This window comes from Nonomuraea basaltis (assembly GCF_005893125.1).
Classification (GTDB): Bacteria; Actinomycetota; Actinomycetes; order Streptosporangiales; family Streptosporangiaceae; genus Nonomuraea; species Nonomuraea basaltis.
Genome location: NZ_VCJS01000085.1, coordinates 1 through 50858, shown reverse-complemented (window position 1 = coordinate 50858; position 50858 = coordinate 1). Strand labels below are relative to the sequence as shown.

Genomic DNA, 50858 nt, shown 5'->3' with positions numbered 1-50858 from the left:
GGGACGCATCCGCTGTGTATAAGAGACAGGGGCTGGGGTGACGGGTCGTGGCTTCGATGGCGAGTCGGGTCTTGCCCGTGCCGCCCGGGCCGACGATCGTCACGAGGCGGGCGCCGCTCAGCTCGTCGATGCGTGCCAGTTCGGCTTCCCGTCCCACGAAGCTGGTCAGCTGGGCCGGCGGGGAGACTCGGGTGACGCGTTCGCGGTGCCGCTCGCCGCGCAGGAGCTCCAGGTGGAGGGCCGCCAGCTCGGGCGACGGGTCGGCGCCGAGTTCGTCGGCGAGCAGTCGCCGGGTGTCGTCGAAGACCGTGAGCGCCTCCGCCTGCCGGCCGGCCCCGTGCAGCGCCCGCATCAGCAGCCCCCGCGCCCGCTCGCGCAGCGGGTGGGCGGCGACCAGCTCCCGGAGCGCGGCCACCGGGGTGGCGTGGGGAAGGGCCAGCTCGGCCTCCAGCAGGTCCTCCACCGCCGACAACCGCAGCTCCTCCAGCCGCTGCGCCTGCGCGCCCGCGAACGGCGCATCGGCCAGGTCGGCGAACGCCGGTCCGCGCCACAGGTCGAGGGCATCCTTGAGCACGGCGGCCGCGCCCGCGGAATGGCCGCCGGCGAGCAGCCGCCGCCCCTCGCGGGTGAGCCGCTCGAACCGGTGCGCGTCCACGTCCTCCCGATCGACCGCCAGCCGGTAGCCCGTCCCGTGGAACTCGATCAGCTGAGCAGGCAGGTTGCGCCTGAGCCGGGAAACTTGCGCCTGGATGGCGTTGGCGGCGCCGGCCGGCGGACGGTCGCCGTACTGGCCGTCGATGAGGCGTTCGACACTGACCATCCGCCCCGCGTCGAGCAGCAGCAGCGCGAGCAGGGCACGCGGCCGGGGCCCGCCGACCGCGATCGGGCTTCCGCCGGAGGACCGCACCACCAACGGGCCCAGGATGCCGAACTGCACGGTCTCGATTGTCCCCCACGCCGGGAACCGGGCGGCTTTGACACCGGGGCTTCGGGCGGGCGCAAGCGAGCGCCCGTCCCGCTGTCAGCGCCGCCTACGGGGTGTCCTTCCGGGGAGGGGAAGCGCGGCGTCATGCTGGGCCGCCCTCTTCGGCGCCGTCAACGCGCGGTGTGCCGTCAGCCGCCATGACCTGGGGGAACGTGTGAAAGTTTCATGCGAAGCCGTGCGGTCCGGCCGCTCTGGACATGGTGACCTCACCGGTAGTGGGAGCCCATTGACACATGATCGACATATACATACCGTGTCGTGGGAGCGCTCCCAAAACCGCGTGCGGGAGGAATGAATGGGTCTTCGATTCGGCATCCTCGGACCGGTACGGCTCTGGCGTGATGACGCTGTCGTCCCGCTGGGGACGACGAAACAGCGGTTGCTCCTCACCTGCCTCCTGCTGGAGCCGAACCGCACGGTCTCCCGCGACCGCCTGTTCAGCGCCTTATGGGAGGACAGCCCGCCCAAGTCGGCGCTGGCCAACGTACGCAGCTACGCGAACCTGCTGCGCAAGGACCTGGACGGCCGCCTGCGGGCACACCCGCGCGGCTACCTCCTCACCGCCGAGCCCGGCGAGCTGGACGTCGCCGAGTTCAACGAGCGGGTACGGCAGGGGCGCGCCGCGATGGCGGGCGACCGTTATGAGGAAGCGCTGGGATACCTGACCGCGGCGCTCGCGCTGTGGCGGGGAGCCGCGGCCGAGGACCTGCCCAGGACCGTCGGGGTGGCCGCCCAGCTCGAGGCCCTGGAGGAGCAGCGCTACCTGGCGGTCGAGGAGTGCGCGCGGGCCAGGCTGGCGCTCGGCAGGCACAGCGAGATCATCGGCGGCCTTCGAGAGACGCTGGCGCTGCGGCCCACCAGAGAGCGCCTGTGGGGGCACCTCATGGTGGCGTTGTACCGCACCGGGGACGTGGCGGGCGCGCTGACGGTGTACGCCGAGGCGCGGCGGGCGCTCGACCGCGAGCTCGGCATCGCCCCCGGGCCGGAGCTGGCCGAGCTGCACCACCTCATGCTGAACCGGGATCCGCGATTGAGCGGCCCCGCACTGGGCTGGCACGGCCGCCGCCCCCGCTGCCACCGCCGCCGGCTTCGCTTCACCGGCCGCCGATGACCGCCGCCTCCCTTCACCCGCCCCTGTGGCCACCAAGCCATCCCTTCTCCCGCCGCCGACGGCCCCGCGCCACGGGTGTCGCCGGGCTTTCCTGTGATCAGGCGTCGGCGGGCTGGTAACCCTGGGCCTGCAGGTTGAAGAGCTTCCTGTAGACGCCGTCCAGCATGATCAGCTCTTCGTGCGTCCCCTGCTCGGCCACCTGCCCGGCGTCGAGCACCACGAGCATGTCCGCCTCCCGCACCGCTCCCAGCCGATGCGAGATCAGCAGGCTGGTACGCCCCGCCCGATACTCGCGCAGCCGGTTGTGGATCTCGTGCTCGGCCTCGGCGTCCAGCCCGGAGCTCGGCTCGTCGAGGATCAGCAGATCCCGCTCCGCACGCAGCATCGCCCGGGCCAGCGCCAGCCGCTGCCACTGCCCGCCCGACAACACCACCCCGGCCTCGGGATCGAGTCCGAAGAACATCCGGGTCAGCAGCGTGTCGTAGCCGCGCGGCAGGGCGCTGACCGCGTCGTGGACCCCTGACTTCCGCGCCGCGGCCTCGATCCGGCCGGCGGAGGCGGTCAGCCTCTCGCGGCCCGCCACGTCGCCGATCGCGATGTTCTCGGTGGCGGTCAGGTCGTACTCCATGTAGTCCTGGAACACCGCGCCGATACGGCCGCGCAGCTCGGCCGGGTCCAGGTCGCGCAGGTCGACGCCGTCCCACAGGATCGACCCCCGGTCCGGGTCGTAGAACCTGCACAGCAGCTTGACGAGCGTGCTCTTGCCCGCGCCGTTCTTGCCCACCAGGGCGACCGCGGAGCCCTGCGGGATCGTGAGGCTGACGCCGCGCAGCGACCAGGGATGGTCGGCGGAGTAGCGGAACCACACGTCGCGGAGCTCGATGCCGTGCCGCAGCACGGGCGGCGGCACCGGCCGCGCGGGCACGGGCAGGTCGGGCTCGGCGCCGGTCACGGTCAGGTAGTAGGCGAAGTTGAGCAGTTGCTGGTGCGCCATCGTCACCTCGCTGACCAGCGCGGCCAGCGCCGACTGCACGCCGACGATCGAGGTGGCGAGCAGTGCGATGTCACCCGCGGAGAGCCGGCCTTCCATGGCGGCGAACAGCGCCCAGATCAGCCCGGCTCCGGAGATCACACCGGACAGCAGCCCGAGCCCGCCCTCGACGCCGAGCTCCCGGCGGTCGAGGCGGCGGCGTTCGGAGTCGGCCGCGACCCGCTCGGCGTTCATCCTGGACCGGAAATACCGGCCGGCGCCGAACAGGCGCAACTCCTTGGCGGCGCGCACGCTGGTCAAGAGCTGGCGGTAGAACAGCTCGCGCCGCTCCATCGGCCCGATCCGCCACATCATGGACGCGCGCTGGCGAGACAGGCGCAGCTCGGCGGCCAGCGCGGGCAGCGCCGCCACCAGGACCGCGCCGGCCAGCAGCGGGCTGACGACCAGCAGCGAGCCGAGAAACCCCAGCACCGTGACGAACCCGCGGCAGATCGCCAGCGCCCCGGAGACCACCGCGCTCGGGGTGGCGCCGCCTGACGTGTGGGCCAGGCTCATCCGGTCCAGGAACGCGGGGTCCTCGAACTTGGCCAGGCCGGTCAGGCGCTCCACGCCGGCGAAGAGCCGGTCCTGGGCCAGGCGCCCGGTGCGGCGCTGGAGCTCCTGGCGCAGGTAGCTGGAGACGTGCGGGAACGTGACCGCCGCCACGCCCGCCACCGCCAGCCCCGCTCCCACCACCACCAGCGCGGACGGGCCGGACGTCCGGTGCGCGATCACGTCCAGCGCCGTCTTGGTCAGCCAGGCGGTGGCCACGGGCACGGCCGCTTCGAACAGGGTCAGGACCGCGTACGCGAACACGTGCCACCGGCCCGCCTGCCAGGCCATTCCGAGCGCGCGGGCGAGAGCCGCCGGGCTCGCCTTCATCCGTACGTCCCCGGCTCCGGCCGGCTCCGGTGGCCCGGCCACAGCCGGTGCGGTGGTCTCGGGGAAGGTGGGCTTCGACATCACGGCGGCTATACCCGGGTGAGCGAAAAGACCTGGGTCAACCGCAGCCCGCTGGCCATGATCCGGCCGCCGCCGCCGCCCACCAGCGCGAAGACAGGGAACGCCTGCACCTCCAGCGCCGACGTGACCGGCCCGCCCATGTCCTCGACCACCACCCGTGCCACCGGCTCCAGCTCCGCCCGCAGCGGCCCCGCCTCTCCCTTCTGATCGACGATCACGGCGAGGACCTGCTCAGGACCTCCGGGGAAGCGCTCGGCCGCGGCGAGGAAGTCCGGCATCGCCTTGTGGCAGGCGTCGCAGCCAGGAGAGAAGACGCCCACCAGGACCGGCTGCGTGATCAGGTCCCGGGAGACGGTGGATCCGTCGGTGGCCACGGTGTCGTACGGCGGCGCGACCGCGCCCTCGGGCAGGATCGCCTGCCGCCCGTGCCCGTCGTCGGAGCGGGTGGCGAGGGCCTCGGAATGCTTGCGCAGCCGCCGGATCACGCCGACGGTCAGCGCCAGGTTCAGCAGGCAGAGCACGCTCAGCAGAGTGACGAGCGTGACGACATAGGGCATGGCTGACCTCCAGGTCAGGCAGTCGGGCTGAACAGGTCGATCAGGTCGTCGCCGAGGGCCACGACGATGGCGGCGACCGCTCCGGCGGCGACGGCGGTCAGCATGGCCGCCACGTCGCCGGTCACGGGCGCGTACGTGAGGAGTCCCAGGGCGGACACGGCCATGAGGACGAGATTGCGTGCCACATGGCCGTGGCCGAGCGGGCGGTCGGAGGCGCCGAAGCACGCGCAGGGGGCGCGCTCGGCCCGCCGCAGCGCGGCCACGATCGCACAGGTGAACGCCGCCAGCAGGCCCAGGGCCAGCGCGAACCCCGCCTGTACGGTGCGGGGCACGGCGACGAGCGCCGCGATCGCGAGCTCGGTGACCACCACGGCCGCCGCCGCCACGCGGACGGGGGGCCACGGCGGCGCGAGCCTGCGGGTCGCGGCCAGGAAATCGGCGTACGCGCTGCTGCCGCGCAGCTTGCTCGCCGCCGACACGAGGAACAGCAGGGCCACCAGAGTGCGGCAGCCCAGGGCGACGTACTCCACGGAGCTCTCCTCCCACTACGACGGACGGCCGGTCAGGAGATGCGGCGGTGTGCGACTCCCAGCAGGGTGCCCGCGTCGATGAGCCCGCACTGCCGGGAGTCGAAGCTGGCCGACGGGTTGTCACCCAGGACGACCAGCCGGTCCGGCGCCACCCGGCGCTCCGGCACCACAGCCTGGACCGACTCCGGGACCGGGTCACCGGGCAGCGCCACCACACGCTTGACCATCCAGCGCCGCTCGGGCGGTGGCGGCTCGCCGATGCCCAGCCAGTCGGGCGTCTCGAACACGACGACGTCTCCGACGGAGATCCGGGCCAGCCGCATCCGCCTGACCAGGAGCCGGTCGCCCGCGTGGAAGGTCGGCTCCATGCTGAGGCCGGACACCACGACGACGGCGAGCCGCCGCCGCAGGACCACAAGGACCAGCAGGAGTCCGGCGACCGCGAGGAGACCGGCCGTCCACGCGAACATGGTCATCTATGCGGCCGTCAGCAGCAGTTGCAGTGCCAGGGACCGCACGACTCGCCGGTACCGCAAGAGGCACCCCAGGTGCAGCACTTGCGGACCAGGCAGGTGGTGCCCTCGTACCAGCACGGGCACGCCGCCTGCGCCGAGTGCTCCGGGACTACCTTGGCCAGCAGCCAGTCGCTCAACTTTCCGATTCTCACGCGAACCGCCTCTCTTGGCGTTTTGGGGATCATCGGAAACGTTAGAAATGGGCCTGACAATTCACATACCAGGCGGGTACGTGCCGCATACATTTCCTCCACCGGCTGATCGTCCGGGAGAGCGCGGCGGGCGGCCTCCCGGGGTGAGCGCGTACTGTTGACGGATGTCCGTTGCACGCCAAGGTGTCCTGCTCGGCGTGGCGGCGTACCTGATCTGGGGGTTGTCGGCGCTCTACTGGCCGTTGGTCGAGCCCACGGGCGCGGTCGAGATCCTGGCGCTGCGCGTGCTCTGGTCGCCGGTCGCGGTCGGGATCCTGGTGCTCGCGCTGGGCCGCCGCCGCCAGGTGGCGGCGATCGTGCGCCGGCCGCGCGACCTGGCGCTGCTCTCCCTCGCCGGCGTCCTGACGTCCGTCAACTGGGCGTTGTTCATCTGGGCCACGATGAACGGCCACGTCGTCGACGCCTCGCTCGGCTACTTCATCACCCCGCTGGTCAGCGTCATGCTCGGGGTGGCGCTCCTGGGAGAGCGGCTGCGGGCCGGGCAATGGGCGGCGATCGGGCTGGGCGCCGTCGCCGTGGCCGTTCTCACGGTCGCGTACGGCGGGTTTCCCTGGATCGCGCTCACCCTGGCCGCCACCTTCGGCGCGTACGGTCTGATCAAGAAGCGGGTCGGCGCCGGGGCCGTCGAAGGGCTGATGGTGGAGACGGCCGTGCTGTTTCCCTTCGCCGCGGTCTACACGGTCGTGATCCAGGCGTCCGGCCAGGCCACGTTCGGGCACGTGTCCGTGGCCAACACCCTCCTCGGCATCGGCTCCGGGTTCGTCATGATGGCGCCGATGCTGCTGTTCAGCGCGGCGACCACGAGGATCCCGCTCAGCCTGGTCGGCATGCTGCAGTTCATCGAGCCGGTCGTGCAGTTCCTGGTCGGGGTCCTGGTGTTCGGTGAGGTCATGCCGGCGGCCAGGTGGGCGGCGTTCGCGCTGCTGTGGGTCTCGCTCGCCGTGCTGACCGCCGAAGGGCTCAGGAGGAGACGGAGTCCGGCGTCCGCGGCTCGTCCAGCTCCACGGCGCTCCTCTCGATCATCTCGAACTGTGTCATCAGCCGTTCGAGATCCGGAGGCGAGACCGTGAACGTGTCGTAGACGGCCTCACCCGCGGCGGTGTAGCTGAGCTCGTGGCCGCACGAGCCGTCCCAGACTGCGCTGATCACCCGCATCGCGGCGGGGAGCCGGTCGACGTGTACCCGGCGCACCTGGACCCCGGCGGCGACCTGCTCGCGCGCCAGTTCGTCGAGCTCGTCGGTCCACTCGCGGTAGATGAACACCCTGCGGATCTTCACGCGCCGCTTCATCGCCTCGAGCTGTGCCTGCCAGTATTGCCTGCCGACCGGCTCGCGCCACCAGGTGAGATCCACCGAGGGCACGCTGGTGGCGCACATGGTGTGTTTCGTCTGGTCGATCAGGCGCTGGAACACCGCGTTGTCGCCGTAGGGCGTGCGGAAGTGGCCCCGCTCCAGGTCGGCGAGAGTGCGCAGGCACTCCTCGAACGCCGCCCGGCACGCGTCGACGGCCGGGGTGCCGGGATATTCGCGCTCCACGTGCTTGGCCGCACGGAGCATGGGGACCATGAGGTCGGGGAGCCATGGGATCTTCTCGATGGTGGAGACCAGCTGGCCCACGGTGGTCTCGTGATCGATCCTGCGCTTCTCCCTGAGCAGGGTCTGCACCTGTAACGTGATGACGCCGCCGATGAGACCGGCAACGAGTGCCAATCCCTGGGCGGTGTCCTCACGGACGTAGAAGATCACGCCGAGCAGGACCGACAGACCGGTGCCGATGATCAGGACGGGATCCAGCACGAGCGGCGGAGACTTTTTCGCAGGTCCCTTCATGGAGCCTCCTGAGGGCCGGGGGGATGATCAATATACCGGCATCGCTCCCTTTGCGTCACCGCCTCTCACGGAGTGTGCATGGATGCCCGCTCCAGGAGCGTTGGATCAGCCCATCGTCGCCGTCGTCAGGTCGCGACCCACGGTGATTCTTCCCCGATAGCCGCCCGAGCGCACGTCGGACGCGAACTCCGCCTCGCCCGCCGCATCGTCGGGCGCGGGAATCAGGTGCGTGAGCACGAGCTGCGCCACCCCGGCCCGCTCGGCCAGCCCGCCCAGCGCCACCGTGTCCGCGTGGTAGGAGAAGATCTTCTCGAACGGCGTCCCGGCCACCGCCGCGTGCAGCGCCGTGGTCCGGCATGCCTCGTGGACCAGCACGTCCGCGCCCCGGCTGAGCTCCTCCACCTCCTCGCACACGCGCGTGTCACCCGAGATCACCACGGTCCCGTCCGGCGTGCGCACCCGGTAGGCCACCGCGTCGGGCACCGGCTCGTGGTGCACGGCCACCGCCTCGACCGTGACGCCGTCCCGCGACCACACCTCCCGCGGGCGCGCGGAGCAGGCGAACGGGTGCAGGCGCGGCTCCGGCGGCGCCTTCTGCACGTGCTCCATGCGCAGCGCGATGTCGGCCTTGTACGGGTCCAGCATGCGCTCGACGAAGCCCGCGGCCTCGCCCTCGGGCACGAGGATGTCGAGCGGGCCCGTCTTCCACACGTGGTCCTGGATCCACCGTGCCATCACCACGTCCGGCAGCCCGATCACGTGGTCGCTGTGCACGTGGGTGACGAACAGCGCGCTCAGCTCGTGCAATCCCGTACCGGCCTCGGTCAGTCGCAGCACCGTGGCCCGGCCGGCGTCGAACTGCAGCGCCGTCCGGCCGTACCGGACCAGGACGCCCGCGCCCGCGCGGCCGGGCGAGGGGATCGGCACGCCGGTGCCGGTCAGCGTCACGGTGGTCGTCATGATCGTTCTCCTTGGTGGCAGTCACAGGGTTGACGGGTCAGGCGGCGGTAGATGCCCCACATCAGGACCGCCAGCAGTACGTGGACCGGCACCTCGACCAGCAGCTTGAAAGCTCCCATGGCCACGGCCCGGTCGGCGAGGTAGAGGCGCACCTGGTTGGCCACGAGGGCGCCCTCGGCCGCGACCCAGACGAGGTTGGCGATCGTGTACGCCCGCAGCCGCACCGGGCAGCGCCGCCAGGCGAGGCCGCGGCCGGTGAGCACGCCGGCCGCCAGGCCGACCGGCGGCCATCTCAGCAGCAGCATGATCGGGGTGATCAGGACGACCGCGGTGCGGAGGAGCAGGACGGGGAGGAAGAAGTCGGTGGCCTCTCCCGACAGGGCGGTGATGGCGGCCGCCCCGGCGGTCAGCGCGAACCCGCCCGCCGCCGGCCAGATGCTGCGGGCCTGCCTGAACCGGTGGATCGCGACCAGCGCCGCCATGCCGAGGCCGGTGGCCAGGGCGAGCGGGAGGCGGGTGGTGGTGGCGTACACGAGCGTGAACCCGAGCACGGGCGCGGCGGTCTCCGCGACGTGGAGACCGGCTTTGCGCATCGCGACGAGGTCACTCATGAGGCTCCCGTGGTGTCTTCGACCTGGGTCATCGGATGGCTCCTGGCTGATGCGGCATGTGGGGGTTCACACGGTCCGGCAGGGGTGGCGTCCGCTGTTCGGGTGGCGCGGGTCGTGCGGGCCGGTGGGAGCAGGGGCAGCCAGGCGGCCGCGTCTCGGACGATCGCGGCTCCGACCGGCCCCGGCCTGCGCGGGAAGGGGGCGGCGGCCAGCACCACGCGGTCGGGGCGCACCAGCACCGCCGCGGCCCCGGCGTCCCGCAGCCATCTGTCGAGCGTCGCGTCCTCGACCACCACCGGCCTGCCGTGCTGCGCGGCGTGCTCGCCGGGCGGCTCGGAGCGATGGCCGGGGAGGCAGGCGGGCTGTTCGCGTTGGCCGCCGGCGGGAGCGGGCCACCGGTCCGGGCGTCGCACGTGGACGACGGTGGCACGCAGGCGGCGGGCCAGGGAGGCCAGGTCCGCGTCCAGCGGTCCGAGGCTGATGACGGCGAACGAGTCGCCGAGCACGTCGTCGAGGCGGCGGTGCTCCCCGCCCACCTCGACCCAGGGCTGCGGCACGAGGGACCCGGGCAGGCCGGGTGGCAGTGGCGAGCGCCGCCGTACCAGCAGCCCTCGGTGCAGGGCCGGTGAGGTGCCGTGCGCGGTGACGCGGTGGATGGCCGGCATCCGGGCGGCCTGCGCGAGCAGCAGCCGCCGTACGGCCGCCGTCGCGTGCGGTTCGCGGCCGCCCGCCATCGCCAACCCCACCGCGACCGCGAGCCTGATCACGTGCGTGACGTGCGGAGCCCGCTCCGCCTGGTACGTGTCGAGCAGCCGCTCGTCGCCCCCTTCCGACAGCACGAGCGCCAGCTTCCACGCCAGGTTGGCGGCGTCCCGCAGCCCGGCGCCCATGCCCTGGCCGATGAACGGCGGCGTCAGGTGGGCCGCGTCCCCGAGCAGGAACACCCGGCCGCGGCGCCACCGGTCGGCCACCTGCGCCCGGAACGTGTAGGCGGCCTGCCGCAGCAGCCGCAGCTCGCCCTCGGGCACCCCGCGCGTCCAGGGCGAGATCAGCCGCAGCAGCGTGTCGCGCCGGGTCAGCTCGGCCTCGCTCTCGCCGGTACGCATCCGGAACTCCCACCGGTAGCGCTCGGGGCCGATGCGCATGAACGTGGCCGGCCGCTCCGGATCGCACACCTGGTGGATGCCGTCCCAGACGTCCAGCGGCACGGCACAGCGCACGTCCACCACCAGCCACGGCTCCGCGAAGCGCGGGCCGCGCATGCGGGCGCCGACGTACCTGCGGGTGATGCTGTTGGCGCCGTCGCAGCCGAGGAGCGCGTGCGCCCGCACCTCCTCCTGCCGCCCGCCGGCCACGTCGCGCAGCAGGACCCGGACGGGGCCGCGTACGTCCTGGGAAATGTGCACGACCTCGGTGCCGGGCCGCAGCTCGGCCTCGGGGTGGCGGCGCAGGTTCGCGCGCAGGAGGGCTTCGAGGTCAGGCTGGTCGAACATGTTCGCCTGCGGCCAGCCGTGGCGGCTCCCGGCGCGGTCGCGTCGGAACTCCGCGATCGTCCGCAGGTCTCCGTCCACGAGCCGCATGCCTGGGGCGGGCGAGCTGATGGCGGCGAACTCGCCTGCCACTCCGAGCGCCTGCAGGATGCGCATCACCTCGTCGTCCAGGTGCACCGCCCTGGGCATCGGATAGACGCCGGGGTGGGGGTCCACGACCAGGCTGCGTACGCCGTGCCTGGCCAGCAGCGTCGCCGCGGTCACCCCGGTAGGCCCGGCCCCGGCGATCAGCACGGGCACGACGTCCGGCGCGATGCCCAGGCGTGGGACGCCGCCGGCCTCCGGCGCGGGCTCGGCGCTCATGCGTGCGCCACCGGCGTGCGCTGGCAGCCGAGGTCGATGGCGCCGTCGCCGGTCGCGATGCGCGCGCTGACCACGTCGCCCTCCCGCAGGTAGGCGGGCACCCGCGCCTGCCGGTCGAAGAAGAGCCTCCACTTCAGCTCGGCGGGGAGCAGCGCGCCGAGCAGCTCGACCGGCTTGGGCGGCGCCTTCAGCGCGGTGCCACCGGGCGTGCCGGTCAGCAGCACGTCGCCGGGGCGCAGCGCCTGGAACCCGGCCAGCGCCGTCAGCGCCGCCGCCGGCCCGGCGATCATGTCGGCCAGGGTGCGGTCCTGCCTGGGGACCTGGTTGACCGACAGCCGTAGCCGCAGATCGAGGAGGCGGCCGAACTCGGCGGGCTCCAGCAGCACCAGCCGCGGCCCGAGCGGGGTGAACGTGGGGTAGGACTTGCTCTCGTAGAACTGCGTCTTGGGCAGCTGCACGTCCCTGGCCGACACGTCGTTGGCGATCACCAGACCGGCGACGTAGTCCGGCAGCTCGGCGTCCGTCACGGTCGCGCCGACCGGCAGGTCCGCTCCCATGACCAGGCCGAGCTCGATCTCGTAGTCCAGCAGCCGCACGTGCCGCGGCTTGACGATCGTGTCGTGCGGCCCGGCCACGGAGCCCGACGCCTTGCGGAAGAACGTGATCGGCACCCGGTCCGGGTCGAACCCGGAGTCCTTGGCATGGGACCGGTAGTTCACCATCTGGGCCACGACCCGGCACGGGGTCGTCACCGGCGACAGCAGCTCCAGCTCCTCGACCGGCACGCCCTCCCCGGCCGCCGCCGACACCGCGTCGCGATCGGCCAGCAGCTCGGCGGTGGTCTCGGCGGCCGTGTCCACCGCCACGGCCTGCCCGTCGCGCTCGACCCACCAGGAGCCGGCGGTCCGCAGTACGTTCACGCTCACGTGTTCATCGCTTTCATCAGGCCCAGCAGGCGGGCGGGGTCGATCTCGTTGTCCTCGCGCAGCGCCGTCAGCACGGTGCGCAGCAGTTTGGGTGACGGGTTCGTGCCGAGGAAGTCGCGGGTGACGGGCGGGCCCCACTGCGCCAGTCCGCTGGCCGACATGGGTGCCCACCCGGGCTCGAGGGTGCGGTCGAACAGGTCGCCGTCGGCGAAGTGCTCGACCATCAGGCGGTCGGGGTCGCGCCAGTAGTCGAAGATCTGGCTGCCCTGCACGTGCCGGCCGATGCCCCACACACGCCGGTACCCCCGGCCGGTCAGGTACTCGCCGCCGGCCGCGACCGCGTCCATGTCGGCCACCTGGTACGCCGAGTGCACGTAGCCCACCCCGGGCCCGAGATGCATGGCCAGCGTGTGGTGGTCGGCTGGCTCGGCGCCCCGGTCGCAGCGGACGAACGCCATGGTGGGGCCGCGGTCGCGCTGGTCGTCGAGGAAGAGGAAGTCGCTGACGATCATGCCGAGCGTGTCCAGGTACCAGTCGAGCGCCCGCTCGAACCACCTGGTCTCCAGCACCACGTGCCCGAGCCGCTGCACCCGGGCCGGCTCGGGCGCGGGCCGCTGGGTGCGGTTGATCCGAGGGTGGTCCAGGCCGGTGTTCATGGTCAGCACCGGCTGCTCGGGCTGGGCCGGCATGTCGGCCATGCCGTGGACCACGCGTACCGGGATGCCGCTGGGGTCGCGGAGGTCCACGACCCGGCCGCCGCCCACGTCGTCCAGCTCGCGTACGTCGGCGCCGGTGGCCCGGGCCAGCCGCACCAGGTCCGCCGCTGCGGCCGCCCGGAACGCCGGGCCCACGAAACGCGATCGCGGGCCGCGGCGGACGACCACGCAGTGCGGGCCTGGCAGGGTGCCGCGCAGGTAGAGGGCGTCCTGCGTACGGGCAGCCACGGCGAAGCCGAAGTCGCGGGCGAACGACTCCGCCCGGACCAGGTCCGTCTTCTCGAACTCCAGCCAGGCCAGATCCATGACCTTGATCACCGGATCGCGGGCCCGGCCCGGGTGCTCACCCCGGAGCGGGCCGCGCTCGCTGTGCAGGTTGGCGTGCGCGCTCTCCATAGCCACCTCATGATTGAACCATCACTGATGATGAAATCATCAGAAATGAGGGATGCATCTGTCAAGCCCGCTATGATCGGCGTGTGAAGTCGTCGGATCCGCGGCCCGCGTCCCGGCTGGAGCGGCGCAAGACCCGCACCAGGCAGGCGCTCATCGACGCCGCCAGGGCGTTCCTCGCGCGGCAGGGCATGGCCGAGGTGAGCATCCAGGAGCTCACCGAGGCGGCCGACGTCGGGTTCGGCTCCTTCTACAACCATTTCGGGAGCAAGGACGAGCTGTTCCAGGCCGCGATCGGCGACGTGCTGGAGGAGCACGGTCAGCTGCTCGACGAGCTCACCGCCGGCATCGAGGACCCGGCCGAGGTCTTCGCCGCCTCCGTCAGGCTGACCGGGCGGCTGGCCGCCACCCATCCGCAGATCGCCCGCATCCTCACCCGCACCGGGCTGCCGTACATCGACTCCGACAAGGGGCTGGCGCCGCGGGCGCTGCGCGACATCCGCCGCGCCATGGAGGCCGGGCGCTTCCGCGTCAAGAACCCGCACGTGGCGCTGGCCGGCGCGGGCGGCTCGCTGCTGGGGTTCCTGCAGCTCTGGCTCGAGCATCCGGACCTCGTGGACGAGAACTCGCCGGACGAGCTGGCCGAGCAGGTGCTGCGCATGTTCGGCATGGGCCAGGAGGAGGCGGGCGCCATCGTCCGCCGCCCCCTCCCGGGGGGCTAGACCTCGGCGGTGTTGTGGTCCAGGAAGAAGCGCCGCACGCCCGCCGCGACCCAGATCGTGCCGAGGCCGGCGTACACGCCCAGCAGCGCGACGACCGGCGCGCCGGCGATCACGGCCGCGGCGATGGCCACGACCAGCAGTCCGGCCCAGCCGTAGAGCACCTTGCGGCCACGGGGCGAGCCGGTGTGCGTGGCCTCCTGCACGGCGGTGATCAGGGCCATGACCGCCACGCCCGCCGTGCCGACGGCCTCCAGGCCGAGCGCGATGCCGAGCACGAGCACCCCCGCCCCGGCGACGGCGAGGGCGCAGCACGCCATGGCCACGCGGGCCTCGGCGCCCTCGAAGAGCAGCCGGGTGGCCTTGGCGCGGGCCAGCCGCAGCACGGTCACCGCCTCGGAGACCCACGCCGCCCAGTGCATGAGCGCGATGAGGACGAAGACCGCGATGAGCGGCGGGGCCACGGGCAGCAGGAACACCAGCCGCCAGCCGCCTCGGTATCGGCGCCGCAGGTTCGACAGGATCCGCTGGAGCGGGTTGCGCTGCTTGAGCGCCGTCACCAGGAGATCCTTGGCCGGGCCGAAGCCGGGGTCGAGGCGGAGCACCTCGCGGAAGGAGTCTGCGGCCGCCCTCGGGTCGCCGAAGGCCAGCGCCGCCCTGCCGGACGCCAGGTGCGCGGTGGCGCTCTCCGGATTGAGCTGCAGGGCGTGTGCGGCGGCGGCCCGGGCCGGCTCGGCCTCCCCGAGCCTGGTGTGCGCCATTGACAGCAGGCTGACCAGGTCGGACACCTGTGGATCGATGGCCAGCCCGCGGCGGGCCGCGTCGGCCATCTGGCGCCACTGGCCCTTCAGCATGTGGGCTCGGGCCAGCAGCTCCCAGGTCGACGCCTGCTCGGGGGAGTGGGCCAGGGACGCCTCGGCGGCGGCCGCCGCCTGGTTGGGCAGACGAAGGCGGTAGTACACCTGCCCGGCGACGTAGTGCGGGTACCAGTGCTCGGGCACCAGCCGTACCGCCTCCTGCGCGGCGGCGATCGCCTCCAGGCCCTTGCCCTGGTGGACCAGGGCCAGGGCCAGCAGGCAGTGCGCCATGTCATGCTGCGGCTCGACGGCGAGCACGCCGCGCAGTTCTCGCTCGGCGCCGGCGGGCCGGCCCAGCTGCAGCAGCGCCCGCGCGCGCTGGAGCGACTCGTCTACCTTCACCATCTGGCCTTGATCCAGGGCATCAGCTCGTCCCAGGCGCCGGACTCGTTGGCGTGCAGCACGTAGTTGCGGGCGGTGGCCATCCATTCGCGTACGGCGGTGGCGCGGGCGCCCTGGGCGGCGGCCAGCAGGTCGGAGGTCGACATCGGGATCGCGTGGCCCGCGCTGATCGACTGCTGGAGCTTGACCTCCACCGCGCGGTCCACCACGCCCTTCAGGTCCGCGCCGACCATGTGCTCCGTGACCTTCGCGACCGCGTCGAAGTCCATCTCGGCCAGCGGCTTGTCGCGGCAGAGGATGCGCAGGATGGCCGCGCGCGCCGCGGCGTCGGGCGGCGGCACGAACACGAGCTGGTCGAACCGGCCGGGGCGGCGGAAGGCCACGTCGATGTACCAGGGCGCGTTCGTGGCCGCCAGCACCAGGACGCCCTCGTTGGCGTTCTGGTCCACGCCGTCGAGCTCGGCCAGGAACTGGTTGACCAGCTGCCGGTTGTGCGCCTGCCGCATGTCGGAGCGGCGCGCGGCCAGCGCGTCGACCTCGTCGAAGAACAGCACGCACGGGCGGTTGCGGCGGGCCATGTCGAACATGGCGCGCAGGTTGCGCTCGCTGGAGCCGATGTACATGTCGAGGACGTCGGCCAGGCCGACGTTGACGAACGACGCGCCGAGCTCGCCGGCGGCGGCCCTGGCCAGGTGGGTCTTGCCCGCTCCCGGGGGCCCGTACAGCAGGACGCCGCCGCCGGCACGCTTGCCGTACGCGGCGAAGAGCTCCGGCTGCTGGATCGGCAGCAGGAGCTTGACCCGCAGCGACTCCTTGACCGCCTCCATCCCGGCCACGTCGGCGAAGGTCAGCTTCGACCGCTCCACCTCCGCCTGGCCGGGCGCGGAGTCGGGAGCCGGGTACGCCGGCGCGCCCGGCGGGGTGGCGTACGCAGGCTCACCGGGCGCCGGCGGGGCAGCGGGCCCTGGCGGGACGGCGGGCGCCGGCGGGGCGGGCTTCCGGCCCGGGATCGGCAGCCGCTCGGCGAGTTCGGGGTCGGCGAGGGAAGGATCGCGGGAGATCGCCTCGTGGTAGCGGTAGGTCGCCTTTCCCTTCTCGCCCTCGCCGAGCATCGCCCTGGCCGCGAGAATTCCCATCCGCGGCGGGTAGCGGTGGAACATGGCCAGGAACGGTTCGAGCACCGACAGCGCCGCGCCGTACTGGCTCTGCCGCACGAACGCCTCCGCCAGCCCGGCCGCGACGTCCGCGTCCTTGGGCGCGAGCACGAGCGCGGCCCGGAATTCGGCCTCCGCCTCGGCCAGGTATCCCTTGGTCAGGAGCTGCCCGGCGAGATGCCGGCGGAGCGGGAGGTTGTCCGGAGACAGGCGCGCGGCCTCGCGGAGCGCCTGGAGGCCGGCATCGTCGAGCACGTGCTCGGTCCCTTCTGTCGGGAATATTCACTTCCGTACCAAAGGTAGCGCTGGCAATAGGTACGGCTCTCGCGGCAGCGCCCGTGTGCTCGCGCGCGGCCGCCGCTTCAATCGGTGGCATGACGATCACACATGTCCCCGGTCGGTGGGTCGAGGGGACCGGGCTGCTGCTCGGGCCGCTCCTGCTGCTCGCCGGGGTACTGACCCGGGCCGGCGAGGACGACTTCTTCCCCGGCCAGCTCGCCGCCTACGCCGCCGCGCCGGAGAGGATGATCTTCTCCTACAGCCTGTACGCGGCCGGAATCGTGCTGCTGTGGCCCGCGGTGACCGCGCTGGCCCGGCGGATCGGGGTGACGCATCCGGGCTGGGCCAGGTGGGGCGCCACGCTGGTGGTGCTCGGGCTGTTCGGCCGGGTGTTCCACGCCGGCGTGAGCCACCTGGCCTTCCGGCTGGTGGACGCCCTCGGCCTGACGGCGGCGCAGGAGGCGGTCGCCGGCACGTACGGGGCCTTCCACGTCTTCAAGGCGGTCACCATCTGCATCATGGGCGGCTGGATCGTGCTCGCTGTCGGCGCCTACCGCGCCAAGGCCCTCGGCGTGGCGCGGTGCGTCGCCCTGGCGCTGGCGGCCGGGCTGCCGCTGGGCGTGCTCAAGGGCAGCAGCGACCCGATCTCGCTGGTCGCCCTGGCCGGGCTCGCGGTCGCCCTGGTGCCCCTCGGCGTCACCGTGCTGAAGGATGGCCCGGCTCCGCGGTGGCAGGCCGTGGCGCTCGCCGTCGCGCTGGTCCCCGCCGCCTTCTTCATCGGGATGACCGGCTGAGCGCGCCTCTACCGGACGGGCACCTGGAGGTCGCGGAAGCTCGCGATCTTGACCTTCATCGTCGTGACGCCCTCGGGCAGCGCGAACAGGTCCCAGAACACCTTCTCCTCCCCGGGCCCGAACTTCTCGGTCCCCAGGCGCACGCCGGACAGATCCGTGCAGGCGCAGTACGAGTCCACGCGGCCGCCGTCCGCCGGCACCTGGAGGCTGCCGGGCAGGTACTGCCGCTCCGCCGCCACGTCGGTCAGCGTCACGTTGATGGCCGCCCGGTACTTGAACGACATCCAGTCGCGCGCGTCGTTCAGCTCGTTGAACCAGGCCTCGGCGTCACCCTCGTTCGCGATCCGGTAGGTCAGCAGCCCGAGGCCGCCGGGGAGCCGCCGCAGCCCCGTCACCTCCATGGAGATCGGCTGGCCGTCCGCCTTCCCGGTGCCCGTCAGCCCCGTGACGCCCGGGGTGGCGGACGCCGAGGGCGTGGCCGGCTGCTCGGCGCCGGCGGTCTCCGGCTTGGCGAACGTCACCGTGACCCGCCGGTTGCGCCGTTTGCCCTCGTCGGTGTCGTTGCTGTACAGCGGGCTGCGGGAGCCGTACCCCTTGGCCTGGAAAGCCAGACCCTGCCTGGTGACGAGCCCGGACACCGCCTTCCGCACGGCCTGGGCGCGGCGCTCGGAGAGCGGGTCGTTGATGGCGTCGGTGCCGGAGGAGTCCGCGTGCCCCTCCACCTTCACGGCGGCGCCGGGCGACGCGTCGATCAGCTTGGCGGTACGCGCCAGCACGGCCTTCGCCTTGGCGGTGAGCGTGGCCTCGTTCACCGCGAACAGCACGTCCGACGAGAGGTTGACCTGGAGGTCCGTGCCGTCGTCGGCGGTCTCCTCCGATTGGTCCAGCGACTCCGACGGGGTCACGAGCCGCCGGGTGACGGTGGTGACGGGCTCGGCGTCCGGGTCGGGGATGGTCATGCCGGGTGCCGTGGCCGGCGGTTCGTCGCTGATCGGCACGTCCGGCATCGGCGGGCCCACCGGCGTGACGACCGTGGCGGTGGCGGGATTGCCGGAAGGGGCGGGCATGACCGCGTACACGGTGATCGACCGGCCGGGGTCGATGAAGTAGCCGACGCCGTCGCGGTCCTCGTCGGTGCACAGGCAGGGGAAGTCGGCCGGCTGGTACGGCAGGATCCAGGTGCGGGCCTGCGCGTCGAGCACGCCGATGCCGGACGCCCACCGGATCCGCCCCAGCGGGCGCGTGTTGTCGCCCATCTCGCCGGTCCACGGCAGGTGCTTCTCCGTGCCCGTGTTGGTGAGCCGGAGCTGGGCCACCAGGTGCTTGCCCTTGACCCGGTTCAGCCCGACGACCTCGACCTTGAGATCGCGCGTCTTGGTGCTGCGCGTCTCGGCCAGCGCGGGGCGGGCGTCCTGGCCGGACGCGTTCGGGCTCGCGGCGGCGGTGGTCGAGGGCGGAGCGCTGGAGGGTGCGCTGGTGGTGGGGGCGGGAACGGCTTGAGGCGGCGGCGCCACCTGCGCGCAGGCCGGCACCATGAGCAATGTGACGAGTGGGACAGCGATCCGATATCTCACCCGCATGATCCTGTCGCAATTCCCTGCCCCAAATGGGCATTACGGATGGTTTCCGGTGAACCGTAGCTCCCCGGTCCGGGCGGGAAGGGGGAGCTCGAAGTGGAGCGTCTGGAAGTGATCGGGGTCGCCGTCGCGGGCGTCGAAGACCGGCTCGGCCAGCGAGCGCCAGAACGCCTCCGCCCCTGGTACGCGGGTGTCGGTGTGCAGGTAGACGGCCTGGTAGTCGTCGTGTTCCGAGACGAAGTGGCAGGCCTGGCGGACCATCTCGTGGGCCAGGCCGTGCCTGCGGTGTGCCGGGTCCACGTACACGCGGAAGAGCTGCGCCGTCGTACCGTCCGGGTAGAGGCGGGCCAGCCACTCCGGGTGGGGCGGGCTCTTCGGGCCGCCCGCGCGCACGGCCGTGGTGCCGACCACCTCCTCGCCGTGCAGGGCCACGATCAGCGTGTGCCGGGCCGGCCGCAGGTACGTGCCCTCCAGGTCCAGCACGTCCCAGTGCCACTCAGGCAGGTAGCCGTAGCCGAACTCCCGGTAGAACGTGTCGAGCATGACCCGCCGCGCGCCGTCGAGGTGGCGGGCCAGGGCGGGCCGTACGGCGTAGGGATTCATGGCGATTCCTCCAGAATGAGCCGGCCATGATCGAGCGCCACGACGCGGTCGGCGAGCCTGGCGACCACGTCCATGTCGTGGCTGATGAGCAGCAGGGTGAGGCCGAGGTCGCGGCGCAGCTCGTCGAGCAGGTCGAGGATGGCGGCCTGGACGAGCGCGTCCAGGCCGGAGGTGATCTCGTCGCAGATGAGCACGCGCGGCTCGGCGAGCAGGGCGCGGGCGAGCGCGGCCCGCTGGAGCTCGCCGCCCGACAGCGCCGCCGGACGGCGGCCGGCGGTGCGCTCGTCGAGGCCGACCCGGTACAGCAATGCCATCGCCCGTGCCGCGGCCTCGTCCGCGGTGGCGCCGCGCAGCCGCACAGCCGTCCTGGCGACCTGGGCGGACACGCTCCGGTACGGGTCGAAGGAGGCCCTGGCGTCCTGGAAGACGTACTGGACGTCGCGTCCGCGCCTGGACAGGTGGCGGGGGAGCGGTTGCCCGGCGAGAGTGATCGTGCCGGACACCGGCCGGTGCAGGCCGGCGACGCAGCGGGCGAGCGTGGTCTTGCCGCTGCCCGACCTGCCCACCACGGCCAGGCACTCGCCGGCCGCGACGCTCAGGCTCACCGCTTCCAGCACGGGCGCCCGCCGGTGCCCGGCCACCAGGTCGCGCACCTCCAGCACGGGTACGTCGTCCGCGCAGGCCGTGACCCCGGGTTCGGTGCCGGCTGTGATCCGGGGCTCGGGGCGGGCGGCGAGCAGGCGTCTGGTGTAGTCGTGGCGCGGCGCGTCCAGCACGGTGGCGGCTGGGCCCGACTCGACGATGCGGCCCCCGTGCATCACCGCCACCCGGTCGGCCAGCGCGCGCACCATGGCGAGATCGTGACTGAGCAGCACCAGGCCGATGCCCTGCGCGCGCAGGAGGCGCAACTCCTCGATCACCTCCGACCGGATGAGGCCGTCCTGCCCGGTGGTCGGCTCGTCGGCGACGATCAGGGCCGGATCCAGCAGCAACGCCTGGGCCAGCACGACCCGCTGCTGCTGGCCACCGGACAGCTGGTGCGGGTAGCGGCCGAGCAGCTCCACCGGAAGGCGTGCCCGCCGCGCGGCCTCCAGCATCCGCTCGTCGACGGCCCTGGCGTCGCGCCACCGGGTCCAACCGGCCACCCGGCCAGCCCCCCGGTCGGCCACCCGGCCAGCCGCTCGCTCGTCCACCCGGCCGGCCGCCCGGTCGTCCACCATCCGCGCCGCCTGCCGCCGCGCCACTTCCCGCAGCACGCCGCCGACCCGCCGCACCGGGTTGAGCACGCTGGACGGGTGCTGTGGCACGTAGGCCACGACGCCGCCGGCGAGCCGTACCTCTCCCGTGATGCGCACCCCAGGGGCGTGCTCGCCGAGCAGGGCCAGCCCCGTGGTGGTCTTGCCGCTGCCCGAGGCCCCCACCAGCGCGAGCACCTCACCGGCGGCCAGCTCGAAGGACACGCCGTGCACCAGGGCGCGCCCGCCGGCCTCTGCCCGCAGCCCCGAAACCCGCAGCATCACCGCCTCCTCGCCCGGTCGAACGTCAGATTCAGCCCCACCGACAGGGCCACGATCAGCAGCGCCGGCACCAGCACGGCCCACGGCTGCAGGAACATCCCGGTCCGGTTGCGATCGACCATGACCGCCCAGTCGCTGGCGTCCGGCGCCAGGCCGACGCCGAGGAAGCTCGCCGACGCCACCAGGTACAGCGCGCCGACCAGCCGGACGCCGACGTCGGCGAGCAGCGTGGTGAGCATCGACCGGCCGGTGTAGCCGATGGCCCGGCGCCACCACGTCTCGCCCTGCAGCCGCAGCGCCTCCATCGCGGTGCTGCCCGCCGCCTCCAGCGCCGCCGCCCTGGAGATCCGCACCACCTCGGGCAGCCCGATCAGCGCCACGATCCCGACCAGCGCCACCGGCCCCGGCGAGAGCAGCGCCGCCAGCATGATGAGCAGCAGCAGCGACGGCACCGCGAGCAGCAGATCGAGCGGCCGCATCAGCAGCTCGTCCACCCACCGCCGCCCGGCAAGCACTGCCGCCATGCCCAGCGGCACCCCTGCCGTGTACGCGAGCAGCGTCGCCAGCGCCGCCACCAGCACCACGGAACGGCCGCCGAGCAGCACCTGCTCCCACACGTCCCGCCCGACGAAGTCCGTGCCGAGCGGCGGCACGGCGGCGAAGGAGACGCCGCGCGGCTCGGGCGCGCCCGTCAGCCACGGCCCGAGCAGAGCCAGCAGCAGCGGCACGGCCAGCAGCACCAACCCGGCCCCACGACGCGCCCTCATGCGAAGGCCCTCGGAGCCAGCCGGTACGCCGCCAGGTCGGCCGCCAGGTTGACCACCACCGTGGTGGCGGCGAACAACACGCACAACGCCTGGACGACGGGAATGTCCCTGGCCGCCACCGAGTCGTTCAGCAGCGTGCCGAGCCCGGGGATCACGAATACCGACTCGACCACGATCACCCCGCCCAGCAGCCAGTCCGTGGTCCTGGCGAGCTGCTGCGCGCCGGGCGCCAGCGCGTTCGGCAGCGCGTGCGTCAGGAGCACCCGCCGGTGGGACAGGCCCAGCCGGCGGGCGTGCGCCACGTACCCGGAGGCGAGCGCGTCGATCATGCCCGCGCGGACCAGCCGGCTGATCGAGCAGACCGGCCTGGCCAGCAGCACCGCGAGCGGCAGGACCAGCAGCGCGGGCTGCTGGAGCAGGTTGGGCGGCGCGCCGACCGCCGTCGGAGGGAACCAGCCGAGCCGTACCGCGAACACCGCCACCAGCACCACGCCCAGCGCGAACTCCGGGATCGAGTACAGGCCGACGGTCACCGTGGTCAGCGCCCGGTCGAGGCGGCCGCCCTGCCGCACCGCCGCGATCACGCCGGCGCCCACCGAGATCGGCACGAGCAGCAGCAGCGTGAGCCCGGCCAGCACCAGCGTCGGCGGCAGGCCGTCGGCGAGCACGCCGGACACCGGGCGTCCGGAGAGGAGCGAGACGCCGAGGTCGCCACGCGCGAGCCCGGCCAGCCAGCCCGCCCACCGCTCGGCCGCCGGCCGGTCCAGCTCCAGGGCGTTCCTGAGCTGGGCGATGCGTTCCTCGTCCGGGATGTCGCCGGCCAGCACGACGGCGGCGTCGCCGGGCAGCGCCTCCGTCAGCGCGAACACCAGCGTGGCCACCGCCACGACCTGCGCCGCGCCGAGCAGCAGCCGGCGCAGCGCGTAGCTTGCCAGGTTACCCATGTGGATTAGCCAACCGTAGTGACGTTGTGACATAGTGTTAGCGCACGCCCGGCGCCCAGGCGACGTCGGGCACCCTCCCCGGTCAGGCCGAATAAGCCTGACCGGTCAGCGTCCGGAGGGACGTGCTCACACGGGCCGTGGCTCCGGCCATCGGTACCAGGGCACGAAGACGATTGGCGCATGCCGGACACATCACTGTGTCTTGATCTTGTGTAATCCGCAGGATCACCAAGCCAATCAGAGACGCTCAAGCCAGCCACACCTTGTCGAAGCTGGCCCAGCCCAGGGTGTTCGCGGGGGCGTTGGCGACCCCGCGCACCTTGGGGGAGGTGCCGAGCAGCCAGTCGGCGAAGCCCCAGATGAGGAAGCCGCCCTCGGCGTGCAGCGTGCGTTGCATCGCCCCGTAGAGCTCCCCGCGCTTCGCCTTGTCGGGGCTGGCGACGGCCTGGTCGTAGAGGGCGTCGAACTCCGGGCGGGCCCATTTGGTGGCGTTCGTGGTGGAGCCGGTGAGCAGCCGCTGCGAGATGTGCGTCTCGATGGGCATGGCGCCGGAGCGGTAGCAGCAGAGAACGCCCTTGTTCAGCACGTCCGCCCAGTAGGTGTCCTTGTTGCCGACCTTGGCGGTCACGTCCAGCCCGGCCTGCCTGGCCTGGTCGGCGAAGACGCTCGCCGCCTCCAGGAAGCCGCTGGCCGCCGCCGACGTGTCGAGCGGCACCTTCAGCCCCTTCGCCCCGGCCTTGTCGATCAGCCACTTGGCCTGCTCCACGTCCGGGGTGCGCTGCGGGATGTCGGCCGCGTAGTACTGGTAGTCCTTGCCGAACAGATCGTTGCCCACCTGCCCGGTTCCCGCCAGCACGCTGTCGATCATCTGCTCGCGGTCGGCCAGCAGGAACATGGCCTGCCGCAGCCGCGGATCGTTGAACGGCGGCCGGTCCACCTTCATCGCGAACGCCTGCATGCCGCTGTTGCTCAGCCGGGCGATCGCCATCCGGCCGCCGCCCTGGTGGGTGCGGGCCGTGGCCGGGGTCAGGTCGTGCGCGTAGTCGGCCTGCCCGCCGAGCACGGCGTTCACCCGGGCGGACTCCTCGTTGGCGATCAGGTATTCGAGCTCGTCCAGGTGCGGTGCCCCGTCCCAGTAGCCCGGGTTCCGCTTGAGCAGCAGCGACCGGCCCGGCTGGAACGAGGAGAACGCGAACGGTCCCGACCCGACGGGCCGGCTGAACTCGTCGGCCCCCTCGGGCACGATGTAGGCGCCGAAGGCCGCCAGCACGTTGGGGAACTCGGCGTAGGGCCGCTTCAGCACGAACTCCACCGTGCGGTCGCCGACGGCGCGGCTGTTCTTCATGTCGATCAGGGCGAGGTTCGCCTTGGCGCGGAAGGTCCGCTTCTCGTCGGCGATGCGCGCGTAGCTGTAGAGCACGTCCGCCGCCCGTACCGGCCTGCCGTCGTGGAAGGCCGCCTCGCGCAGTGTGACCCGCCACGTGCCGAGCTTCTTGTCGGCCTCCCAGCCGCTGGCCAGGCGCGGCACGATCGACACGTCGGTCCCGTAGTCGGCGAGCTTGTCGAACATGGCCTTGGACCGCGACGCCTCGAGGAACAGGTTGGCGAGGTGCGGGTCCAGGCTTTCCTGGGCCCCGGCACCCGCGAACGCCGCCCGGAGCCGCCCACCCCTCTTGGGCTGCGACGACACGGTTCCGGTTGCGGTTTGGGCGGCGCATCCGGCGAGGGCGACGGCGGCGGCGGCGGCGGAGAGGAAGGCACGACGATCGAGGCGCATGGCCGATAATGGTAACGATTTTCATTTGTCCACGTAAGTCCCCTAATCGGTGAGGAGCTTCACAATGGCCACCGCGCCGATGCAGACGATCACGCCCCGCAGGACCGAGGGCGGGATCCTGCGCCCGAAGCGGGCGCCGAAGTAGCCGCCGATCATCGAGCCCAGCGCCACCAGCAGCACGGCCGTCCAGTCGACCTCGGCGACCAGTGCGTACAGGATGGCGGCGGTGAAGTTCACCAGCAGGACGAGCACGTTCTTCGCCGCGTTGATCCGCTGCAGCTTCTCGTCGAGCAGGATGCCCATCAGGCCGATGAGCAGGATGCCCTGCCCCGCGCCGAAGTAGCCGCCGAAGGTGCCGGCCCCGAGCGTGCTCAGCCACAGCCATGGGCCGCCGTGCGCACGCCTGGGGCGCCCGGTGAGAATGCGGCTGAGCCTGGGTTGGATCACGACCAGCGCGCAGGACAGCCCGATCAGCACGCTCACGATCACGTTGAAGCTGCTCTCGGGCAGGTTGAGCAGGAGGAAGCCGCCGATCAGCGAGCCGATGACGGAGGCGGGGGCCAGCCTGAGCAAGCGCTCGCGCTGGCCCTTCAACTCCGGCCGGTATCCCATGGTGCCGGTGAAGCCGCCGGGGACCAGGCCGATGTTGTTGGAGACGTTGGCGGTGATCGGCGGCAGGCCGACGGCCAGCAGCGTGGGGAACGTGATCAGCGATCCGGACCCGACGACGGTGTTGATGGCCCCGGCCGCCACGCCGGCCGCCAGCACCGCGGCCATCTCCCAAGGTGTCATGCCGCGAGACTCTAGACCATCGTCTTAATTGCTAAGACGAGCGTCTCGGCATTCGAGAATACGGGCACTAAGACGCGTGCTTGCCGGCCCGCCACTCCGGCGCGAGCACCGACCAGACCTCCATGTCGTGCCGCTTCCCCCGGTGGGGGTAGCTCTCCCGCAGCACGCCGTCCTTCGTCATCCCGAGCCGCCGGGCCACGGCGATGCTGGCCTCGTTCGCCGCGGAGGCCACCCACTCCACGCGGTGGATGCCCCGCTCCTCGATGGCCCAATCAATGATCACACGCGCGGCCCTGGTCACCAGACCCTTGCCCACTGCCGATGGCTCCAGCCAGCAGCCCGCCTCGGCGAGGCCGTGCTCGACGTCCATCGTCCGGAACAGGACTCCGCCGACCAGCTTGCCGTCCGTCCAGATGCCGTAGATCCGCCCGGTGTCGGCCGCCGCCTTCTCCGCGTACGCCTGGAGATACGAGCGGCTCGACTCCAGGTCCGTGACGACGTCCGGCAGCCCGACGTATTGCCCGATGAACTCCCGTCCCCGATCCATGTGGGTCAGGAACTCCTCGGCCAGCCACGGCTCCAGCGGGCGCAGTTCCGCGCCGTCGTCGCCCAGGGATATCGCGTACATCATCGCCCTCCACGGCCCGAACCAGAGCACACTGCGAAGGGATCGTCTCACGGGCGGCGGCGGGGCGAATTCTTCGATCGCGTGCTCAAGGGAATCGGCGCGCAGCTCGCGTCGATCAGCCCAGGACCGCGCCGATCGCCGTCATGATCGGAATGGACAGGACCGTGGTGATCAGTACGGCCCCGCGGGCCAGGCGCCGCCCCGTGTCGTAGTTCACCGCGTACACGTAGATGTTCTGCGCGGTGGGCAGGGCGGCGAACAGGGTGGCAGCCAGGAGCGCGCCGGCGTCGAGGCCCAAGGCGAAGCGGGCGGTCACGTAGGCGATGGCCGGTTGGACGAAGGACTTGAGGGCGATGACGAGGACGAGGTCGCGGCGGACGTCTCCCTCTTCGGGGGCCGTGGTGTGCTGGGAGCCGTACAGGCTGAGGCCGTAGGCGAGGAGGGCGACGGGGACGGCGGCGCCACCGAGCAGTTCGATCGGGCGCATGATCGTGACAGGGATGGAGAGGTCGGTCAGAGCGCAGGCGAGACCGAGGAGCGAGGCGACCGTGAGGGGATTGCGGAGCGGGAGGAGGAGTGCCGAGCGCACCGATCTGGCGCCCTTGTCGAGGATCAGGAAGGAGACCGGGGTGAGCACGATCAGCTGGAAGAGGAGGATGGGAGCGACCAGCGCGCCGTCGCCGAGTACGTAGATCGAGATGGGCACGCCGAGGTTGCCCGCGTTGACGTACGACGAGGCCAAGGCGCCGATCGTGGCCTCGCGCCGGTCCCGGCGCCAGATCAGCTTGGCCACCAGGACGTACGCCAGTTGGACGCACAGCACCGCGACGACCTCGGTCAGCAGCACCGGCGAGAGCAGCGTGCCCAGGTCGGCCCGCGACACGGTGACGAACATCAGCGCGGGTGTCGCGACGAAGAACGCCAGCCGCGACAGGACCAGCTCGTCACTGGCGCGCAGCAGCCCGCCCACGCCGACGAGGTACCCGAGCACGGCAACGGACACCAGTGCGGCGAACGCCGCGACAACCCCCGACAAGCCCAAACCTCCAAACAGGACGTTCAGGAGCGTATCGGGTTGACTTTGCACGGATTACGCTGCATCCATGCGAGTAGTGGTGATCGGCGCGAGTGGTCATATCGGCACATACCTGGTTCCCCGGCTCGTCGACGCAGGTCATGACGTGGTCGCGGTGAGCAGGGGCAAGCGGGAGCCCTACAGTCCGCACGGGGCGTGGCAGCGGGTAAGCATGGTGAGCGCGGACCGGGACGCGGAGGACGCCGACGGCACGTTCGGGCGGCGGATCGCGGACCTGGAGGCCGACGTCGTCATCGATCTCATCTGCTTCCAGGAGTCCAGCGCCCGGCACCTGGCCGAGGCCCTGACCGGGCGGGTACGGCAGTTCCTGCACTGCGGGACGATCTGGACGCACGGGCCGAGCGCGCGGGTGCCCACGACCGAGGACCGGCCGAAGCGGCCGCTCGGGGAGTATGGGCGGCAGAAGGCGGCCATCGAGGCCTACTTGCTGGAGCGGGCCCATCGTGATGGGTTTCCGGTCACGATCATCCATCCCGGGCACATCACCGGGCCGGGGTGGGTGCCGGTGAATCCGGCGGGGAACGTCAATCCCGCCGTGTTCCAGGCGCTGGCCGATGGTGCAGAGGTGGCGCTGCCGAACTTCGGCATGGAGACCGTGCAGCACGTGCACGCCGACGACGTGGCGCGGTTGTTCATGGACGCGATGGCCACGCCGTCCGTCGCCGTGGGCGAGAGCTTTCACTCCGTGGCCACGAGCGCGCTGACGCTGCGCGGGTACGCCGAGGCGGTGGCGGGCTGGTTCGGGCAGGAGGCGCGGCTGGCGTACCTGCCGTGGGAGCAGTGGCGGACCACGGTGTCCGAGGAGGACGCGAAGATCACGTACGACCACATCATGTACAGCCCGCACTGCAGCATGGAGAAGGCCGAGCGGCTGCTCGGCCACCGGCCGCGGTACACCCCGCTCGAGGCCATCGCGGAGGCCGTCGACTGGCTGGTCGGAGCAGGGACCATCGCCCGCCACGCCTGAGCCGCCGACGAAGGGATCTCGACCGTGCGCAAGGCCATGGCTCCCCTGCTCGTCACGATCCTCGCCGTGTTCTCTGCCCAGCAGCTCCTGACCCCCGTGCTGGCGCCGCTCTCGCGCGAGCTGGCGCTGACGGAGACGCAGCTCGGCCTGGTCATCACGGTCGCCGCGGCCTCGCTGACCGTCGCCAGCCCGCTGTGGGGACAGGCCATGCGCAGGCTCAGATTACGCACGGTCCTGATGCTCGGGCTCGGGCTCGCGGCCGCGGGGCTGGCGGGGTTCGCGGTCGTCGCCACGCTCGGGCTGGACGGGGTGCTGCCGCCGCCGGTCACGCTCACGTTGATGCTCGTCACCCGCAGCGTCGTGTTCGGCGTGGGCCTGGCCGCGCTGCCGGTCGCGGCGCTCACCGTGGCCGGCCTCGCCACGACCGGGGAGGCCGACCGGACCAGGGCGACCGGGCTCGTCGGGGCGGCGCAGGGGCTCTCCCTGGTCCTCGGGCCGGCCGGGGGCGGCGCGCTGGCCGTGGTGTCGCTGCTGCTCCCGCTCTACGTGGCACCGGCGATCTGCGCGCTGCTCGCGATCTGGGTGCTGGCGACCGTACGGCGCGGACCGGCGCGGCCGCCGGCCGGTGCGCCCCGCGGCCCCCGGTTGCGGCCGTGGGACGCGCGGCTGTGGCCGCTGTTCGCGATCGGCTTCTGCGTCTTCCTGTCACTGGGTCTGGTGCAGGTCGTCCTGGGCTTCCTGATCGCCGACCGGCTGCACGTGGATCCGCAGGCCACCGCGGGCGGCGTGGGCATCGCTCTCGCCGTCACGGGCGTGGTGATCGTCGGCGTGCAGGGGGCGCTGGTGCCGGCGCTCGGGTGGCGGGCGCTCCGGCTGATCCGCGTGGGCACCCCGATCGCGGTGGCCGCGTTCGGGCTGCTCGCCGTCGCGCACAGTCTGTGGCTGATCACCGTGGCGTTCGGCCTGCTCGGGGTGGGGCTCGGGCTCGCCATGCCCGGGATCGTCGCGGCGCCCGGCCTGCTCGTCGGGCCCGAGGAGCAGAGCTCGATCTCCGGGCTGGTCAACGCCGTCATCGGGTCCACGTTCATCGCGGGACCGCTGCTGTCGACCGCCCTGTACGAGCTTGCCCCGGTGGCTCCCGTACTCGCCGCGCTCGCGGCCTCGGCGACGGCCCTGGCGCTGGCGTGGCTGTCACCCGCCGCCCGTCACGCCAGAGCCGAGGCCGACGCCATCGCGGCCCCCTAGCCCGGCCGAAGGCGAGACGATCACCGGTCGCTGATGATTGCGGTCCTGGCCGGGTCCCGGGGCATTACTCTCCCTGCTCGGGCCAGGACTCGTCCTGCGGCACGCGCCCGCGCTGGTGCCGGTGAAACGGAGTGCCTGTGTTCCGCTTCGGCTCATCGCCTAGTCGGAGTAGGTGACGCCGCTGCGGGACACAGGCACTCGGCCACGGTTCACGACGACCGGGATGAGGCCGCATGACCGCCACTCGACCGTTCAACGCGCTCCTGTGGAGTGCTTCATGGTGGTCAGGTGCCCGGCACCGGCGGGTACGGCGTCTCCGTGGAGAACTTGAGCTGGTCCTGGTCCTGGTCCTGGTCCTGGTCCTGACGCTCGGCCTGGTTCTGGTTCTGGTTGTTGTTGTTGTGGACCCAGACGCGAGCCTTCGACTTGTGGCGGTAGTGGTGATGGCTGTGGTGATGGTGGTGGTGCTTGGGCTGGACGTACTGTTTGACTGGTGGGGCGGGCTGCGGCGGCGGGCCTCCGGCGACGTAGGTGGTGCTGGATGTGGCGTTGGCGGTCGAGGCGGTGGCCAGCGTCACGGCGGCGCCGGTCATGGCGATGCTGACCGCGAGAACCGCGGTAGCAGTCTTGAACTTGGGCATTGAATTTCCCCCCAAAGGTTCGGTTGCCCCTGTTCTCAATATTTTCCGGACTGGTTGGAAAATATCGCCGGATGGTGGCTAATGCGCCATCCGTGCGTTCTGTTTCCGGGATTAGTGTCGGGCAAACGGGGCTTTCGTGGTGTTTGCCTGGCCCTAACGCTTCCGTGGCCCTACTTGAGCGTTCATGAAATGAAATGAAATGAAGTGATTTGTCGGTGTTGGTCCCGCTGTCATCTGGCACAAGCGTGCTCATGGATGCATGGCGTGCCGAAGGCGCGTGCGCAGGTGCCGATGGAACCTTCCTTTTTTCGAAGCGTGCGAGGAAGGCGTCTCATTCCTCTTCAGTGGAGGCTCGATAATTTTCGCTGGGGCGGGTGGCCCGGCGGCGGGCGATGAATGCCCGATGGGCTTCAATCGTCTCGGCGGGGCAGACAGCCTCTGGCGACGTCAGATATTGAAACTGTCTGAATACCTTGTCTGGTGTCGGTGGGGATCAGGGCTTTCCAGGTTCTCCGGTATCGATGGACTCGATCACTGCGTGGCGCAGTTGGTTGAGGAAGTCCGTGAGGTCCTTGGCGACGGGTTCAAAGTCGATCTTGGGCGCCGCAACCGGGGTCTTCACGCCCGTCGTGGCTTCGATCCGGCTTTCGGTGCGTGGCCGCGCACCAGGCGCAGGGCGCTGAACCCGCGCCAAGCCCATCCGTCAATGATTCCCAATCCGTATCTGATTGAAGATCGCACTAGAGTGGACACCCCTGGATTGTTACGGTTTACCCGACCAACGACGATCTTCTAGGGGATCCCTATGACCGAGTCCTCGGTGATGCCGCTGCACATGCGGCGGGTGGAGTTCGACCCGGCTCCCGAGCTGGCGGCGGCACGAGACGAGGAGGGGGTCAAGCGGATCAAGACCGTGTTCGGGATGGACGCCTGGCTCGTGACCCGCTACGCGGACGTACGCGAGGTGCTGGGCGACTCCGAACGGTTCAAGATCGCACCGCAGACGCTGGCGCGGCTTCCCGGGGCGCCGGAGATGACCCCGGAGCAGCTGGCCAAGTTCAACGCGGGCAACCTGCTCGGCGTGGACCCGCCGGAGCACACGCGGCTGCGTCGCATGCTGACGCCGGAGTTCACGATCCGGCGGATGCGCCGGCTGGAGCCGCGGATCAAGCGCATCATCGACGACCACCTGGACGCGATGGAGGCCGCCGGGTCCCCGGCCGACCTGGTGTCGGCGTTCGCGCTGCCGATCCCGTCGCTGGTGATCTGCGAGCTGCTCGGCGTCCCGTACGAGGAGCGCGAGGGCTTCCAGCACCGCTCCAGCAGGATGCTGGACATGACGGTGCCGGGCGAGGAGCGGCTGATGCTGCAGTTCGAGGCCCGCGTGTACATGGAGGGCCTGGTCAGGCGCATCCAGGCGGACCCGGGCGAGGACCTGCTGGGCATGCTGGTCCGCGAGCACGGCGACGACCTGACCACCGACGAGCTCATCGGCATCGGCAGCCTGCTGCTGTTCGCCGGGCACGAGACCACCTCCAACATGTTGGCCCTGGGCACGCTCGCCCTGCTGCGCCATCCCGACCAGCTCGACCTCCTGCGGAAGGAGCCCGAGCGGATCGACGGCGCGGTGGAGGAGCTGCTGCGCTGGCTCAGCATCGTCAACTCCGGCACGACCAAGGTCGCCATGACGGAGGCCGAGCTCGGTGGCAAGACCATCGCGCCGGGAGATCTGCTGATCTGCGCCCTGCCCGCCGCCAACCGCGACCCGGCGCTGCTGGCCGACGCGGACCGGTTCGACCTGGTACGCGGCGCGCCCGGGCACGTCGCGTTCGGTCACGGCGTACACCACTGCCTGGGCGCCCCGCTCGCCCGCATGGAGCTGCGGATCGGCTTCCCCGCGCTGCTCCAGCGCTTCCCGGGACTGCGCCTGACGGAGAACGCGGCGCAGTTCCGCACGTTCAGCATCGTGTACGGACTGAGCACGCTGGAGGTGGCCTGGTAACGCCCGCCCGGACCTGCCCCTGCCGCGTATGGAACCGCCGCGGAGACAGTCGCCGCGGAGAGAGGAAATTTGTCGGCCGGGGCGGATAACGTGCAAGCGTCATGCCTATCGACGTCGCGGCGCACGAGCTCATCGGCAGGGAGCACCCGGCCGCGCTGCTGCGTGCCGAGATCGCGCGGGTGATCGGCAGCCACGGCGGCCTGGTGCTGATCACCGGCGAGGCGGGCATCGGCAAGACCACGCTGGTCACCAGCGCGGCCCGGGATGCCAGGCGGCAGGGCGCCCTGGTGGTGGGCGGCGCATGCTGGGACTCCGACAGCGCCCCTGGCTACTGGCCGTGGACACAGGTCATCCGCGCGCTGCGGCGCAGCGCCGAGCCCGAGGAGTGGGCGGCGGCCGAGGAGGCGGCGGGCGGCAGCCTGGCCACCCTCCTCGGCGAGGCCCGGAGCGGCCCGCCACAACCCGGCGACGCGCAAAGCAGACCGTCTCCGTTCGCGCCCGGCGACGTGCAGGGCGGGCCCCCGGACGGCGACGGCCAGAGCGCCCAGGCCCTTGACGCCTTCCGGCTGTACGACGCCGTCACGTCCGCCCTGGTCTCCCTCTCGCAACGCCGTCCCGCCGTGATCGTCATCGACGACCTGCACGCGGCCGACCCGGCCTCGCTGCGGCTGCTGGAGTTCGCGGCCCAGCAGACCTGGTTCGAGCGGCTGCTGTTCATCGGCACCTACCGCGACGCCGAGGTCGAGCCGGTCGACCACCCGCTGCGCGACCTGCTGTCGCCGCTCGTCGCCAAGGCCACCACCATCTCGCTCACCGGGCTCGACCAGGCGGGTGTCGCGGCGCTCATGACCCGCACCGCCGGCCACGAGCCGCCGGCCGACCTGGTCGCCGAGGTCCACCTCCGTACGGGTGGCAACCCGTTCTTCGTCGAGCAGACCGCCCGGCTCTGGCGCAGCGGCGGCTCGGCCAGCGCCATCGCGCCCGGCGTACGCGACGCGCTGCTGCGCCGCCTGTCCCTGCTGCCGAAGCAGGTGTCCGAGCTGCTGCCCGCCGCGGCCGTGCTCGGGCGCGAGTTCCACCGGCAGGTGCTGGCCGCCACCATCGCGGCCCCGGTCGCGCACGTGGACCGGCTGCTGGAGCTGGCCGTGGTCGCCAGGCTCGTGGTGACCAAGGGCGGCGGCGTGTTCGCCTTCGCGCACGACCTCGTACGCGAGACCCTCTACGACTCCCTGGACGATCCACGCGACCGGCACGCCGCAGTGGTCGCCGCCCTGGACCGCTCGCCGGATCTCGCGGGCAAGGTGCTGCCGAGCGACCTGGCCAGGCACGCATACCTCGCGGGCGACCGCGTCGACCCGGACCGGGCGACCGACCTCCTTCTCGCCGCGGCCCGCGACGCGCGCCGCCGGATGGCCGGCGAGGAGCACCTCGGCCACCTGCGCCGGGCGTACGAACTGAGTGCCTCCGCCGATCCGCGCACCCACGCGATCGTCGCCCTCGACCTGGGCAGGGAGCTGCACCACATCGGCGAGCGCGACGAGACGCTGCGGGTCTTCGAGACGGCCACGGCCATCGCCCGCGACCTCGACGACCCTGAGCTGCCCGCCCGCGTCGCCCTCACCCTGCACTCCCACTACGGCCAGGCCAAGGCGCTGGATCTGCTGAAGGAGGCCCACGCGAGGCTGGTGGGCGGCTCGGTGCCGGACGAGCGGCTCGCGCTCGACCTGGTCGTCCACCTCGCCCGGCTGGCCAGGCAGGGAGGTGACGACGACGCGCTGGCGTTCAGTCTGTGGGCGCACCACGGCATCATCTGGGGGCCGGGCACGGCCGGGGAGCGGGTGGCGCTGACGGGCGAGCTGATCACCCTGGCGCGGCGCACCTCCGACCCCGAGCTGGAGCACTTCGCCAGGGCGCTGCGCTGGGTGGCCCTGATCGAGCAGGGCGATCCCCGCTACCTCGACCAGTTCCAGGATTACGCCGCCAAGGGCCGGCGCAGCGAGCAGCCACACCTCTCCATGACCACGTCGATCGACGCGAGCATCCTCTCGGCTCTCGCCGGGCGCTTCGCCGAGGCCGAGTCACTGCTCTCGGGGATCCAGCTGGACGGCCCGCACGAGCACATGGCGTTCATGCTGAAGCACCATCGCTGGGCGATGTTGTGGCTGCAGGGCCGGGCAGAGGAGCAGGAGGCGGTGCTCGACGAGCTCAGGGGCACCGGCCACCCGTGCGCCGGGCTGCTGGAGGCGCTGACGGCGCTCCAGGCCGGCGACCTCGACGTCGCGCTGCGCCGCCAGGCCGACGGGGAGCCGCGTGACCGCATGTCCCAGCCGCTGTGGCTGCGTTTCCAGGCCGAGCTGGCGGCTGCCACCCAGGACCCGGAACTCTGCGCCACGGCGCGGGCCGCGTTGTCACCCCTTCGCGGGCAGTGGGCGGTGTCGCTGCTCGGCTGGGACATCAGCGGCCCGTACGACCTGTGGCTGGCCATGGTGGACGCGGCGGAGGGCCGCTTGGAGCAGGCCGTGGCCGGCTTCACCACCGCCTACCGCTCGGCCGACCAGATGGGGGCCCGGCCGTGGTCCGTCCTGGCCCGCGCCCACCTGGCCGACACCCTGCTCACCCGCGCCGGGCCCGGCGACGTGGAGGCGGCGGAGGAACTCCTCGACGGCGTCCGCCGAGAGGCGGCCGAGCTGGGCATGCGGCACGTCCTGGAATCCGCACTGGAATCCGCACTGGAGTCCGTACGGCCGGTGCGGGCCGAGCCGGTCGCGTCACCGCCGGAGGGCACGCGTCACTGGCTGAATACCTCTGACCATGCCGACGTGCTGGGATCGCGCGGAAGCGCCCGGCCGACCGGCACGCCGGCGCGGCAACCGGACCAGCGGACCGAGAACGCGTCCGGCAAAAGCCGGGACATCGCTGCCGGCTGGAGGGCGAGCGGAGAGTTCAGGCGGGAGGGCGCGGTCTGGTCGCTGGTGTTCGCGGACCGGGCCGTCCACATGCCCGACGCCAAAGGGCTGCGCGACCTGCACACCCTGCTCAGCCTTCCCGGCACGGACGTGCCCGCCGTACGCCTGCTCGACCCGGAGGGCGGCGAGATCGTCGTGGCGGCCCGCCGGATGGGCGGCGACGAGGTGCTCGACGAGGAGGCGAAGACCCGTTACCGACACCGCCTGACCCAGCTCGACGAGGAGATCGACCGGGCCGCGGAGCTGGGCGACGACGGGCGGGCGGCCGAGTTCGACCGGGAGCGAGCCGCGCTGCTGGAGGAGCTGCGGGCCGCGGCCGGGCTCGGCGGCCGCACCCGCCGCCTGGGCGACGAGGCGGAGCGCGCCCGCAAGACCGTCACGGCCAGGATCCGCGACGTGCTGCGCAAACTCGACCGCACCCACCCCGAACTGGCCGCCCACCTTCGCGCCGCGGTCTCGACCGGCTCCACCTGCCGCTACCAACCTGACGACGAAATCACCTGGCACCTCTGAGCGGCTCTTCGAAGCCTGCTGGGAGGCCATTGAACATCCGCCGGGATTTCCCCCGAGTGCTGATCACTCTGGGCACGTCCGCTACCCCGCCGAAACCCTTCAAGGCCGGACCCGGACGCCCCAGGGGCCGCACCAGCACCCCAGCTCCACGCCACCCAGCGATCAAGAAGGCAGCTTGATGTTCTGTGACAACGGACCTTAAGTTCGTGCCATCGAAGTTTGGGCGGCTCTGAAGGCCGTCCGCCTGCGGACGTCTTGTCGAGAGTACCGGCAGTACGGTGTCGTAGACGGCGTAACGGGGGCAGCGCTGACCACGGAGGACGAGGTGAGCAGGATGGGCGTGGAGGGACATATCGAGCAGGCCAGACTGTCATATGAGCGTGCTGTCTTCGTCGGCGATGTCGGTGAGCTGGAGGAAGCGGAGCGGGGGCTGGACAAGATCGAGGCTGATCTTGCGTTGGCTCGGGGTCGGATTTTGCACGCGCGGTTTCTGGATGAGCGGCGCGAGGATCCGCGTGAGCTAGCGCTGTTCGAGCGTGCGAGGCAGTTGTATCGGATGCTCGGTGATGCAACGGGCGAAGCTGAGTCGTTGTTCTGGGTAGGCTGCTTTCACCAGGTTGTGCGGGGTGACGTTGATACAGCCGTTCCCCGCCTTGAGCAGTCATACGACTTGGCGACGCGGGCGGGAGACCGGCGTACTCAGTCGGAGGCGCTTCGGCATCTGGGGATTGCGGAGCATTTCGCAGGTCAGTTGGATGCCGCTCGAGAGCATTTGGAGGAATCGGTACGGCTGCGCCGGGAAATCGGGCTGTTGGCTGGTGTTGCGGCCAATCAGGTAGGGCTGATCTACATCGCCGCCGCGCAAAGCCGGTGTGACGACGCGCTGGCACTGGCGGAGGAGGCGTATGCCACCGCTGAGGCATGCGGAGCCCAACGCATCATGCGGCAAGTCGAGGAAGCGCGTATCCAGATCACGGCGACGGACGCCGATCAGAGCGACGCCCAGGGTCAGAGGGCACCCTGAGCCGCACAAACTTCGATGACACAAGCTCAACGTTCGTTGTCACCGGACACTTGATCACCTTAAAACGCAAGACCGCCAGATCTGCGCGATTCGAACGAGCGATCGGGCTGAGGGGGCGAGCGCTTCGAGCAGCCGAACGCACTCACATGCCGATGAGCGGTGCTCGTGCGAGCTAGTCGAGTGTTCGGGGCAGGCCGAAGTACGGCGCGAGCGTTGTCTCGAAATGCGTGATCTCGCAGATCCGGTCGCCGGCGAAGCCGACCACGAGGACCCCCGTGACGTGCAGGCCGCCGGTCACCGGGTCGCGGACGTACTCGCCCCACGCGGGCTGGCCATTCGCCCGGACCGGCACCATCCGGGCGATCCCCCGCCGGTGCGCGTCGATCGCGGTGAAGAACCGGTGCACGGCCTCGGTACCGCGGTACTCGAACGGCAGCGGCGGCATCCGCACCCACGCGTCATCGGTCATCAACGCGATGAGCGCATCTATGTTGTGCTCGGTGAATGCCGCGACGAAGCGGTCGACCAGCGCTCGCTCCTCCGGCCCGCCGGCAGGGGGCGGCGGCCGGTCGGGCGAGCGGGCCGCGTCCATCGTCGCCCGGGCGCGCTTGAGGGCACCGGCGACGGCGTCCTCGGTCAGCCCGAGCAGGTCGGCGGCCTCACTTGCCCGGTATCCGAGCACGTCACGCAGCAGCAACACCGCGCGCTGGTTCGGCGGCAGCAGTTGAACGGCGGTCACGAACGCCAGCGAGATCGCCTCGCGGGACTCGTACCGGGCCTCGGGCCCCGGCGCCTGATCGGGCAGGCCGTCGAGCAGGAGATCGGGATACGGCTGCAGCCACAGCACCTCACCCAGCCGGGAGGGCTCCGGCGGCGGAACCGAGAGCGGCGCCGCGGCCACCGGTCGGCGCGCGGACGTCCGCAGCACGTTGAGGCATCGGTTGGTGACGATGCGGTACAGCCACGTGCGGATGGACGATCGCCCCTCGAACCCGCCCAGGCCGACCCATGCCGAGAGCAACGCATCCTGCAGCGCGTCCTCGGCGTCCTGCAACGATCCGAGCATGCGGTAGCAGTGCACCTGCAGCTCGCCGCGGTGCGGCTCGACCAGCGCCGCGAACGCATCACGGTCGCCGGCCTGCGCCCGCTGGAACAGTTCGGCCGACATGGGTCACCTCCGTCGTCATCGTCCGCTTGATACTGACACCGCCGCCCGCTGGAACTGGTCGCTACGGGCCCGCCCCATTTCCGGCGGCCGCCGTGTCTGTCTCTGTGCAAGCCCCCACCGTCAGAGCTGAACGGAGAAACCCACCATGTCGACGCCAGAGAACACCATCGCGGACAGGACTGTCCTGGTGACCGGCGCCAATCGAGGCATCGGACGCGCGCTGGTCGACGAGGCCCTGCGCAGAGGTGCCAAGCGGGTCTACGCCGGGACGCGGCAGCCCTTGGCCCACCCCGACGGACGCGTCACGACGCTGATGCTGGACGTGACCGACGGCGCGCAGATCCAGGTCGCCGCGGAGAGCGTCGACGCGCTCGACGTCCTGGTCAACAACGCCGGCCTGGCGGTCTACGACGACCTCGCTGATCGCGCGGTGCTCGAGCAGCACCTGGCGGTCAACCTCTTCGGCACGCACGCCATCACCCAGGCGTTCCTGCCCCAGTTGACCCGGTCGCGCGGCGCGGTCGTCAACGTGCTGTCGGTCGCGGCCCTCGCGTCCCTGCCCGTGATCCCCGCGTACTCGATCTCCAAGGCCGCGGCGTTCTCGCTCACCCAATCCCTGCGCGCGCTGCTCGCTCCGCGGGGTGTCCGGGTGCACGCCGTCCTGGCCGGCCCCGTGGACACCGAGATGTCCCGCGACCTCGACGTGCCCAAGGCTGCTGCGGCGTCGGTCGCACAGGCGATCTTCGACGGCGTGGCCCGCGGTGAGGAGGAGATCTTCCCTGACCCCATGTCGGCGTCCCTGGCGTCGAGCTGGCCCACCGGCGCGGTCAAAGCGCTCGAGCGCGGGAACGCCGCGCTGCTCGGGGCTGCGCGCTGACCACGACGGCACACAGGACTGGAGACGTCATGAATGACAACAGCCTCACCATCGCCTTCACAGTGGACCGCACCCCGGACCAAGCCTTCGCCGCCATCACCAACGTCCGTGGCTGGTGGTCGGGTGAGATCGACGGGCTGACCGACGAGCTCGGGGCCGAGTTCACGTACCGCTACCAAGATCTTCACCGCAGTACGCAGCGGATCACGGAGCTGATCCCGGGCAGGCGCGTCGCCTGGCACATCGTGGACGGCCACCTGAGCTTCGTCGACGACACGACGGAGTGGACGGGCACCGACATCACGTTCGACATCGTGCCGACGGGCGACGGGACGGAGGTCCGCTTCACCCACGTGGGCCTCGCCCCCGACTACGAGTGCTTCGAGCGCTGCTCGAGCGCGTGGGGTTTCTACATCGCGACCAGCCTGCGCAGCCTCATCAACGACGGCTCGGGTCAGCCCAACCCCAAGGAGGAAGACGCATCGTGAGCGACCGCACTCGGCCGTGACGTACGAGTCCCCGACGCCGCAGACCGGCGCGGAAGGCCATGAACGCCTTCTTCGCGCCGGTCGCGGACGTGTCGAGTGCCTGGTCGTGCCTCACGATGATCGTTGAGCGCCTTTTCGCAGGTGGCTGAGGGTTGTCGCTACTTCCGGTTGTACAGCCGCATCGTCAGCGTGCCGAACACCGCGATGAGGACTCCCGCGGACACCAGCACCCACGTGATCTCCCCGGCGTCCGGAGCGCCACCCATCATCGACCGCACCGCGCTCACCAGATGGCTGATCGGGTTCGCGTTCACGAACACCTGCAGCCACCCCGGCATGGTGGACGGATCGACATAGACGTTGCTCAGGAAGGTCAGCGGCATCAGCACCAGCATGCTGATCCCCATCACCGACTTCTCGCTGCGCATCAGCAGCCCGAACATGGTCCACAACCAGGAGAACGCGAACGAGAACGCCAGCAGCAGCAGGATCCCGCCGACCGCCCCGGGAAGGCCGCCCTGCGGACGGAAGCCCAGGACCAGGCCGACGACCAGGATGACGGTCGAGGCCATCGCGTACCGCAGGAGGTCGCCCAGCAGGTAGCCGACCATGGTCGACGGACGCCAGATCGGCAGCGTGCGGAAGCGGTCGAAGACGCCCTTCTCGATGTCCTTGTTGACCTCCACACCGGTGTACATCGTGATCATCACGACGCTCGTCACCATGATGCCCGGCAGCAGGAACTGCAGGTACTCGGTCGGCGACCCGGCCAGCGCGCCGCCGAACAGGTACGTGAACATCAGCGTCATCATCAGCGGGAACGCGGTCACGTCGAAGAGCTGCTCGGGCACGTGCTTGATCTTCAACATCGCCCGCCAGCCGAACGTGAGCGACGCCGACCAGGCGCTCGGCCGCGGCGGTCTCGCCCCCGGCGCCAGGACCGTGCCGAGGACCTCGGCCTCGGGTGCGTACGTGGTGCCGCTCTCGGTTGTCGTGCTCATGCTGCCGCCTCCTCGGTGGCGCGGTGGTCGGTGAGGGCCAGGAAGACCTCGTCCAGGCTGGGCTGGCCGAGAGAGAAGTCGTCGACGACGATGCCGGCCTCGGCCAGCCGCCCGAGGGCGCGCGAGGCCTGCTGCGCCTCGTTGCCGCCGCCGGTGATGCGTGCGGTCAGGGCCACCGGGTCCGCCTCAAGGTAGACGGGCGCGTCCAGCGTCTCGGCGAGCAGGCGCTCGGCGTCGGGGCGGGTGGCCGGGTCGCGCAGCCGTACGTGGACCGAGCCCGAGCCGACGGAGGACTTCAGCTCGCCGGGAGTGCCCTCGGCGATGACCTTGCCGTGGTCGATGACCGCGATGCGGCTCGCGAGCCGGTCGGCCTCCTCCAGGTACTGCGTGGTGAGCAGCACCGTGGTGCCGTGCGCCACGACGATGCGGACGATGTCCCAGACGCTGTTGCGGCTGCGCGGGTCGAGCCCGGTGGTCGGCTCGTCGAGGAAGAGCAGGTCGGGCGTGTTGAGGATGCTGGCCGCGATGTCGATCCGCCGCCGCATGCCGCCCGAGTACGTCTTGACCTGCCGCCCCGCGGCCTCCGTCAGCCCGAACGCCTCCAGCAGTTGCGCCGCCCGCTCCCTGGCGACGGGCTTGCGGTGGCCGAGCAGGCGGCCGAGCAGGATCAGGTTCTCCGCGCCGGTCATCTCCTCGTCCACGGAGGCGTACTGGCCGGTCAGGCTCACCCGGCTGCGTACCGCGTCCGCCTCGCGCACCACGTCGTGCCCGAACACGGTCGCCTGGCCGCCGTCGGGCCGCAGCAGTGTGGCCAGCATCCGCACCGCGGTCGTCTTGCCCGCGCCGTTGGGCCCGAGCACGCCGTACACGGCGCCGGCCGGCACCTTGAGGTCGAGGCCGTCGACGGCTCTGGTCGTGCCGAAGGTTTTGACCAGTCCTGAGGTTTCTATCGCTAGATCGCGCATGGTGTTCCCTTCATGAGGCGTACGGCTGGGCGTGGCGGGCGTCCCGCAACGCCCGGCCCCACCAGGTGAGCTGGTCGAGCATGACGGCGATGGCGCGCAGGCGGTCGTCGGTGTCGCAGGGCCGCCCGCACCCCTCGACGCCCTCGCCGAGCAGGTCGAGCCCTACCCAGTCGCGCATGGTCACCGCGTGCAGGGCGCAGAAGACCGTACGGAGCTGCTCGACCGCGTAGAGGCCGGCGGAGCCCGAGCCGTAGGACACGAAACCGACCGGCTTGGCCTGCCACTCGTCATAGGCGAAGTCGATCGCCTGCTTGAGCGAGGCGGGGAAGCTGCGGTTGTACTCGGGGGTGACCACGACGAACGCCTCCGCGCCGCCGATCGCCGCGGCGAAGTCGCGCATGTCCAGCGTGGTCTCCTGCGGGTAGCAGGCGGGGAAGGCGTATTCGGCCAGGTCGAGCACCTCGACCGCGAGGTCGTCGCGGCGGCGGGCCCGCTCGGCGAACCAGTGCCCGACCGTGTCGCAGACGCGGCCGACCCGGGTGCTGCCGATGATCACTGCCACTCGCAACGGGTTCATGGTCCGTCCCTCCCTTCTGCGCCGTCATCCGGTAGGCGCTAGGAGGGCCGCTAGATCGGATCTAGCGGGCGGTCATCGGCCTGGCCCGCGTTCTCGCCGCTCGCCGCGGCGCTCGTGGCCCTCGGCGGCGGCGCGGTCAGGCGTCGGGACCTGATCGTGTGAAGGTGCATCCGATGAAAGGGTGAGAATCGCCTTAGAGAAATTGTGTGTCGCAGGTCACCAACCCGAGGTCATGGCCCCTGCCTGCGCTAATCCAATTCAAAAGAACGTGACAGATTGCTCTTAGATTCGATCAGCAGAGTGTTCGGCGTGGGGATGACCTTCGGGGCTGAATTCAGATGTTCGGCCAGGTCCCTCCCGGATTGGATTCGAGACCAAATGCGTTTCTCCAAGCCCCTCACCGTGACCCTCGTCAGCGCGGCCCTGCTCGCCCTGCCCTTCTCTGGCGCGGCGCTCGCCGACACCCGCACGCCGGCGCCGACGATGACGATCACGCCCCAGGAACCGACGATGACCATCACGACCGCGCAGCCGCCGCACTCGGACCGCGACAAGACCCAGGACCGGCGGAACAAGAAGAACTCCCTCGCGGTGTCGGTCAGCCCCGGCCGCGTGCGCGCCGGCGATTCCTACACCGTGACGATCAACGCCAAGGGTGTCTCCTCGGGCACCGCCACCGTGACGAGCCCCGAGGGCAAGACCTACCGCGTCGCGCTCTCCGGCGGCCAGGCCACCAAGACCCTGGCCCTGCCCGCCAAGACCAAGCCCGGTAGCAAGACCGTGAGCGTCAAGGTCGGCAACAAGGTCGCCACCGCCTCCTTCACCGTGGTCGGCGGCAAGCAGCAGCAGCGCGACGACCACGGCCGCGGCCACGACGGCAAGTAAGGGTCGTCTGGCGAACCAGAGGCAGGCGCGCGCCGTCGCGGCCGCCGACGCCACCAAAGTCACCCCGCCGAGCCCAGCTTCCCGGCCCTCTCCCCGTGGCTGGGTTCGGCGGGGTTCAACCTATGCACCACCCTGCGCCGCGGGCAGGCAGGCCGCAGCGCCGCGGTGCGGTGGGGAGTTCTCCTCGGCTGAACGGCGCGGCGCGTTTCTACCCGCCGATCAGATGATCGGGAGTGTCCAGCCACACATGCTGACCTTCCGGGGTCACTGTCATTCCGAACCGGTCGCGTCCGGGCTCGCCCCAGCCCACCCACCGGAAGTAGGCCTCGGTCACCTCCTCCCACAGGGGACGATCGCCCATCTGGTAGACGGTGTGGTCGGGGTTACCGCGTTGGTGGATGCCCACTGCCCATTGGCTGGGGTCGGCAGGGTTGAGCACGTACGTCAGGAACCGGGTCTCTTCGCGGCTGATATGCGCGTACAGACCGGTGATGGCCGCCATCGCCAGGTCTGCGCCGGGCGGTGCGAGCCCGATGGTGCGCGGATGCACCCGGGTGGGATGGCGCCGGCCACCGCCGTCGTCGGGGGCGTACGGGGCGGGTCGCTGGGAGCGCATCATCATGTAGGAGGCGTAACCAGGGAAGCGGCCGATCGCAGTACCATCCGGCAGGGTCACCAACCGCAGCGCGTGGTCGTCGCCGAAGCCGGGGCAGTACGGAGCGACGACCACTCCTCCCGGGCGGCACTGCTCGATCCACGTGTAGGGGACGGTCCGGATGCCGCAGGTGATGTGGACGCGGTCGTACGGTGCCCGCTGGGGACAGCCGTCCGCGCCGTCGCCGACGATCACGTGCGGCCGCACGCCGGCCGCGGCGAGGTTCTTCGCGGCCTGCTCGGCCACGATCTTGTCTATTTCGATCGACGTCACGCTGCCGTGTGGTCCGGCCAGGTGGGCGAGCAGCGCGGCGGTCCACCCCGTGCCCGTGCCCACCTCCAGCACCTGATCGTCCGGCTCGGGGTCGAGGAGTTGCAGGAAGTACGCGACCGTACTGGGTGCGGACGAGGAGGACGTATATGCCCCCACGCGGGTCCTGATGTCCGTGTCGCCGTCGTCGAGTTGGGTGACGATCGGGGTTCGGGAGTAGACCGTGTCCCACCAGGTATCAGGGTCGGTCTCCCGATCAATGATGAACGCTTGATCGGGATCGCCGGGGGTGGCCAGCGCCACGTCGGGGATGAACTGGTGGCGAGGCACCGCGCGGATGGCCTCGGCGACGAAGCCCTGGATGTCGTCGAAGCCACTGATGTACTCGACCAGGCGTTCGATGCGCTGGGTGGTGGCCTTGTCCACTACTTCTTGCCGTCCTTGCCCTTGCCGTCCGCGTGCTTACCGCCCGACTCCTTGTAACCGTCGGGCGTGGCCTTGCTGGGGTCGACCTTGAACGGCTCGTCCTTGGGGCTCTTGGGGTCCTCATGCTTGCCCACGCCAGGGTTCTCCTTCGCCTAGATGAACGCTCGTCGTGACCGTATGACTACACAATCGATCGGGCAAGGCAGGATGGCTTGCCGTGAGTTGGTGGGCGGCAGACGCGTGCAACGGCGACGCCGGGAGCACTCCGGTATCTGACGACTCTTTCTTGCGGCTGCGTCGCCATGGCGTCATACCGCGCCTGGGAATCTCCTTGATGGAGACGTCCGTTCTTGGCGGCGAGTTTCCTGCGCCAGGTGCTCGAAAAGCTCAGCCAGGGTGGCGCCACAACGTACGTTGGAGAGCCTGCTGTGGTCAGGCACCAGGACGATGCGGAACGCGATATAACCTCCCCCAGCGCCCTCCACGATCTCCCAACCCGGAAATCTCCTAGTCGTCGTCATTGCGCCCGCCATCCGCGTACGACGCTGTGCAGGTAGATCGCCGCCTCCTCATGCGCGCCGACCGAAAACTTGGCCTCCTCTGTACGGCCCGCTGGACGCACGAGGTACGCGCGGTCGTCCCCATCGCCGACGATCTCCACTCGCCCTCCCAATTTGCCGTCCCGCCCGCGGACCTCCAACGCAGCGGGCAGGTAGCGGATGTAGCCGGGAACCCCAAAACTCATGTTCAGGTGGATCACCTTGATCACGATGGCGGAGACGTTCAGGGACATAAGCGCGCGATGGAGTATGACCAGGAGAATCATGTTTTGGTCTATTTGGTCCACTGGTGTGGTGTCGCTCGATGTTGTCACTCGTACGTTCCCTTACGCGTTACTTCGAGGACGAGAAATACATGAGAGCAGTTCAACTCAGCGCCAGTGACATCGGAACCGCGCGACGGGGACTTTACGGGGCGTTACTGCAGTGATAAAAACGCCCTCTAACGTCCCTGGAGGCTCCCATGGCCAACGATCGTCTTCGCACCACCTTGGTTGCCAGTGGCTACACAGAGGCCGGCCTAGCCTCGGAGCTGGGCCTGGATCCCAAGAGCGTGCAGCGGTGGGTAACCCGCAACATCACGCCACGCCGCACGACCGCATATGCGGCGGCCAAACTCCTCGGAGTGGCCGCCAGTTGGCTGTGGCCAAAGTTGAACGCGGATAGGCGGAACGCCTCTCAATCGGAAATCGTTACGTTGTACCCGCACCGATCAGACACCCCGAACCATCTGTGGCTCGATCTGCTCATCAACGCACACGACGAAATCTGGCTGTTCGCCAATGCCAATCTGTTCTTGCCGGAAGAGAATCCAGAGTCGATTGATATTCTCGCGCGCAAAGCCGCACAGGGTGCAACAGTACGGATCATGATGGGGGATCCGGATAGCCCTGAGATGGCGCTACGAGGCGTTGAGGAACGACTGTATGACGCTATCCCCGGCCGCATCCGAATGGCACTGACCTACTACGCGCCGCTGGTCGGAATCGCTGGCGTGGCGTTCCGCCTGCACCGTACATCCCTCTACAATTCAATCTTCCGGTATGACGACCAGATGCTGGTCAACCAGCACATCTACGGCACGTACGGCTACCTGGCGCCCACCTTGCATCTCCGCCGTCTTGAAGGCGCCGACTTCTTCGACACCTACGTCCACAGCTTCGAGCGGGTCTGGGAAGCCTCCTACCCCATTGAGGATTCCAACTTCTGGCAGCAACGCCAGGCCTCTACCGGGACAGGCCTGTCAGTTTCATGACCGCGGCGACCAGTGCCGGGGTGTCAGTCAGATCGGAGAACACGACGTCCGCACCTGCCTCCGACAGCTCGGCCATGCTGTCGGATCCCGTCGCCACGCCGATGACCGCGGCACCGCCGTCCACCCCGGCCTGGACATCACGTGGCGTGTCGCCGATCAAGACAGTGGAGGAACGGCCGAAGGACTGCCCGTATTTGCGACTGGCGCGCTGCTGGGCGACCGCGACCAGGCCGGCGCGTACCGCGCCGTCCGACCCGTACCCGCCGAGCTCGAAATCCAGACGCTCATGTAGGCCGAACACCGACACCTTCACTACTGCATTGGGCTGGATATTGCCGGTGAGCACGGACTGGACGATGCCGGGCACCTCGGCGAGCGCGACGATCGCGTCCAACGCTCCTGGTAGTGCGTATCCGCGCTCGCTCAGTCGCGCCCGGTTGAGGGTCATCGCGCTTTTCAACGCGTCGTTCAGCCTCGTCAACTGGTCAGGGGACGGCTCGATGCCGTGCCGCCGCAGCAGGTTGAGCATGATCTGCGGGTCTGTACGGCCACCGGTCTCCGCCCGGTGCTCGGCAGGCCGCCCGGTCAGCAGTTCAAAGGCCCGAGCGTAGATCTCCTTGCTCACCCCGCCGTTCTCGATCAACGTGTGATCGACATCCCAGAGCACCAGTCCCGCCACCACCGTCACCGCCCATGCGCCCATGCGGACCGTTTTCCCAGGCTAGTGGTCTGCCGAGGGCCGTGAGTTGGTTCTTTGAGTAGTGCTCCGTCAAGTGCGGCCTCGGCCGAGGGCTCCCTGGACCGACATGAGCGGCTTCTCCTGGCAGGACGCCCGCTTCGCCGAATACCGCAACTCCGGCCCGGGCGCAGCCGGCACCGCCGACCGGCCGCAGTTCACCGACGCGCAGGCGGCCGAGTACACCGTCGAGCGGTATCTGGGGAGGTGGCGGCCCTTCGCGGAGCGGCGTCCGTAAAAACAGCTCGACGGCTCTACGATCACTTCGTGTCCATCGACCCCAACACGCCAAATCTCGCCCGCATGTACGACTACATGCTCGGCGGCAAGGACAACCTCGCCGTGGACCGCGACGCCGTCGACCGGCTCGTCGCGCACATCCCCGCGACCGTGCCGACGGCCAGGGCCAACCGCGCCTTCCTGCGGCGCGCGGTGCGGCACCTGGCCGCGGCCGGTGTCCGGCAGTTCCTGGATCTGGGCAGTGGCCTGCCCACCCAGGGCAACGTGCACGAGATCGTCCGTGAGGTGTCGCCCGGCGCCGGAGTGGTGTACGTCGACCACGACCCGGTCGTCGCCGCGCACGCCAGGACGCTGCTGGCGGAGGCCGGTCGGGTCGCGTTCGTCCAGGCCGACCTGCTGCGCCCGGCCGAGCTGCTGGCCGGCCCCGAGGTCACCGGCCTGCTCGACCTTGCCGAGCCCGTCGGCGTGCTGCTGGTGTCGATGCTCCACTTCATTCAGGACGCCGACGACCCGCAAGGCGTCGTGAAGATCCTGCGGGACGCGCTGGCGCCGGGCAGCTACCTGGTGCTCACCCACGCGGTGGCAACGCGGAGCCGGGAGGCGGAGAAGGGCCCCAAGAAGGTCTACCGAGGCTCCGCCACGGGGCGCACCCAGGAGGAGATCCGGGCGTTCTTCGGCGACTTCGAGCTGGTCGAGCCGGGGCTCGTGGCGGTCACGGACTGGCGGCCCGACGATCATCTGCTCGTCGGCGAGGCGCCCCTGCCCGGCTACCTGCTGGCGGGCGCCGCCAGGAAACCACCCGGGTAGGACCTTTACCCTGCCCAACCCCCAACCCGTACGTAATCGACCCAACACGCATAGTTACTATGTGGCTGGTTCGTGCATGTAAGCAGCGCAAATTCCAGGGGGCTGGAAATGACCGACGAGACCAGAGCCGACAGGACAGAGACCGCCGAGAGGGGCACGGAGGCCGAGGAGCCGCTCCTGCACGTGGAGGACGACCCGGTGGCCGCCGCGGCGGTCGACCTGGCCGTCGAGGCCGAGCTGCTGGAGGACGACGATCTCGCCGACCGTGCGGCCGCCGAGGCGGAATGGCTGGCGGCCAAGCGGGAGAGCAAGCGCCAGATCGCCGAGCTGGACTCCAAGGATCAGGAGCGCGTACGCCGGCTGCAGGGCGAGCTGCGTGCGCTGGGCGCCGACGTCTGGCCGGTCGCCAGGTGGTGGGGGTTCGAGATCAACCTGAACGAGACCGCCGCGGTGCGGGCCGCCGAGATCTCGGCGCTGATCAGTGAGACCGCCGGCGCCGTGCTCGGCTCCTGGCTCGCGCCGATCGTCGAGTGGTCGGCGAAGAACAGGCCCCGCTGGATCGCCTCGGCCGCCCGCCCGTACGGCGTCAGGCTGGTCTCACCCTGGACCGCGCCCGCCACGCTCGTCCCGGTCCGCGTGGCCGGCACGCCGGTCGCCGACGCCCGGCTGTGGTGGGCGGTCTACGAGCCCGGCGAGGGCTGGAGCGAGGACCAGCGATTCGTCGACCACTTCACCGCGTCCGGCCCGGCCGTCGCCGAGTACCGGGACCGGCTGTTCGTCGCCCACCGCGGCGCCGGCGGCGACTCGAGTCTGTGGTGGACGGTCTACGACGCGGAGCAGGGCTGGAGCGAGGACGAGCGGTTCCCCGAGCACTTCAGCGCGAGCGCCCCGGCGCTGGCGGCGTTCGACGGGCAGCTCTATTGCGTGCACCGGGGGAGCGGGGACGACAGCCTGTGGTGGACCCGGTGGGACGGGGACACATGGAGCGCGGACGCCAAGCTGCCCAGGCACTTCAGCGCGAGCGCTCCGGCGCTGGCGGCGTTCGACGGACAGCTCTATTGCGTGCACCGGGGCAGCGCCGATGACAGCCTGTGGTGGACCCGATGGGACGGCGCCAATTGGAGTCCCGACCAGCGCTTCCCCGGCCACTCCAGCCGGTCCAACCCGGCGCTGGCGGTGTTCAGGGGCCACCTCTACTGCGTGCACCGCGGCTCGGGCGCGGACACGTCCCTGTGGTGGACCCGCTGGGACGGCTCCGGCTGGACCGCCGACCAGCGGCTGCCCGGCCACTTCGCGGCCGAGGGCCCGGCCCTGACCGTGTACAAGGACCGGCTCCGCTGCGTGCACCGCGGCGCGTCGGACCAGAGCCTGTGGTGGACCTCCTTCGACGGCTCCAGCTGGAGCACCGACGAGAGGCTGCCCGCCCACTACAGCGCCGAGGCTCCGGCCGCCATCGCCTACCGCGACAAGAACGCCAGCCGCGACCAGCTCCTGGTCGTGCACCGGGGTAGCCGCTGAGGCACCGGGTGCCGGGCCACGAGCCCGGCACCCGGCCACCCGGTCACCAGCCCGCGAGCCGGCCGACGAACCATTCCACGAGGGCCTTGGAGACACCGCCGTGCGGGTGGTTGCCGGTGTCGCAGCAGAACGCGTCCAGTGACGTCTCGTCCTTGGGCAGCTCGCGCAGGTCGGCGTACAGGTCGGACTCCCACTGGAGCGGGTCCCTGGCCAGCGCGATCGCGCTGACCGACGGGACGAAGCAGCTGCGCCGGAACCGGTCCTGGATCGGCAGCCCCATCGCGTCGGCGACCCGGCCGAACGCGTCCAGGGTGCCGCCCGGCGCCCCGTCGAACGGGGCCACGTACGAGGTCGCGCTCGTCCACACCGGCTCGCCGAAGCCGATCGCGCCGACGTTCCGCAGCTCGCCGAGGTTCGGCTGGATCCTGGCGACGAGCTGCAGGGGCCCCTGGCCCAGGTCGAGGACCGGCGTGCCGGGCGGCAGGTCGGGTCCCCGGCCGTCGCCGGTGCCGTTGGCCATGCCCAGCTTGTACGGGCGCCTCGGGAACCAGCCGATCCTGCGCAGGTCGTCGAGGAAGTCCTCGCGCAGCGGGCTGGAGGTGGTCAGGTGGCCCGAGTAGCTCGCGTTCTCCACCCAGCCCCACAGGAGCTGCTGCGCCGCGGGGCTGCGGATCAGCTCCGCCTGCCCGGCCCCGTCGTGGAGCGACTCGTGGAGGTGGGCCAGCTGCTGGAGCACGAGCGGGATCCAGGCGCCGAGGTGCGGGGTGTCGTAGGAGAAGTACGTGTCGGTCTGGTGGTCGACGCGCTCGGTCTCCATGCGGGCCAGCGCGTACCGGGTGACCAGGCCGCCCACGCTGACCCCGCCGACGGCCAGCGGGCTGTCGCCCTGCCGCTCCGCGAGCGTCCGCCTGACGCAGACCACCGCCACGGCGGCATTGGCCTGAACGTACGTCTGCCGCTGGTCGAACCCCAGCAGCACCACGTCGATGCCCATGCCCCGCAGCTGGTCGAGGAGACCCGGGACGCCCGTCTCGTACGGGGCGTTGAAGTGCCGCCACAATGCGTCCAGGTCGCTCGGCCCGTAGCCGAATCCGTCGGCGAAGATCAGCGGCCGGGTCAGCGTGGAGTGCTCGTCCGCCAGGTAGACGTTGGCCCGGCCGGTCGCGATGTGTCCCAGATGCGGCTTGTCGCCCACCAGCTCCCACACGAAGTCGGGCCTGGCGGCCCTGCCCTCGCGGACCGGCGGCGTGGTGAACCACACCCCCGGGTCGCCGAACGCGCCCGCGACCTGCCGCACCTGCTCAGGGGTCAGGCTGCCCTCGATGTTGATCTCGACGTCGATCCTCGGTTCCTGTGCCATGGTCGTTTCCCCTCCCTATTCGATCACTCAGAGTAATCGAGCAGGTCGGAGGGGTGGCGACGGCGCGCGTCACTCGTGAGAGGACTCCTGCCGTTGCCGGGCGACTGACTACCCGAGCGGTGGAGGAACAGACGCCGCCCTCCGACCTCGTTGAGACGGGGTCAGCAAGTGGAGAGCATGCCGCCGAGCGCGGACTTCTCCGTGCTGTCGACGCTCAGGCCCCAGTACCACTTCACCTGGATCCAGGCGCGGGCGTAGCGGCAGCGCTCGGCGGTGCGCGGCGGCTGCCACTCGGCCGGGTCCTGGTCGCTCTTGGACTGGTTGACGTTGTCGGTCACGGCCCACAGCTGCGGGCCGCCCAGGTCGTTGGCGAACTGCTGGCGGCGCGCGGTCGTCCACGACCACGCGCCCGAGGCCCACGCCTCGGCGAGGGCGACCATGTGGTCGATGTCGACGTCGGAGGCGGCGGTCCAGGTGGCGCCGTCGTACGGGCTGTACCAGGAGCCGGAGACGGCCGCGCAGGAGGAGTTCGTCACCACGTTGGTGCCGTCGCGCTTGAGCACCTGCTCGCGGGTGTTGCAGGCACCGCTGATGGTGATCCAGTGCGGGAACAGGTCGCGGTCGTAGGTGCTGCCGTGGGATTCGGCGGCCACGGTGAGGGTGGCGACTGTCTC

Annotated in this window: 51 protein-coding genes; 16 read left to right on the top strand and 35 right to left on the bottom strand. The window is 71.0% G+C overall.

The features are described 5' to 3' along the window. The coding region (locus EJK15_RS33810; protein ID WP_138714548.1) for an AfsR/SARP family transcriptional regulator at nt 1–937 on the bottom strand (937 nt) is incomplete at its 3' end. A 343-nt stretch (nt 938–1280) separates the two neighbouring features. Between EJK15_RS33810 and EJK15_RS33805 the strand changes: the two genes are divergently transcribed. Next, nucleotides 1281–2096 (top strand): AfsR/SARP family transcriptional regulator, encoded by an 816-nt coding sequence (locus EJK15_RS33805; RefSeq protein ID WP_138714547.1) that lies wholly within the window; start codon nt 1281–1283, stop codon nt 2094–2096. Nucleotides 2097–2193: 97 nt separating this feature from the next. On the opposite strand, the gene EJK15_RS33800 is transcribed toward EJK15_RS33805, so the two are convergent. From EJK15_RS33800 to EJK15_RS33780, 5 genes are read right to left on the bottom strand one after another with little or no spacing between them, the layout of a single operon-like run. Beyond that, a complete protein-coding gene (locus EJK15_RS33800) occupies nt 2194–4089 on the bottom strand; it encodes an ABC transporter ATP-binding protein (RefSeq protein ID WP_138714546.1) in 1896 nt (631 codons plus the stop codon). 8 nt (nt 4090–4097) lie between these two features. Then, the gene (locus EJK15_RS33795) at nt 4098–4646 is read right to left on the bottom strand and encodes a TlpA family protein disulfide reductase (protein ID WP_138714545.1); all 549 of its coding nucleotides are present in this window, start codon (nt 4644–4646) and stop codon (nt 4098–4100) included. 14 nt (nt 4647–4660) lie between these two features. Beyond that, nucleotides 4661–5176 (bottom strand): MauE/DoxX family redox-associated membrane protein, encoded by a 516-nt coding sequence (locus EJK15_RS33790; protein ID WP_138714544.1) that lies wholly within the window; start codon nt 5174–5176, stop codon nt 4661–4663. 32 nt (nt 5177–5208) lie between these two features. After that, nucleotides 5209–5652, bottom strand: a complete 444-nt coding sequence (gene lepB, locus EJK15_RS33785) for a signal peptidase I (RefSeq protein WP_206061248.1) — start codon at nt 5650–5652, stop codon at nt 5209–5211. A gap of 11 nt (nt 5653–5663) precedes the next feature. Then, complete coding sequence (locus tag EJK15_RS33780) at nt 5664–5843, bottom strand: hypothetical protein (protein ID WP_138714543.1); 180 nt, start codon at nt 5841–5843, stop codon at nt 5664–5666. A 164-nt stretch (nt 5844–6007) separates the two neighbouring features. Here EJK15_RS33780 and rarD point away from each other — a divergent pair, with 164 nt between their 5' ends. Next, nucleotides 6008–6973, top strand: coding sequence for an EamA family transporter RarD (gene rarD, locus EJK15_RS33775; protein WP_138714542.1), 966 nt, complete (start codon nt 6008–6010; stop codon nt 6971–6973). Here the strand turns inward: rarD and EJK15_RS33770 are convergent. The 6 genes from EJK15_RS33770 to EJK15_RS33745 form a co-directional block, all read right to left on the bottom strand. Further along, nucleotides 6864–7733: a hypothetical protein gene (locus EJK15_RS33770; RefSeq protein WP_138714541.1), complete on the bottom strand. Its 870-nt coding sequence runs from the start codon at nt 7731–7733 to the stop codon at nt 6864–6866. The genes rarD and EJK15_RS33770 overlap by 110 nt on opposite strands. A 105-nt stretch (nt 7734–7838) precedes the next feature. Continuing rightward, nucleotides 7839–8693 (bottom strand): MBL fold metallo-hydrolase, encoded by an 855-nt coding sequence (locus EJK15_RS33765; RefSeq protein ID WP_138714540.1) that lies wholly within the window; start codon nt 8691–8693, stop codon nt 7839–7841. After that, complete coding sequence (locus EJK15_RS33760) at nt 8690–9304, bottom strand: DUF3159 domain-containing protein (RefSeq protein WP_138714539.1); 615 nt, start codon at nt 9302–9304, stop codon at nt 8690–8692. Before EJK15_RS33760 ends, EJK15_RS33765 begins: the two co-directional genes overlap by 4 nt. After that, complete coding sequence (gene mhpA, locus EJK15_RS33755; protein WP_138714538.1) at nt 9301–11157, bottom strand: bifunctional 3-(3-hydroxy-phenyl)propionate/3-hydroxycinnamic acid hydroxylase MhpA; 1857 nt, start codon at nt 11155–11157, stop codon at nt 9301–9303. The genes EJK15_RS33760 and mhpA overlap by 4 nt, the downstream gene beginning before the upstream one ends. Then, nucleotides 11154–12077, bottom strand: coding sequence for a fumarylacetoacetate hydrolase family protein (locus EJK15_RS33750; RefSeq protein ID WP_240777385.1), 924 nt, complete (start codon nt 12075–12077; stop codon nt 11154–11156). Before EJK15_RS33750 ends, mhpA begins: the two co-directional genes overlap by 4 nt. Before the next feature lie 2 nt (nt 12078–12079). Then, nucleotides 12080–13195 carry a VOC family protein gene (locus EJK15_RS33745; protein WP_138714536.1) on the bottom strand — a complete coding sequence of 372 codons (1116 nt, stop codon included), beginning with the start codon at nt 13193–13195 and terminating at the stop codon, nt 12080–12082. 83 nt (nt 13196–13278) lie between these two features. Between EJK15_RS33745 and EJK15_RS33740 the strand changes: the two genes are divergently transcribed. Then, nucleotides 13279–13914, top strand: coding sequence for a TetR/AcrR family transcriptional regulator (locus EJK15_RS33740; protein WP_240777384.1), 636 nt, complete (start codon nt 13279–13281; stop codon nt 13912–13914). On the opposite strand, the gene EJK15_RS33735 is transcribed toward EJK15_RS33740, so the two are convergent. Beyond that, the gene (locus tag EJK15_RS33735; protein WP_171074681.1) at nt 13911–15113 is read right to left on the bottom strand and encodes a tetratricopeptide repeat protein; all 1203 of its coding nucleotides are present in this window, start codon (nt 15111–15113) and stop codon (nt 13911–13913) included. The two genes, EJK15_RS33740 and EJK15_RS33735, sit on opposite strands and share 4 nt — an antisense overlap. Continuing rightward, nucleotides 15107–16519 (bottom strand): ATP-binding protein, encoded by a 1413-nt coding sequence (locus EJK15_RS33730; protein WP_138714533.1) that lies wholly within the window; start codon nt 16517–16519, stop codon nt 15107–15109. Before EJK15_RS33730 ends, EJK15_RS33735 begins: the two co-directional genes overlap by 7 nt. Nucleotides 16520–16638: 119 nt before the next feature. On the opposite strand from EJK15_RS33730, the gene EJK15_RS33725 reads away from it, so the two are divergent. Then, the gene (locus EJK15_RS33725; RefSeq protein ID WP_138714532.1) at nt 16639–17337 is read left to right on the top strand and encodes a hypothetical protein; all 699 of its coding nucleotides are present in this window, start codon (nt 16639–16641) and stop codon (nt 17335–17337) included. Nucleotides 17338–17345: 8 nt separating this feature from the next. On the opposite strand, the gene EJK15_RS74980 is transcribed toward EJK15_RS33725, so the two are convergent. From EJK15_RS74980 to EJK15_RS33680, 9 genes are all read right to left on the bottom strand, one after another. Continuing rightward, entirely contained in the window at nt 17346–18911 is a 1566-nt protein-coding gene (locus EJK15_RS74980) for an OmpA family protein (protein WP_240777383.1), read from the bottom strand. Nucleotides 18912–18950: 39 nt separating this feature from the next. Beyond that, nucleotides 18951–19517 (bottom strand): GNAT family N-acetyltransferase, encoded by a 567-nt coding sequence (locus tag EJK15_RS33715; protein ID WP_171074680.1) that lies wholly within the window; start codon nt 19515–19517, stop codon nt 18951–18953. Further along, nucleotides 19514–21034, bottom strand: coding sequence for an ABC transporter ATP-binding protein (locus EJK15_RS33710; RefSeq protein WP_171074679.1), 1521 nt, complete (start codon nt 21032–21034; stop codon nt 19514–19516). The genes EJK15_RS33715 and EJK15_RS33710 overlap by 4 nt, the downstream gene beginning before the upstream one ends. Continuing rightward, the gene (locus EJK15_RS33705; RefSeq protein WP_138714530.1) at nt 21034–21801 is read right to left on the bottom strand and encodes an ABC transporter permease subunit; all 768 of its coding nucleotides are present in this window, start codon (nt 21799–21801) and stop codon (nt 21034–21036) included. The genes EJK15_RS33710 and EJK15_RS33705 overlap by 1 nt, the downstream gene beginning before the upstream one ends. Beyond that, nucleotides 21798–22745: an ABC transporter permease gene (locus tag EJK15_RS33700; protein WP_138714529.1), complete on the bottom strand. Its 948-nt coding sequence runs from the start codon at nt 22743–22745 to the stop codon at nt 21798–21800. The genes EJK15_RS33705 and EJK15_RS33700 overlap by 4 nt, the downstream gene beginning before the upstream one ends. A gap of 247 nt (nt 22746–22992) precedes the next feature. Beyond that, on the bottom strand, nt 22993–24522 hold the full coding sequence (locus tag EJK15_RS33695) for an ABC transporter substrate-binding protein (RefSeq protein ID WP_138714528.1): 1530 nt from the start codon (nt 24520–24522) through the stop codon (nt 22993–22995). 42 nt (nt 24523–24564) lie between these two features. After that, nucleotides 24565–25314, bottom strand: a complete 750-nt coding sequence (locus EJK15_RS33690; RefSeq protein WP_138714527.1) for a sulfite exporter TauE/SafE family protein — start codon at nt 25312–25314, stop codon at nt 24565–24567. 67 nt (nt 25315–25381) lie between these two features. Then, nucleotides 25382–25942, bottom strand: a complete 561-nt coding sequence (locus EJK15_RS33685) for a GNAT family N-acetyltransferase (protein WP_138714549.1) — start codon at nt 25940–25942, stop codon at nt 25382–25384. A gap of 115 nt (nt 25943–26057) precedes the next feature. Then, nucleotides 26058–26978, bottom strand: a complete 921-nt coding sequence (locus EJK15_RS33680) for an AEC family transporter (RefSeq protein ID WP_138714526.1) — start codon at nt 26976–26978, stop codon at nt 26058–26060. Nucleotides 26979–27045: 67 nt separating this feature from the next. Here EJK15_RS33680 and EJK15_RS33675 point away from each other — a divergent pair, with 67 nt between their 5' ends. After that, a complete protein-coding gene (locus EJK15_RS33675) occupies nt 27046–28005 on the top strand; it encodes an NAD-dependent epimerase/dehydratase family protein (RefSeq protein WP_138714525.1) in 960 nt (319 codons plus the stop codon). Between the two features lie 24 nt (nt 28006–28029). Further along, nucleotides 28030–29250: an MFS transporter gene (locus tag EJK15_RS33670; protein ID WP_138714524.1), complete on the top strand. Its 1221-nt coding sequence runs from the start codon at nt 28030–28032 to the stop codon at nt 29248–29250. Between the two features lie 284 nt (nt 29251–29534). On the opposite strand, the gene EJK15_RS33665 is transcribed toward EJK15_RS33670, so the two are convergent. Together EJK15_RS33665 and EJK15_RS33655 are read right to left on the bottom strand one after the other, a co-directional pair. Beyond that, nucleotides 29535–29891, bottom strand: a complete 357-nt coding sequence (locus tag EJK15_RS33665) for a hypothetical protein (protein WP_138714523.1) — start codon at nt 29889–29891, stop codon at nt 29535–29537. A gap of 493 nt (nt 29892–30384) precedes the next feature. After that, nucleotides 30385–30591, bottom strand: coding sequence for a hypothetical protein (locus EJK15_RS33655; RefSeq protein ID WP_138714522.1), 207 nt, complete (start codon nt 30589–30591; stop codon nt 30385–30387). A gap of 105 nt (nt 30592–30696) precedes the next feature. On the opposite strand from EJK15_RS33655, the gene EJK15_RS33650 reads away from it, so the two are divergent. From EJK15_RS33650 to EJK15_RS33640, 3 genes are all read left to right on the top strand, one after another. After that, on the top strand, nt 30697–31893 hold the full coding sequence (locus tag EJK15_RS33650) for a cytochrome P450 (protein WP_138714521.1): 1197 nt from the start codon (nt 30697–30699) through the stop codon (nt 31891–31893). A 101-nt stretch (nt 31894–31994) separates the two neighbouring features. Continuing rightward, nucleotides 31995–35372 carry an ATP-binding protein gene (locus EJK15_RS33645; protein ID WP_138714520.1) on the top strand — a complete coding sequence of 1126 codons (3378 nt, stop codon included), beginning with the start codon at nt 31995–31997 and terminating at the stop codon, nt 35370–35372. A gap of 334 nt (nt 35373–35706) precedes the next feature. After that, nucleotides 35707–36396 (top strand): tetratricopeptide repeat protein, encoded by a 690-nt coding sequence (locus EJK15_RS33640; RefSeq protein ID WP_138714519.1) that lies wholly within the window; start codon nt 35707–35709, stop codon nt 36394–36396. Nucleotides 36397–36568: 172 nt separating this feature from the next. On the opposite strand, the gene EJK15_RS33635 is transcribed toward EJK15_RS33640, so the two are convergent. Beyond that, nucleotides 36569–37564 carry a sigma-70 family RNA polymerase sigma factor gene (locus EJK15_RS33635; RefSeq protein WP_138714518.1) on the bottom strand — a complete coding sequence of 332 codons (996 nt, stop codon included), beginning with the start codon at nt 37562–37564 and terminating at the stop codon, nt 36569–36571. A 145-nt stretch (nt 37565–37709) separates the two neighbouring features. Between EJK15_RS33635 and EJK15_RS33630 the strand changes: the two genes are divergently transcribed. Next, complete coding sequence (locus tag EJK15_RS33630; RefSeq protein WP_138714517.1) at nt 37710–38441, top strand: SDR family NAD(P)-dependent oxidoreductase; 732 nt, start codon at nt 37710–37712, stop codon at nt 38439–38441. Nucleotides 38442–38470: 29 nt separating this feature from the next. Next, nucleotides 38471–38929: an SRPBCC family protein gene (locus EJK15_RS33625; RefSeq protein ID WP_138714516.1), complete on the top strand. Its 459-nt coding sequence runs from the start codon at nt 38471–38473 to the stop codon at nt 38927–38929. A gap of 158 nt (nt 38930–39087) precedes the next feature. Here EJK15_RS33625 and EJK15_RS33620 read toward each other — a convergent pair whose 3' ends face one another. Genes EJK15_RS33620 through EJK15_RS33610 form a run of 3 tightly spaced genes read right to left on the bottom strand, consistent with a single transcriptional unit; the run spans nt 39088 to nt 41472 of the window. Continuing rightward, on the bottom strand, nt 39088–39930 hold the full coding sequence (locus tag EJK15_RS33620; RefSeq protein WP_138714515.1) for an ABC transporter permease: 843 nt from the start codon (nt 39928–39930) through the stop codon (nt 39088–39090). Next, entirely contained in the window at nt 39927–40895 is a 969-nt protein-coding gene (locus EJK15_RS33615) for an ATP-binding cassette domain-containing protein (protein ID WP_138714514.1), read from the bottom strand. Before EJK15_RS33615 ends, EJK15_RS33620 begins: the two co-directional genes overlap by 4 nt. A gap of 10 nt (nt 40896–40905) precedes the next feature. Next, nucleotides 40906–41472, bottom strand: a complete 567-nt coding sequence (locus EJK15_RS33610) for an NADPH-dependent FMN reductase (protein WP_138714513.1) — start codon at nt 41470–41472, stop codon at nt 40906–40908. 378 nt (nt 41473–41850) lie between these two features. Here EJK15_RS33610 and EJK15_RS33605 point away from each other — a divergent pair, with 378 nt between their 5' ends. Further along, complete coding sequence (locus EJK15_RS33605; RefSeq protein ID WP_138714512.1) at nt 41851–42357, top strand: hypothetical protein; 507 nt, start codon at nt 41851–41853, stop codon at nt 42355–42357. Nucleotides 42358–42565: 208 nt separating this feature from the next. On the opposite strand, the gene EJK15_RS33600 is transcribed toward EJK15_RS33605, so the two are convergent. The 3 genes from EJK15_RS33600 to EJK15_RS33595 all read right to left on the bottom strand — a co-directional run bounded on the left by EJK15_RS33600 (nt 42566) and on the right by EJK15_RS33595 (nt 44501). After that, entirely contained in the window at nt 42566–43708 is a 1143-nt protein-coding gene (locus EJK15_RS33600) for a methyltransferase domain-containing protein (protein WP_138714511.1), read from the bottom strand. After that, a complete protein-coding gene (locus EJK15_RS76505) occupies nt 43708–43842 on the bottom strand; it encodes a hypothetical protein (RefSeq protein WP_276615449.1) in 135 nt (44 codons plus the stop codon). The genes EJK15_RS33600 and EJK15_RS76505 overlap by 1 nt, the downstream gene beginning before the upstream one ends. A 383-nt stretch (nt 43843–44225) precedes the next feature. Continuing rightward, nucleotides 44226–44501 (bottom strand): hypothetical protein, encoded by a 276-nt coding sequence (locus EJK15_RS33595; RefSeq protein WP_138714510.1) that lies wholly within the window; start codon nt 44499–44501, stop codon nt 44226–44228. A 230-nt stretch (nt 44502–44731) separates the two neighbouring features. On the opposite strand from EJK15_RS33595, the gene EJK15_RS33590 reads away from it, so the two are divergent. After that, the gene (locus EJK15_RS33590; protein WP_206061247.1) at nt 44732–45523 is read left to right on the top strand and encodes a helix-turn-helix domain-containing protein; all 792 of its coding nucleotides are present in this window, start codon (nt 44732–44734) and stop codon (nt 45521–45523) included. Here EJK15_RS33590 and EJK15_RS33585 read toward each other — a convergent pair. Then, nucleotides 45495–46226 (bottom strand): HAD family hydrolase, encoded by a 732-nt coding sequence (locus EJK15_RS33585; RefSeq protein WP_138714509.1) that lies wholly within the window; start codon nt 46224–46226, stop codon nt 45495–45497. The genes EJK15_RS33590 and EJK15_RS33585 overlap by 29 nt on opposite strands. Before the next feature lie 103 nt (nt 46227–46329). Here EJK15_RS33585 and EJK15_RS33580 point away from each other — a divergent pair, with 103 nt between their 5' ends. The 3 genes from EJK15_RS33580 (at nt 46330) to EJK15_RS33570 (ending at nt 48824) form a co-directional block, all read left to right on the top strand. Beyond that, entirely contained in the window at nt 46330–46497 is a 168-nt protein-coding gene (locus EJK15_RS33580) for a hypothetical protein (RefSeq protein WP_206061246.1), read from the top strand. Nucleotides 46498–46526: 29 nt separating this feature from the next. Next, entirely contained in the window at nt 46527–47306 is a 780-nt protein-coding gene (locus EJK15_RS33575) for an SAM-dependent methyltransferase (protein WP_138714508.1), read from the top strand. A gap of 108 nt (nt 47307–47414) precedes the next feature. Continuing rightward, nucleotides 47415–48824 carry a PLL family lectin gene (locus EJK15_RS33570; RefSeq protein ID WP_138714507.1) on the top strand — a complete coding sequence of 470 codons (1410 nt, stop codon included), beginning with the start codon at nt 47415–47417 and terminating at the stop codon, nt 48822–48824. A 43-nt stretch (nt 48825–48867) separates the two neighbouring features. On the opposite strand, the gene EJK15_RS33565 is transcribed toward EJK15_RS33570, so the two are convergent. Beyond that, entirely contained in the window at nt 48868–50184 is a 1317-nt protein-coding gene (locus EJK15_RS33565) for a hypothetical protein (RefSeq protein WP_138714506.1), read from the bottom strand. Nucleotides 50185–50345: 161 nt separating this feature from the next. Beyond that, nucleotides 50346–50858, bottom strand: a 513-nt coding sequence (locus EJK15_RS33560) for an HNH endonuclease family protein (protein WP_138714505.1), incomplete at its 5' end; no start/stop codon positions are given.

Excerpts from the sequence above, each read along its gene's own strand:
- EJK15_RS33705 (WP_138714530.1), bottom strand. The coding sequence starts at position 21,801 with ATGAGGGCGCGTCGTGGGGCCGGGTTGGTGCTGCTGGCCGTGCCGCTG.
- EJK15_RS33640 (WP_138714519.1), top strand. The coding sequence starts at position 35,707 with ATGGGCGTGGAGGGACATATCGAGCAGGCCAGACTGTCATATGAGCGT.
- EJK15_RS33685 (WP_138714549.1), bottom strand. The coding sequence starts at position 25,942 with ATGTACGCGATATCCCTGGGCGACGACGGCGCGGAACTGCGCCCGCTG.
- EJK15_RS33605 (WP_138714512.1), top strand. The coding sequence starts at position 41,851 with ATGCGTTTCTCCAAGCCCCTCACCGTGACCCTCGTCAGCGCGGCCCTG.
- EJK15_RS33800 (WP_138714546.1), bottom strand. The coding sequence starts at position 4,089 with ATGTCGAAGCCCACCTTCCCCGAGACCACCGCACCGGCTGTGGCCGGG.
- EJK15_RS33565 (WP_138714506.1), bottom strand. The coding sequence starts at position 50,184 with ATGGCACAGGAACCGAGGATCGACGTCGAGATCAACATCGAGGGCAGC.
- EJK15_RS33620 (WP_138714515.1), bottom strand. The coding sequence starts at position 39,930 with ATGAGCACGACAACCGAGAGCGGCACCACGTACGCACCCGAGGCCGAG.
- EJK15_RS33725 (WP_138714532.1), top strand. The coding sequence starts at position 16,639 with ATGACGATCACACATGTCCCCGGTCGGTGGGTCGAGGGGACCGGGCTG.
- EJK15_RS33580 (WP_206061246.1), top strand. The coding sequence starts at position 46,330 with ATGAGCGGCTTCTCCTGGCAGGACGCCCGCTTCGCCGAATACCGCAAC.
- EJK15_RS33655 (WP_138714522.1), bottom strand. The coding sequence starts at position 30,591 with ATGGGCTTGGCGCGGGTTCAGCGCCCTGCGCCTGGTGCGCGGCCACGC.
- EJK15_RS33635 (WP_138714518.1), bottom strand. The coding sequence starts at position 37,564 with ATGTCGGCCGAACTGTTCCAGCGGGCGCAGGCCGGCGACCGTGATGCG.
- mhpA (WP_138714538.1), bottom strand. The coding sequence starts at position 11,157 with ATGAGCGCCGAGCCCGCGCCGGAGGCCGGCGGCGTCCCACGCCTGGGC.
- EJK15_RS33590 (WP_206061247.1), top strand. The coding sequence starts at position 44,732 with ATGGCCAACGATCGTCTTCGCACCACCTTGGTTGCCAGTGGCTACACA.
- EJK15_RS33665 (WP_138714523.1), bottom strand. The coding sequence starts at position 29,891 with ATGCCCAAGTTCAAGACTGCTACCGCGGTTCTCGCGGTCAGCATCGCC.
- EJK15_RS33760 (WP_138714539.1), bottom strand. The coding sequence starts at position 9,304 with ATGAGTGACCTCGTCGCGATGCGCAAAGCCGGTCTCCACGTCGCGGAG.
- lepB (WP_206061248.1), bottom strand. The coding sequence starts at position 5,652 with ATGACCATGTTCGCGTGGACGGCCGGTCTCCTCGCGGTCGCCGGACTC.
- EJK15_RS33715 (WP_171074680.1), bottom strand. The coding sequence starts at position 19,517 with ATGAATCCCTACGCCGTACGGCCCGCCCTGGCCCGCCACCTCGACGGC.
- EJK15_RS33765 (WP_138714540.1), bottom strand. The coding sequence starts at position 8,693 with ATGACGACCACCGTGACGCTGACCGGCACCGGCGTGCCGATCCCCTCG.
- EJK15_RS33770 (WP_138714541.1), bottom strand. The coding sequence starts at position 7,733 with ATGAAGGGACCTGCGAAAAAGTCTCCGCCGCTCGTGCTGGATCCCGTC.
- EJK15_RS33710 (WP_171074679.1), bottom strand. The coding sequence starts at position 21,034 with ATGCTGCGGGTTTCGGGGCTGCGGGCAGAGGCCGGCGGGCGCGCCCTG.
- EJK15_RS33675 (WP_138714525.1), top strand. The coding sequence starts at position 27,046 with ATGCGAGTAGTGGTGATCGGCGCGAGTGGTCATATCGGCACATACCTG.
- EJK15_RS33745 (WP_138714536.1), bottom strand. The coding sequence starts at position 13,195 with ATGGAGAGCGCGCACGCCAACCTGCACAGCGAGCGCGGCCCGCTCCGG.
- EJK15_RS33570 (WP_138714507.1), top strand. The coding sequence starts at position 47,415 with ATGACCGACGAGACCAGAGCCGACAGGACAGAGACCGCCGAGAGGGGC.
- rarD (WP_138714542.1), top strand. The coding sequence starts at position 6,008 with ATGTCCGTTGCACGCCAAGGTGTCCTGCTCGGCGTGGCGGCGTACCTG.
- EJK15_RS33700 (WP_138714529.1), bottom strand. The coding sequence starts at position 22,745 with ATGGGTAACCTGGCAAGCTACGCGCTGCGCCGGCTGCTGCTCGGCGCG.
- EJK15_RS33695 (WP_138714528.1), bottom strand. The coding sequence starts at position 24,522 with ATGCGCCTCGATCGTCGTGCCTTCCTCTCCGCCGCCGCCGCCGCCGTC.
- EJK15_RS33650 (WP_138714521.1), top strand. The coding sequence starts at position 30,697 with ATGACCGAGTCCTCGGTGATGCCGCTGCACATGCGGCGGGTGGAGTTC.
- EJK15_RS33595 (WP_138714510.1), bottom strand. The coding sequence starts at position 44,501 with ATGTCCCTGAACGTCTCCGCCATCGTGATCAAGGTGATCCACCTGAAC.
- EJK15_RS33735 (WP_171074681.1), bottom strand. The coding sequence starts at position 15,113 with ATGGTGAAGGTAGACGAGTCGCTCCAGCGCGCGCGGGCGCTGCTGCAG.
- EJK15_RS33795 (WP_138714545.1), bottom strand. The coding sequence starts at position 4,646 with ATGCCCTATGTCGTCACGCTCGTCACTCTGCTGAGCGTGCTCTGCCTG.
- EJK15_RS33690 (WP_138714527.1), bottom strand. The coding sequence starts at position 25,314 with ATGACACCTTGGGAGATGGCCGCGGTGCTGGCGGCCGGCGTGGCGGCC.
- EJK15_RS33610 (WP_138714513.1), bottom strand. The coding sequence starts at position 41,472 with ATGAACCCGTTGCGAGTGGCAGTGATCATCGGCAGCACCCGGGTCGGC.
- EJK15_RS33585 (WP_138714509.1), bottom strand. The coding sequence starts at position 46,226 with ATGGGCGCATGGGCGGTGACGGTGGTGGCGGGACTGGTGCTCTGGGAT.
- EJK15_RS33805 (WP_138714547.1), top strand. The coding sequence starts at position 1,281 with ATGGGTCTTCGATTCGGCATCCTCGGACCGGTACGGCTCTGGCGTGAT.
- EJK15_RS33625 (WP_138714516.1), top strand. The coding sequence starts at position 38,471 with ATGAATGACAACAGCCTCACCATCGCCTTCACAGTGGACCGCACCCCG.
- EJK15_RS33630 (WP_138714517.1), top strand. The coding sequence starts at position 37,710 with ATGTCGACGCCAGAGAACACCATCGCGGACAGGACTGTCCTGGTGACC.
- EJK15_RS33615 (WP_138714514.1), bottom strand. The coding sequence starts at position 40,895 with ATGCGCGATCTAGCGATAGAAACCTCAGGACTGGTCAAAACCTTCGGC.
- EJK15_RS33645 (WP_138714520.1), top strand. The coding sequence starts at position 31,995 with ATGCCTATCGACGTCGCGGCGCACGAGCTCATCGGCAGGGAGCACCCG.